The sequence below is a fragment of the Promicromonospora aerolata genome, assembly GCF_042682255.1.
In the GTDB taxonomy this organism is placed as follows: domain Bacteria; phylum Actinomycetota; class Actinomycetes; order Actinomycetales; family Cellulomonadaceae; genus Promicromonospora; species Promicromonospora aerolata.
This window is the reverse complement of sequence record NZ_JBHUHF010000001.1, coordinates 803,399-857,181: the sequence shown is the minus strand read 5'-3', so window position 1 is coordinate 857,181 and position 53,783 is coordinate 803,399. Positions and strand designations below refer to the sequence as shown.

The window sequence follows — 53,783 nt, the reverse complement described above, 5'->3', positions numbered from 1 at the left end:
GAGGACCGGTGGTCCGCGGCGATGCACGAGCCCTACCTGTGCCCGATGCCTCCGTCGACGCCGTCGTCTCCTCGATGGGTCTCATGCTGGTCCAGCCTCTTGCCGCGGCCATCGACGAGATGGCACGGGTGCTGCGCCCGAACGGCACGGCTGCATTCCTCCTGCCGGCCCGGACACTCTTGCGTCTTGCGGACCTCCGGCCGCTCGCGCTCCTCGGCCTGCATCTGCGTGGACCTGGCTCGATGCCGCAGCACGTGAGCCGGCGCCGGATCACCGCCCTCCTGGAACAGGCGGACCTGGCTGTCACGCAGGCAACGACGCATCGGTTCCCCTTCCCTCTGCACACCGCCTCCGACGCACGTCTCGCGGTCCGGTCGCTGTACACGCCCGGCCGGAGCCCCGAGCGGCTGGCGGATGCCGAAGCCGCCCTGACGGCGATCTCTCGGCCTGGACGGCAGCTGCCGCTGCCGCTGCTTCGTGTGGTGGCCCGCAAGCCGGGATGAGACGTTCGACGTGTCAGTGCGTCGAGTTCAGCGGAGAAGGGGACGAGAGGACGAAGATATGACCGACCGGGACTCCGTGCTGGATCGCCTTGCCGGCTGGTGGGCGAGCACGCGACCGGTGTCGACCGAGAGCCGGACGGTCCTCGCGGACCGGTGGGCCGGGCTGCCGGACGGTGTCCGCACACCCGCCCAGCTGCTCGGCAGGCACGCCATGGGGTGCGAAGGGACGCACGGCGTCTTTCCGAAGTGCAATCTGACCTGCACCCCCTGCTACCACTCCGCGGACGCGAACAAGGTGCGCGTCGACGCCGAGCACACGCTGACCCACGTCGAGGCGCAGATGGCCCACCTGCGCCAGCGGCGGGGCCCACGCGCTCACGCCCAGCTCATCGGCGGTGAGGTCACGCTGCTCGACCCCGACACGCACGCCGAGGCGCTGCTGATCATGCGCAGACACGGGCGGGAGCCGATGAGCTTCACGCACGGCGACGTCGACGAGGACTACCTGCGCGAGCTGGTCCGATCCGCCGACGGCACGGTGCGGCTGCCGCGGGTGTCGTTCGCCGCACATCTCGACTCCCTCATGCGGGGTCGTCGAGGGCTGCCGCGGCCACGCAGCGAGGCGGAGCTCGCGCCGTTCCGCCGCGAGTTCGCGGAGAAGTTCCAGCGGCTGCGGCGCGATCTCGGCATCCGGTCCTACCTCGCCCACAACATGACCGTCACCCCGGCGAACCTCGACGAGGTGGCCGCCGTCGTCCGGCAGTGCCGATCCCTCGGGTTCTCCATGCTCTCCTTCCAGCCCGCTGCCTACCTCGGGGACCCACGCCGGTGGCGCGAGGACCTACGCGCCGCGACGCCGGACGCCGTCTGGGCCGAGATCGAGCGCGGCGCGGGCGCGCGGTTGCCCTGGCAGGGGCTGCAGTTCGGCGACCCGCGATGCAACCGGACGGCCTACGGGTGGCGCGTCGGCGAGCGCTGGGTGCCACTGCTCGACGACACGGATCCAGCCGATCTCGCGGTCCGGGACGCCTTCCTTCACCGGCTGGGCGGGATGCAGGTCGGCGCCACTCCTCCCCGGGTCCTCGTTCCCCGGCTGCTGCGCGCGCTGGTCGCCAACCCGGCTCTCTTCGCGGCGGCTCTGGGCTGGGCCCGGCGGGCGGTGCGACGGTCGGGCGGGCCGGTCTCCGTCGTCCGGAACCCGCCCCGTCCCCTGACCTTCGTGATGCACAACTTCATGGACGCCACCGACGTCGCGCCCGCCTGGGCCCTTCTCGAGGAGGGCGTCCTCAGCGACGACCCGGGCGTGCGCGCCACGCAGGACCGGCTGCGCGCATGCTCGTACACCATGGCCCACCCGGACACCGACCGGCTGGTTCCGGCGTGCGTCCAGCACAGCGTCCTGGACCCCGGCGAGAACGTCGCCCTGCGCGAGCTCCTGCCGCTGGTGGACATCACCTCGGGCCGTGCGACGGCAGCAGCGACCACACAGCAGCGACCAGAGCAAGGAGCCAGGAGATGACCGAGCAAGTCGATGTCGTAGTGGTCGGGATGGGACCCGGAGGAGAGGCGGTCGGCGCCGACCTGGCAGCCGCCGGGCTGTCGGTGGTCGGGATCGAGGCCAACCTGGTGGGCGGCGAATGCCCGTACTACGCGTGTATCCCGTCCAAGATGATGATCCGGGCCGCCAACAGCCTCGCCGAGGCCCGCCGCGTCCACGAACTGGCCGGGTCCGCCACGGCGAAGCCCGACTTCCGCCCGGTCGCGGAGCGCATCCGCGCCGAGGCCACCACCGACTGGGACGACCAGACCGCCGTCGACCGGTTCGAGGAGGCCGGCGGCCGGTTCGTCCGCGGCCGGGCGCAGGTCACCGGCCCGAACACCGTCCGTGTCGGGGACCAGGAACTCACGGCGTCCCGGGCGATCGTCCTCAACACGGGCACCGATCCGGCGGTCCCGCCGATTCCAGGCCTTGCCGACAGCCCGTTCTGGACGAACCGGGAAGCGATCGCGGCCGAGACCGCACCGGAGTCCCTGATCGTGCTCGGCGGCGGTCCGGTCGGTGCCGAGCTCGCCCAAGCCTTCGTCCGGTTCGGCAGCCGGGTCGACGTCGTCGAGATGGCCGACCGTCTGCTGCCGTCGGACGAGCCGGAGTCCAGCCGCCTGCTCACCGAGGTGTTCACCCGCGAAGGTATTGGCGTCCACACCGGTGTCGCGGCGGAGCGGATCGACCACGACGGGGCCGGCTTCACCGTCGACGTCGGCGGCAACCAGTTGTCCGCGGAGCGGTTGCTGGTCGCGACCGGCCGGCAGATCGATCTTGCCGGTCTCGGCCTCGCGTCCATCGGGCTGGACACCGACCGCAAGTTCGTGGAGCCGGACCCGCAGCTGCGGATCGCCGACAGCGTGTACGCCGTCGGCGACATCACCGGCAAGGGCGCCTTCACCCACATGTCGATGTACCAGGCGCACATCGTGACCCGGCACATCCTCGGCGACCACGACGTGGCCGCCGAGTATCATGCCGTGCCGCGAGTGACGTTCACCGACCCGGAGATCGGCGCGGTGGGGCTGACCGAGGTGCAGGCGCGGGAGCAGGGACCGGCCGTCGCGGTGGCGGTCGCACAGGTACCGAGCTCGGCTCGGGGTTGGATCCACAAGGCCGGCAACGACGGGTTCATCAAGCTGGTCGCGGACACCGACCAGGGCATCCTGGTCGGCGCCACCTCTGCCGGTCCGCACGGCGGAGAGGTGCTGTCGATGCTGACCCTGGCAGTGCACGAACGCACACCGATCTCCCGACTCAAAGAGATGATCTACGCCTACCCGACCTTCCACCGCGCGGTCGAGGACGCGCTGAGCCAGCTGCCGTGACGGCGGCACCAGCTGCTGCGATCCAGCACGCCCGGACACGACCTAGCGCGTCGCGCGGTTCTCCAGCGTGTCGATGGAGTCGAACAGGACGCAGCCGACCTGATCGTCGCGGCGGAGCAGCCAGTTGGGAATGGCCAGCACCTCGCAACCGGCATACCCGCGATAGGCCGACAGCAGCATCGACGACCCGAAGAACAACAGGGCGGCGTCGCTCAGGAAGTCGATCGGCGGTGCGTACCACGTGGTGGTGTACAGCACGAGGAACACGCCCAGGGTCAGCAGATGGCCCACCGGTCCCGTGAGCATGACCAGGCGAGCGGGCCGACGGCGCGCCCGCCACGCCTGCCAGGCCAGCGCCAGGCCGGGCACGACCACCAGACCGAGCAGCCAGGCAGCCGGCTGGACCACTCCGTCCCCGGTGAACGAGCCGACCACGACGCTACCAACCAGGTATCCGCCCACGAGCAGACGTGCTGCCGTACCCCAGACACCGATCGAGCGTACGACGACCTTCTTCTCGATAGTTGTCATCACCGTCACCTCCGGTACGAACGTACGGTCTCCCACCGGTGGGAAGGTCAAGCGTCGTCGGCCAACCGCGGATCGAATGCCCGGAAGTCGGCCTTCCCGTCGAGCACCGTCCGGTACTCCGCCTCGTAGGCGTCGATGCGCCGCAGCAGCCCTCGCAACTCGTCGATCCGTGCGTTGGCCCTGTCCCGAGCGGACCCCAGGCGGTCGGCGAGGCGGGGCCCGATGTTCTTCTCGGGAGAGTCCAGGTACACACCGACCAGGTCACTGATCTCGGCGAGCGTCAGCCCGAGTGACCGCCAGGTCTCGATCACCTCGACGCACCACAACGCCGCCTCGTCAAACAGCCGGTAGTTGCCGCTGCTCCGGCCGACCGTGTAGATGAACCCGAGGTCCTCGTAACGGCGGAGCTGCTTCACCGGCACCCCCGTGCGCCGGGAGAGGGCACCGATGGTCATCGTCTCGCCCGCTGGCGGGGCCACGAGCCGGTCCCGGAAGGCACGCTCCATCCACCTAGTGTGCCGGGGCCGGCGACGTCGCGTCACAGGCGTTGACGACCTGGCATGCGCGGCACGTGTCGAGGGGCAGCGTCCAGTGCAGCGCAGGGGAAGGTTTACCGTCGCGGCATGGAGATCGTGCTGCAGTACTTCGATGGATGCCCGAACTGGCAGATCGCCGAGGAGCGTCTCGGTGTGATTGCCGCCGAACGACCAGACATCACGGTGACCCGCCAGCTCGTCGGGACGTTGGCCGAGGCCGAGCGGGTCGGTTTCCGCGGATCGCCGAGCATCCTCATTGATGGTTCAGACCCGTTCGCGGACCCCGATGCTGGTGTCGGGCTGGCGTGCCGCATCTTCCAGACCCCGGACGGACCGGCGGGCGCTCCCACGCTCCAGCAGCTCCGCGCGGTAGTCGCGCCCCGCCCCTGACCCACCTCGCGATCCGATGCCCGGGCCGTCGTGTCGGTACTCAGAGGTATCGGCAGACCTGATCGGCGCTACATGTGTCCGGTTCGGGCTGAGAGGCCTGGTCGCGAAGCTCGGCGACGGTCTCGCGAAGTTCGCTGAGAGTGCCGCGGGCCCTACCCAGAACACGTTACCCATCGCGGCCCCTGGCTACCCGTCGCCGGGCACAGCCCGGACAGCGGCGTGAGGCCCGGCCGCCACCGCCTCGTCCTGGGGCCGGACGCCGACGCCGTGGGCGGGCACCGCATGCCGCTGGTCAAGCGGCAGGACCATACCCACCCGGTCCCCCGGTTCGAACCGCTCCCCGGGCCCGGACTCCGCGATCAGGCTCACCCCCGTGACCGTCACCTCGACCTGGGCCCGTGGGCCTCGAGCGGACACCGCCGACACCACCCCGACCAGGTCCGCCCGGGGGTCGGAGGGCGGCACCAGCCCGATCGCCTCCTGGCGGACGACGAGGGTGGCTGCTCCTTCAAGTATCACGGTGTCGGCCGGGAGCTCCAGCGGTCCGAGCGCGGAGTGGTGCGCGCCGTCGGCCACCTGCCCGGCGACGGCGTTGCGCCCGCCGAGGAAGCCCTGCACGGCAAGGGAGTCGGGCCGTGTGTAGAGCCGGTCGATGCGGTCGTGCTGGGCGATGCGGCCGTCGAGCAGGACGGCGACGGTGTCGGCGAGCACCGCCGCCTCGTTCTGATCGTGCGTGACCAGCAGGATCGTGGGCTCGACGGCGGCCCGGAGCTCGACCAGCAGCGTGTGCATCTCGGACCGTACGGTGGGGTCGAGTGCGCTGAACGGCTCGTCGAGCAGCAGCACGTCCGGCCGGGCCGCGAGCGCCCGGGCGAGGGCGACCCGCTGTTCCTGTCCTCCGGAGAGGGTCGCGGGCCGGCGGTGGGCGAGCGAGGTGAGTCCGACGAGGTCGAGGAACTGGGTGGCGTCGTCGCGTGCCTTGCCGCGCGGCGCTCCGGCGACGGCCAGCGGGAACGCGACGTTGTCCAGGACGCTGAGGTGCGGGAACAGGCGTGGGCTCTGGAACACCAGGACGGTGTGCCGTCGCTCGGGCGGGATGCCGGCCACGGACCGCCCGTCGATCAGTACCTCACCGGCGTCGGGTGTGTCGAGCCCTGCGACCAGGCGCAGGGCTGTGCTCTTGCCCGATCCGGACGGCCCCAGGAGGGCGGCGCACCCGGCGGCGGGGACGGTGAGGTCGATGGCGTCGAGGGTCGGGGTCCCGGTGCCCGGGTACCACCGGGTCAGGCCGTTGATGGTCAGGGTTGCACTCATCTCTGGGTCCTTCTTCTGGAAAGTACGGTCACCGTGGCCAGGAGGAGCACGGGTGGTATCGCCGCCAGCAGGGCGAGGACGGCGATGGTCGGGTCGTTGCCGCTGGCCGAGGCTCCGAGGATCAGCGGGAGGCTGACGATGCGACCGGCGCCGATGAGCAGTGTCACCACATAGTCGCTCCAGCCGACGAGGAATGCGAGGAAGGCCGCAGCGGCCAGGGCGGGCGCGACGAGGGGCAGGTGCACGCGCAGCAGGACGTGCCGGCGACCGGCACCGAGAGTGCGTGCGGTCTCCTCGAACCCTTCGTCGTATCCGGCGTAGGCGGCGCGCATGATGTACGTCGTGTACGGAACGGCCGCCACGACGAGCACGGCAACCAGCGCCACTGCTCCGGGCACGCCGAGCCGCAGTGCGACCGTGGTGAGCCCCATCGTGACGGCGAACGGCGGGACCGCGACCGGGACGAGCAGGATCGCGGTGACCAGCCGGCCGCACGGGACCTGGCCGCGCGCGAGGGCGCGCCCGGCCATCGCGCCGAGGGGCGTGGCGATGGCGCTGACGGTCAGTCCGAGCAGGAGCGACCGGCCCAGGGCGGGCCCGGCACCCTGCGCGGTCGCGGTCAGCCAGCCGCCCATGCCCCAGACCGTCGGGGCGAGCTCCGGGTAGGGCCACCGGTCCGCAAATGCCCAGAGGAGCACGGGCAGGAACGGGACGAGCAAGAGCGTGGCGACGACGGCGGTCCCGGCGCCACGGCCCCACCTCGCGGCACGGGACTCGACCCGCGCGGGCGGGACGCGCCCACCGGAGGGAGCCCGCGCGGCGGGCGCTACGAGCGCGGTCACCGGAGCACCGCCACGCGGCGGAGCAGCGCCGCACCGGCCACCAGGGCTGCCGAGGCGACGCCGACCGTGAGTACCGCTACCGCGAGCGCCTGAGGGCGCATGGTCAGGTCGGTGTCGGAGAACAGCCGGAACGCGAGCACGGCCAACGGCTCGGGGTAGGTGCGTCCGAGGAGCCAGGCGACCTCGTAGTTGCCGACGACGTAGGCGAAGGAGATGGTGCCCGAGACGACGAGGGCGGGCGCCGCCAGGGGCAGGGTCACCCGGCGCAGACGCTGCCAGGGACCGGCGCCCAGACCGGCGGCCGCCTCGTCGAGATCGCGCTCGGTCGCGGCCAGCGAACCCAGCACGACGACGGCGACGAATGCCGCCTCCTTCCAGGCGAACTCGAGGACGACAGCCACCCACCACGGCCCGCCGACCAGGGCGGGAAAGGTCCCCGGCTGTGCCCCGACCAGCCGCGCCACCAACCCGGAGTCGGCAAGCAGCAGACCGATCGCGGCCGCACCGACCAGGTGTGGGATCGGGACCACGGCGGCGGCGACCGTCGCGAGGCTCCCGATTCGCGAGCGTTGGACGAGCACGGCGGCCGTCATCCCGAGCAGCAGCGCGAGCGACGTGCTGGTCGTCGCGATGAAGACGCTCACTCCGAGGCCGGCGAGCACGTCGTCCCACGTGAGGGCGCGGTACGCGTCCAGGGTCAGCTCGGGCTCGCCGACGAGCGGGACGAGGCCCAGGCTCTGTATGACGGCGGCGCCCAGTCCGACGCCGAGCACGACCACCGTGGGCAGCAGTGCCGGGAGGACCAGGAGTGCTGCCCGTCGCGGGGAGGCCGTCCGTCTGCTCATCGTTGCCCGCTCAACGGTGGCCGGTCAGTACGTTGTCCCGCCAGCCGCGCTCGAGCGGAGCCACCCAGTCGGCGGAGAGCTCCGGGTCGGCTCCGCGGGACAGCTCGTCAAACGGCGGAACGACCTCCGACGGCGTCAGGGCTGCGAACTGTCCGGCGGTGTCGTCCGGTACGCGGTCCAGGTCGAGCACGGGGTACTGACCCCACACGGCGGGGTCGGCCTTGGCGAGCTGCTGTTCGGGTGCCAGCGCGAGGTCCGCGACGACCATCGCGCCGGCCTGGTGCGCGGCGTTGGCGGGGATCGCCAGGAAGCTCGCGTTCCCGAGGGCGCCGTCGTCCAGGGTGAGCACCCGGGTGCTGGCCGGGAACGTGCCGTCGGCTACCCGGGCGTCGAGCGTGGCGGGACCGTAGGTCATGGTGAAGTCGACCTGGTCGCCGGCGTAGAGGTCGTCCAGCGCGGCGGCGTCCCGCGGGTAGGTGTCGCCACCCCGCCACAGGGACGGCTGCAGGTCGGCCAGCTCCGTCCACAGCGCCGAGCTGACGTCGGCGGCGCCGTCGCCGTCAGGCCCCACCGGGACCTGCTCCGGGCCGCCGGCCACCTCGTAGAGGCTCTGGCGCACGAAGGCGGAGCCGGTGAAGTCCGGCGGCGCCGGGTAGGTGAAGCGCCCGGGGTGCGCCCGCGCCCAGTCGAAGAGTTCCGTGAGCGACGACGGCGGGTCCTTGACGTCCGCGGAGTCGTACGCCAGGACGAACTGGGCCTTGTGCCAGGGCGACTCGCACCCCTCGACCGGAGTACCGAAGTCCTCGGCCAGCAGCGGATCCGTCGGGTCGAGGTACTCGGCGTTGGGCAGCAGGTCCGTCCAGCCGCACTCCCACGCCCCGGCCTGTTGCCCGGTGCGGAAGTTCTCGCCGTTGACCCAGACCAGGTCGACGGCTCCGTCGGCGTTCCGCCCCGCCTGCAGCTCGGACACCACGCGGTTCAGGGCGTCGGCGGTGTCAGCGACCGGCACCCGGCGTAGCGTCACACCCTGTTCGGCGGCGGCCGGGGCGAGTACGTCGTCGACGTACGCGTTGCCCTTCTCGTCACCACCCCACATCCACAGCGACACCTCTTGTCCGCGCGCATCGGCCGTGACGTCGTCCCAGGAGGTGTACTCGTCGTCGGTGCCAGAACTGACCGGGGCCGCGCAGGCACTGAGTGCCACCGCAACTGCCGCTGCCAGGATGCCCAGCGCTCGTGCTCGCGTTCTCCGGGTCGTCGTGCGCCTCATCCGATGCCTCTCGCCGTCGTGGGGGCCGGTCACACCAAGACTGGCCGGTCGGAAACGGAACACAACTGGAAGCCTGCGGGCTTCCATCACCATGAACATGTGGGGACGTCTGGCCGGGCTCGTGCTGCTTCTGCTCGTCGGGGTGGTGCTGTTGATCGTGGTCCCGCTGCCCACCGTGCCGGAGCTGCACGCACAGGTCGCGGCGTTCGGCGCCTGGGCGCCAGTACTGTTCATCGCGGGCTATGTGGTCGCCACCCTGCTCCTGCTGCCCAAGAACGTCCTGTCCGCCGCGGCCGGTCTGGCCTTCGGCCTTCCCCTAGGCGTGACACTCGTGTGGATCGGCGCGATGCTCGGCGCCGCTGCGTCGTTCTGGCTCGGTCGCGCACTGGGACGCGACGGCGTGGCGCGCCTCGCGGGGCGGCACATGGTCCGGCTCGACGGCCTCGTGCGTCGGCACGGCGTGCTGGCCGTGCTCGTCGCCCGGCTCATTCCCATCGTGCCGTTCACCGCGGTCAACTACGGCAGCGGCCTGACGGCGGTCGGGTTCCCGGCCTATCTGCTGGCCACCGCCGTCGGGATCCTGCCGGGCACTGTGGCCTATGTCGCCGTCGGCGCTTACGGGACCGACCCTGGAGGCTGGCAGTTCCTGGTGGCGGCCGGTGCCCTCCTCGTGCTGAGCGTGGGCGGCGCCGCGTTCGCCCGCAGGCGCTCCCGGACCGCCGGCAGACCCGATGCCGGCCCAGACGTCTCGGCTGTCACCAACGAGAAGGAGACCTGATGCTCGACGCACCCGCGCGGAACCTGCTGGCCGCACCCCTGGACGCCGTCGCCGCCCGGATCGACCGGCGCTGGGTCACCCCGGACCGCGTCACGATGGCAGGGCTCGTCCTCGGCCTCGCGGCAGCCGGGGCCGCGGCGCTGTCCTGGTGGGGCGTCGCGCTGGCACTCTGGCTGATCTCCCGCCTCGCCGACGGACTGGACGGGCCGCTGGCCCGCCGTCGCCGGGCCAGCGGTCTGGACACGACGTCGGGCGACGCCGGCGGATTCCTCGACATCACCGCCGACTTCGCGGTCTACGGTGCCTTCGTGCTCGGCGTCGGCATCGGCTGGGGCGGCTCGATGCTGCCGTTCCTTACTGTGCTGCTCGCCTACTACATCAACGGCACGGCGTTCCTGGCGTTCTCCTCGATCGCGGAACGGAGCGGCCGGCGCCTGGACGACGGTCGGTCTCTGTCGTTCCTCGGCGGTCTGGCCGAGGGCACCGAGACGATCATCGTGCACAGCGTCTGGGTGCTTGCGCCGGCCGCCGCAGGCCCGGTGGCCTGGGTGTGGGCCGGCCTCGTGCTGCTCAGCGGAGGCCACCGGATGGTGGTGGGATACCGCATCCTGCGTGCGCCAGCTGCCCGTGCGACGGGTTCCGAAGTCTGAGCGAGCAGGCCGGCTCAACGTTTCGTCAGGTATCCGTCCACGATCGCGCCACCCACGAACGGTCGCACCTGGGCGGGGGCGTAGTGCGATTCGACTCGCACCGCGATCTGATGGAAGCGCAGCCCGCCCGGACGGGTTGCCACCGCAGTGACCGTCCGACCAGGACTGGTCGGACGACGAGGAGCCGCACGTGACCGCACCGCACCAGCCCTGGGACCTGCTCGTCGTCGGCGGAGGAACCGCCGGGATCGTAGCGGCCAAGACCGCCGCACGGCTCGGCGCCCGGGTGGCGCTCGTCGAGCGGGACCGCACGGGCGGTGACTGTCTGTGGACGGGATGTGTACCGAGCAAGGCGCTCCTCGCGGCCGCCGGCCGGGCTGCCGAGGCCCGTCGCGCGGCGACACTGGGCGTGCACGTGTCCGGTGTCGAGACGGACTTCCCCGGGGTGATGCGGCACGTGCGCTCCACGATCGCGGCGATCGAGCCGCAGGACACCCCCGAGGCGCTGACCGCGGCTGGAGTCCACGTCATCCACGGGGACGCGGTCTTCACCGGGCCCACGTCCGTCGAAGTCGCGGGCGATCGGATCGACTTTCACCATGCGCTCATCGCGACCGGCGGGCAGCCCCTGGTGCCCCCCGTCCCCGGCCTGGCCGAGGCCGACCCGCTCACCAGCGACTCCGTCTGGAACCTCGAATCGCTCCCCCACCGCCTGGTCGTCATGGGCGGAGGCAGCATCGGGTGCGAGCTCGGCCAGGCCTTCGCCCGACTGGGCTCCCGCGTCACCCTCGTCGAGGCACTGCCCCGCCTGCTGCCCCGGGAAGACCCGGACGCCGCCGCGCTGGTGCACGGCACCCTCGAGCACGACGGAGTCGAGGCCCTGGCAGGGACGCGGGCGGTCGCGGTCCGCGGGCGGCCGGGAGAAGCCGGCGAGCTGGTCGTCGACGACGACTCAGGCGAACGGGTGCTGCCCTACGATGCTCTGCTCGTGGCGGTCGGACGCCGCCCCGGTACCGGCGGGCTCGGGCTGGACGCGGCCGGTGTCGACCTCGAGCCGCGAGGGTTCGTGACCGTCGACCCACAGCTGCGCACATCCAGCGCGCGAATCTGGGCCGCCGGCGACGTCACGCCACATCCCCAGTTCACGCATGTCGCCGGCGTTCACGGCAGCCTCGCGGCGAGCAACGCCGTCCTCGGCGTGCGCAGGCGCGTGGACTTCTCGGCGGTCCCGCGGGTGACGTTCACCGATCCGGAGGTCGCCGCCGTCGGCGCCCCGACCTGGGCGCACGACGGTGGTGCGGAACCGCGGACGGTCACGCGTCAGCACGTGGACGTCGACCGGGCGCAGGCCGAGAGCCGCACCGGCGGGTTCTCCCGCCTGACCCTCGGGGTTCGCGGCCGGGTCCTGGGCGGGACCGTCGTGGGCCCTCGCGCGGGAGAGTCGCTCGCCGAGGTCACCCTCGCCGTACGAAAAGGACTGACCGCCACGGACCTTGCCGGTACCACCCACCCGTACCCCACCTATGGCGACGGGGTATGGAATGCGGCAATCTCCGAGGTCCAGAGCCGCCTGGCCGCACCCACGACCCGGTGGCTCCTGACCAGGCTCGTCGCGCTGCGCCGAGCCTGGTCCAGCAGGTAGAGCTACCGAGCTGAGAGCCCGTCGGCGAATCGCTTGAGGCGGTCGACGGCCTCCGGGTCGACCGGTGGCGGTCTCTCGCTGCCCACGGCGAGGGCCGCCTTGATCGCCAGGTACGTCTCCGCCTCCAGCCCACAACGGCGACACGTCTCGAGGTGGGAAGCGACCACGCTGGACGTGGCCGGTTCGGCCTCACCGTCGAGGTAGCTCTGCAGCACCTTAGCCACGTGATAGCACTCAAGAAGCGACATCCGGCTCATCACATCCCCTTCCTGCGAGGTGCCAGCCCCGCCTTGGCGAGGTCCGCCCGGATGCGCGCGCGAGCCCGGTGCAGCCGGCTCATCACCGTCCCACGCGGAACTCCGAGCTCGTCAGCGGCCTCCTGGTACGACAGTCCCCCGAGGTCGACGAGCTGCACCACCCGCCGGTGCTTGTCCGAGAGCGCCGCCAGCGACTTCTCGGTGGCCGCTTCGAAGAGCTCGCTGACCACTACCTCCTCTGCCGCCGGTACCGGCGGGCCGACACGGTCCAGGCCGTCGGCCACACCGTCACGGTCGGCGAGGAGCACGGCACTGCGGACCCGAAGCCGGTTGAGGTGCGTGTGCCGCATGATGGTCAGCAGCCAGGCCCGCGGGTGCGCCCCGTCGAACCGGTCGATCGCACGGTAGGCGCGGATCAACGTCTCCTGCACGAGGTCCTCAGCATCGGCGTGCTGGTGCGTCAGAGCGAGCCCGACGCGGTAGAGCACGGGGATCTCCGGCACCACGTACTTGTCGAACGGCGACAGTGGCCCATCGGGGCCGGGGTCGGCGTCAGGCATGGCAGCGTCCTCGGCCCGATTCACCGCTGTCCGAGGGGGATGGGGCGGGAACCGTTGTCAGCGTGCTTTTGATCAGCATCTTTCCAACCTATGCGGTTCAGCCGGTGGACCGGTTCGCGAGCCGTTCGTGCACCTGCGCGAGTGAAGGGTACGGCGCTGGGCGGTCTTCGAGGTGCCAAGTCTGCGCGCGCCAGATCGCGAGAAATGTGAGCCCGCTTACGGAACGAGGAGGGCTGGGTTCCTAGGTTCGAGACACGTCGACCACGATCTGTGGTCGCCTCGCCCTCGACGGGCCACATACATGCGGGCAGGTCCGGGAAGAGCAACGCGGCACCCGGACCGAACGTCAGGAAGAGGGAACTGTCATGAGCACGACTCACACCACCAGCCACTCCACGAGCCTGGGCCGCGCGGCGGTCATCGGCGCCGTCGCGGGCGTGATCGCCTCGTTGGTCATGGCGATGTACGCCATGGTCGCCGGGTGGGTGCAGGACACCGGATTCTTCACGCCGCTCTACCACATCGCTTCGCTGGTCGCGGCCCCCGAGACGATGATGACGTCGATGGAGAACGGCACGGCCGGCACCGCCTTCACCTTCTCCTTCGGGGTAGCCGTGCTGGGCGCCCTGATCCACATGATGACCGGCGCGGTGTACGGCGCCGTCTTCGGCCTCCTCATGGCACGCCTCCGGCTCGGCACCCTCGCGCTCACCGCACTCGGCCTGGTCTGGGGCGCGATCGTGCTGGTCATGAGCGCCTTCATCCTCCTGCCGCTCGCTGCGGCGGCGACCGGAGCCGGCGAGCCCATCGCTGACATGGCCGCCATGGCCGGCTGGGGCACGTTCACCGTGGAGCACCTGCTCTTCGGCATCGTGCTGGGCATGATCGTCGGACTGCGACTGTCACGTCCGGCTCAGTCCGCTCCAGCGGCGTACTGAGCTGCAGCTGTCACGAGCCGCCGGTGCGGACGACAGGAGACCGTCATGGCTGGAAAGATGAGGATGAACATGCCGTGCTGCCTGCCGATGGCGGATCCTGCGGCCCTTGCCGGCGGCCTCCGGCCTTGGTCGCCCGGCCGAAGAGAGGAACACGTGGACCTCGAACGTGCCGGTGACCGCCGCAACTCCCCCGGCACGCCCTGGTGCATGGCCGAGGTCGACATCTTCTGCGACCTCAACGCCGCCGAGATGGACGCCCTCGGTGCCGCGGCGCCCCGACGCACCTTCGCGCCCGGCGCCCTGGTCTATACACCGCACCAGCCGGTCGAGACGTTGTTCATCCTCAAGCAGGGTCGTATCCGGATCTTCCGGACCTCCCCCGACGGCCGTGCCCTGACCACCGCCATTATTTCGCCGGGCACGATCTTCGGCGAGATGGTCATCGTCGGCCAGCAGATGCACGACAACTACGCCGAGGCCCTCGACGAGGTGGTGGTCTGCGTGATGAGCAAGTCCGACGTCAAACGGCTGCTGCTCGGGGACCCGCGCATCGCCGTCCGGATCTCGGAGACCCTGGGCAGGCGTCTCGGCATGATCGAGCAACGCCTCTCGGACACGGTCTTCAAGTCGGTCCCGGAACGCATAGCGTCCACGCTCGCCACGCTGGCCACCGGCGCCGCACCAGGCCTGGGCCGCGGCGTTCAGGTACGGCTCACCCACGAACAGCTCGCGGCCCTGGCCGCGACCTCCCGTGAGACCACCACCAAGGTCCTCGGCGAGCTGAGCGACGAGGGACTGGTCAGCCTCGGCCGGGGACGGATCAACGTCCTCGACCTGATCCGCCTACGGGACTACTGCGGCGAGTAGGTGCCTTACCCCAGCTGTTCCGCCAGGCGGAGCGGCGACGGAGCCTCCAGGTCCGGCGGCCGGAAGTACTCCGGATAGGGTCCGCCGGCCCGGTTGATCCAGGCGGCGGACAGGCCGGCCCGGCACGCTCCGTCGGTGTCCCAGGGATGAGCGGCGACCAGCATCGCTTCCATCGGATCCACCCCGCAGGATTCCAGCGCGAACGTGTAGGCACCGGGCGCCGGTTTCCAGATGCCGGCCTGCTCCACGGACAGGAATGCTTCGAAGGCGTCGTCCAGCCCCGCCTCGGACAGCAGCCGCTGCGCGATCGACGCCGACCCGTTGCTCAGGGTGACCAGCCGGATGCCCAGGTCCGCCAGCGCCCGCACGCCACCGGGCACGTCCGGGTGGACTGCCAGGCCCGCGAACCCCGCCATGATGTGGTGCACCGCGTCCTCGACCGGGCGGTTCAACGGGATCCCCGCCAGGACCGAACGGAGTCCTTCGGCGCCCAGCTGCGCGAAGGACGGGTTCTCCTGGGCGACGGTGAGCGCGAACCCGTCCCGCAACAGGCCCGCGAACCACACCTTGGCCAGGTGCGCCGGGGCGCCGACCGCCTCGAACCTGCCGGCGATCGGAGCCATGTCCGACAAGGTCTCGTTGACATCGAAGATCAGCACCCGCGGCCTGTTCACTGTCTCCTCCTACCTCAGCGCCGGGGGTACGAGTTCGGTCGGATGGTATGAGGTCGGTCCATCAACCGACCGATCTCATACCATCCGACCGAACTCGCCGGCGCTGATCACCAACCTACCGAAGTCAGTGGCCGGCGCCCAGGTTGCCGGCGAGCCGCTCGTGGCGGGCCGCGGAGTCGTCGTTCATGCCGATGATCGTGACTGTCTTGCCCTTGGCCTCGTACTTGGTGGTCACGGCGTCCAGCGACGCGACGGTCGAGGCGTCCCAGATGTGGGCCTTGGTCATGTCGATCACGATGTTCTTGGGGTCGCCCGCGTAGTCGAACTGGTAGACCAGGTCGTTGGACGAGGCGAAGAACAGCTCGCCCTCCACGGCGTACACCCGCTGGTCGTCAGCGTCCGAGGCATCCAGGCGCTTGACCGAGGTGAAGTGCGCGACCCGCTGAGCGAACAGCACCATCGCGACCAGCACACCCACGATCACGCCGTAGGCGAGGTTGTGGGTCGCCACGGTCACCACCACCGTCGCGACCATGACCGTGGTCTCCGACTTCGGCATGCGCCGCAGGGTCGACAGCTGGATCGAGTGCCAGTCGAACGTGCCGACCGAGACCATGATCATCACCGCGACCAGCGCCGCCATCGGCATGATCGCCACGACGTCACCGAGCCCGACCACGAGGATCAGCAGGAACACACCGGCCAGGAACGTCGACAGGCGAGTCCGTGCGCCGGAGGCCTTCACGTTGATCATGGTCTGGCCGATCATCGCGCAGCCACCCATGCCGCCGAAGAACCCGGTGATGACGTTGGCGGTGCCCTGCCCCCACGCCTCACGGGTCTTGTTCGAGTGGGTGTCGGTGACGTCGTCGACCAGCTTGGCGGTCAGCAGCGACTCCAGGATGCCGACCAGCGCCAACGCCAGTGCGTAGGGCGCGATGATCTGCAGCGTCTCCAGGTTCAGCGGCACGTTCGGGAAGAACAGGCTGGGCAGCGACTCGGGCAGCGTGCCCTCGTCACCCACGGTCGGCACGTTGATCGCCGCGACCACGACCGCGACGGTCAGCAGCACGATGGCGACCAGCGGCGCTGGGACCACCTTGGTCCACCGGGGCAGCAGCACCATGATCACGATGCCGGCGGCGACCAGCGGGTAGACGATCCACGGCACACCGACCAGGTGCGGCACCTGGGACAGGAAGATCAGGATGGCCAGCGCGTTGACGAAGCCGACCATCACCGACCGCGGGATGAACCGCATGATCTTCGCGACGCCGAGCACGCCCAGGACCACCTGGATGATCCCGCCCAGGATCACTGTGGCGACGAGGTAGTCGATCCCGTACTCGCGGGCGACGGGTGCGATGACCAGTGCGATGGCACCGGTCGCCGCGGAGATCATGGCGGGGCGCCCGCCGAGGAACGAGATCGACACCGCCATGGTGAAGCTCGCGAACAGACCGATCCGCGGGTCGACCCCCGCGATGATCGAGAAGGCGATCGCCTCCGGGATCAGGGCCAGCGCCACCACGAGCCCCGCGAGGACCTCGGTGCGGAACGTCTTGACGGAACTGAACGCGGCCCGGAACGAGCCGGATGCGGTGGCCTCCGGGGCGCCCGTCATCGGGATCGGCGCCGGGGCAGGATCGGGCAGGTCGACAGGTGTGTGAGACACGCAGTGTTTCCTTACGGGCTCTGGGGCGCACGCCCCAAGGACCAAGGTCGCGAGACCCGGTCCGGGTGGACAGGACTGAGCACGCGACACTGCGTACGAAGAATGTGGGATGGAGCCGGTCCCCCGGAATGGGTGAGGCGGAGGTCCGAGCCGTGGGCAACCCTACCCTGACGTTAGGGAAGAGTCGATTCGTCCGCATGTGACGTGGCTCGCTCGGGTGTATCCGCCAGATGGCGCGGCTCGGCCGCGACAGCTGCCCAGACGGCGGGGCCGTTTCCTTCCGTCAGTCCTCGTCGGCGATCAGCGGGGTCAGAGTGACCTGGGGATGGTGCGCTCGAAGGTGTGCGTCACCGGGCTCCGCCCGAGCGGACGTCACCGGACCGGATCCCCCGCTGCTGCCGACGCACCTCCCTGCGCAGGCTGTCGGCGAACTCCTCGGCCATCGCGAGCTGGTCGCGCAGTGCCTCGCACCGCTCTTCCGCCGCTGACTCGAACATGCTCAGGCGGTCCAGGGCGGCTCCACGCGAGGCATCGTCGGGCCTCTCCTCGTCCGATCCGGCGGCATCGAGCGTGTCGAGCGCGTCGAGCAGGCTGCGCATCTCGTCCAGCGCGAACCCGAGCGGCTTCATCCGCTTGATCAGCTGCAGGCGCGCGATGTCCGACTCGGTGTACAGGCGGAACCCGCCCTGCGACCGGGCCGACGGCGTCACGAGGCCGACCTCTTCGTAGTAGCGGATCGTGCGCAGCGAAAGCCCGATGCGTTCCGCCACCTCACCGATCTGCTTGTGCTGCAGGCCCACAGCCCCTCCTCGAAATCGAAACCCCTACTCTACCGCTACGGAAGGCGTGCGTGGCTTCGCTTGCTTGGGGACAGCAGCAGAGCATTCACCGTACACTCACGTTCCGTGAGAGATGGGCCGAACCGGCCCGCAGCGGCCTGAGCCCGCCAGGCGACGACCCCCGTCAGCCCGGTACAGCAGGACCGATGAACCTCCAACGCCTGCAGACCTACCCGCACGTCAAGGGTCGAGTCGCGAACGGCTCGGCCCCCGGGCTTCCCCGGGGACGACGTCCTCGAAGCGGTCCAGGCGCGGGTCATGCGGCCCGACGAGCTCCAGGCGGCCGGCGAGCTCGCGGACCTCGGCCTCCGGGAGGTTGGCCATGAGCTGAATCCGGGCGCCGGTCTCGGTGGACCAGGTGGCGTACCTGAAGCCGCCGTTGTCGCCGGTACGTATCGCGGTCCCCGACCGTGTGGGGACCGACAAGCCGCCGGCAGGGATCGGATAGATGCTCGCGCGAGCAGCCCAGGGTGTCCCGCTCAGCTCGACGTGGATCTCGACCCAGGGCTCACCACCCTTCTCTGTCGGGTCGCTGTTGCCGTACTTGGCCGACCATGTCGCGTGGCGATCGGACGACGGCAGCGGCGAGATGGCCTGAAGGCCAGAAGGAGCAAGGGCTGCCGCTTCTGCCGACGTCTCACCGTCGTAGGAGCGCGCGACCGACGTGACCGTGTCGCGATCCAGGCCGGCGGACGTGACCAGGTGCCTGCCCCTGTCGGTCCGCCACTCGACCCAGACGCCCCAACCGAGGTCGACGAGCCAGGCGTCTTCTGCCCCTACCGCCAGTGAGACACGCTCCGCGTTCTCGAAGTTCTCCAGGGGGCCCAGCGGGGACTGCGCATCACCGCTCCAGATGGTCAGCACAGCATCGTCCGGCGATCCATCTGCCCGGTAGAAGGCGGCGACCGGGGTGGCACGAGGGCACTCGTCAACCGTCATCCGCACGTCGCTCAGCGCAGCAGGCGTCGGCGGCTGAAGGAGATAGGTCGCGCCCTCCAAGGCACCCGGATCCGCCGTTGCAGCAGGCGAGCACTCCGCGGCAGACACCGGCATGCTGCCGGCAGCCGCGGCGAGCGGGACCAAGTGTTGCTGATCGCGCAGCACGTTCGTCCCGATCACTGCGCCGACCCCTAGCACCGCTACGGCTGCCATCACGCCAGCGGTGCGCACCACGTAACGGCGTGCTGAACGCCCCGGCGCGGCACTGATCCCGTCGAGGACCGTAGCCCGGACCCGTTGGCGTCGGTCCGCGGAGAGCGGCTCGACGACCGGGGCGGAATCAAATCGATCGTTCATCGTGATTCCTTTGCGATTTCCTCGTCGAACAAGTTCTGCAGTCGGGTGCGCGCACGCGAGAGACGGCTCTTCACCGTGCCCACCGGCACTCCTAGAGACAGCGATGCGGACGCGTGATCGAGGCCTTGCCACACGCAGAGCTCGATGACGTCCTGATCGATCTTGCGGAGGCGTCGGAACGCGGCCAGGACGCGTCTCGAGTCCGTCTCGCGATCAAAGGCCTCGGCGACACCATCGGCATGATCGGCCTGGACCGAATCGGCCGTGAGCCTCGCAAGGGCACGACGAGCACGCATCGCGGTCCGGGTGTTGCGTCGCAGGGTCATTCTCGCGATGCCGAACAACCACGGCAGCGGAGAGCCGTTCTCAAGACTCGCTCGGGCGCGACACCGCCACGCCTCCAGGAAGACGGTCGACAAGAGGTCTTCGGTCAGCTCACGGCTGTCGAGACGTCGCGCCAGGTAGCGGTAGATGGAGTCGCAGTGGCGGTCGTAGATCGTGCCGAAGGCCGCGGCGTCGTTCTGCATGACCACCGCCCGCCACAAGGCTTCATCGTCGGGCTCCTGCAGATCCGCGGGGGCCGCAGCAGCAACGTCGGGCGGTCGAGCTCGCACGTCGATCGAGTCTACGGAGCGGATGGGCGGCGAAGGCGATGCCGCGGCAGCTGGAGCACCGGTCACACCGAGTAAGTGCCCGCAGCCGGTCGCGGGTTCCATTCCGCGCCGAACTTTCCGATGACGTCGCCCGGGCACGATCTCGGTCGAGAGCACGACGCTCGATCGACGGGCCCCTCTGGGCCTGCCGACCTTCCACCGTCCGGACGGGGTGAAGTGCCCGTACGGGAAAAGCGCCACTCCAGCCTAGGTAGTCGACCTAGAACGGGCAGAGCAGTACGTTTCGACCATGAGCAGTGACAGCGACGCGCCTCCGAGCGAGGGCGGCGAGAAGACCGAGCGGATGGACCGCCTCCGGGCTCTGTTGACCAAGCCCATCAAGATTCCCGAGTCGGCGTCGAGCGACAACGACGATGCCGACTACGCCGCACCCGTGGCTGCCGCCGCGGCACCCAAGGGGGCCAAGACGCCGATGACACCCCAGGGATCGACGCCGAAGGGCGCCAAGACCCCGGTAGAGACACCGCCTGCGGTCAAGGCGGCCGCCGAAGCACTCGACCGTCTCAGCGCCGAGGAGAAGGAGGCCGTCGTCGACGGTGCCGCCCAGCCGGGCAGGCCGAGCCGGTCCCGTCGCACCTGGGCAGACGCTTACCTCGCCAAGCCGGACAAGCCGCTGACCCCGGAGGAGGTGCGCGCCGAGCTCACCGTCACCCTCAAGGAACAGGGCACCGAGCTACGCGAGCTCGTCGCCAAGCAGGGCGCCGCACAGGAGAAGGCGTACGAGCAGGCACTCGCCCAGGCCATCGACCAGGTACGAGAGCAGGCTGCCGCTGAGCTGACCACCTCGGCCGAGCAGACTGCCGCTGCCGCACGCCGGGAGGCAGCGCGGCTGCAGGAGCAGATCGACACGCTGACCTCGACCACTGGCGCACTGCGGACCGACCTCGACGCGGCCCGCGCCGTCGGCGAGGCGGCCCAGGCAGCGGCAGATTCCGCTGCCGCGGCAGCATCAGCAGCCCGTGACGCCGCGGACGCCGCCGCCAAGAAGGTAGCCACCGCCTCGACGTTCGCCTGGGTCGGCATCGCGCTGGCCCTCGTTGCCGTAGTGGTCGCCGTAGTGCTCTGACGACGCGATAGCGCGGGACGCGACAGCGAGCAGGGCAAGAGGCCTCAGCGCGGATCGTCGAGGTCGGTACCGGCGCGCAGCACGAAGCGTCGGTGCCTCGGCGTACCGTGGTGATGGCCGCCGTAATAGGTGGGTGACTCCCGGACCGGCGCGTACGTGACGCGAGGGCCGGTGAACACCTCATCGAGCAGCGCCGCAATCGCCGCGTCGACCGGGGACTCCGGCGCCTGCCCGCCGGGTCGGCCGGATTGCTGACCCTCCACCATTTCGAACATGCGTTCGATCCTACCCGTCGCCCGCGCCAGCGTCCACCGATTACGTTGGTCACCGCTCGCCCGCCGCGACTAACGTCAGCGCATGATCCTCAGCCATGACACGACAGGCTCCGGTCCCGCCGTTCTCCTCCTGCACGCCGGCGTCGCCGACTCCCGGATGTGGGCCCCGCAGCGCGCACCCCTGGCTCGGACCCACCGCGTGATCCGGTGCGACCTGCGCGGCTACGGCGACACCCCGCTGACCAGTGATCCGTTCGACAATGCCGGCGACATCAAGGCGCTCCTCAGCTCCCTGGGCGAGCGTCCGGTCGCGGTCGTCGCGGCGTCGTCGGGCGGGAACGTGGCGCTGCAGATCGCCTCCGAGTGGCCGGACCTCGTATCCCATCTCGTGCTGCTGAACTCCGCCTTCGCCCTCCCGGCCACCCGCTCCCTGCAACGGTTCGCCCGCCGCGAGGATGCGCTGCTCGAGGCCGGCGACGTCGCCGGCGCGACCGAGCTCAACGTCGCCACCTGGCTCGGGCCCGAGGCCGACGACGACGCCCGCGAACTGCTGCGCACCATGCAGCAGCACGCGTTCGAGGTCCAGCTCACCGCCGAGGAAGACATCCACCAGAACTCCGGTCCCGCCATCGACCTGGAGGCCATCACCGCCCACACCCTGGTCGTCTCCGGGGGGCAGGACCTCGACCACTTCCGAGCGATCGCGAACCACCTCGCCGGGCACATCCCCGGCGCCAAGCACACCCAGCTCGGCTGGGCCGGCCACCTGCCCAACCTCGAACGTCCCGACGAGATCACAGAGCTCCTCACCGACTTCCTGGCCGAGTTCCCGGGTTAGCCACCTCCGCGCGGAGAGCGGGCCGGTGCTCAGGAGCCGGGGCGGTCCGCACGAGGTCGGGCGGTGCGAAGAAGGCGGTCGTGCGCAGGGGGCGGGCCGTGTGCAGGAGGCACTCCCGTCGCCACGCGCAGGAACCAGGGCCTGCCGTCGCGGCCGTGCCGAACCGCAACGACACGCCGAATGCGTGCCGTCACTCCGGCGTGTCGTTGCGGTTCGGCACACGAGAACACCTGCAGCTTGCGGCTCGGCACACCGCGGACCCGACCAAGCCGCGGTCCGGCACATGACAGCACCCGCAACTTGCGGTTCGGCCCCCGAGAAACCGTTCACCCGCCCCCAACCACCACACCGCCCCACCAGCCCAACTGCCAATCTGCCTCAGCCCCCGTCCTGCCCCCGGGCCGTGACCAGGTAGCCGCGCGTGACCCGGTCCTGGATCCGGTGGGCGATGCGCGGCAGGATGCGTGATCCCCAGAAGTCGTGCCGGGCCACGGCGTGGATCTCGAAGACGAGCCGGCCGTCCTCGCGGAGCACCCGGAACGACTCGACGCCCGTCTCCGGGTGGTGGGGCAGAGTCGCGTAGGTGAAGCCTGCCCGGTCGGGTTCGTGGACGGTATCGAGCACGCGGCACGGTGCGGCGAACCAGAGCGGTCCGGTGCGCAGCGCCTGGACGACGGTCGCGCCCACCGCCGCGGGTCCGGTCGAGGCGACGAGCAGCCCGGCACCCCGGTGGATCCGCCAGCCGAACAGGGCATCCGCGGTCACGGCGACGGACGCGTCCGGGCCGAGCACCACCCGCTCCCGCAGCACCCTGGCGCGGACCGGCGGCGCGTCCAGCCAGGCGAGGTCCGCCGTCGGGCGTTCGGCGACCGAGCGTTCGAGGATCCGCGCGAGGTCGGGCCGGGTCAGCTGCACCGACGCAGCGTATCGCCGGGGAGCGAGCCCGTACCTGTACCTTTCTCACCCATGGCGACCGAATACGACCCGACCGCTCTCGACGCGCCGATCCCACCGGGCGGCGTCCCGCGGCACGCCTCCGCCAAGGAGCGCAAGGGCCGCGGCATCAAGCCCTTCCTCTCCGACCTCAGGGCCGAGGTGCAGAACCAGCTCGCCCGCTCCGAGGCCCCGGGCCGGCCGCACGACGCACAGGACCACGCGACCCAGCAGGTCGCGCCGGCGGGCCGGCCACCCCGGCTCGCGGCCGGCCCACACACGCCGGAGCCCCGGGCGTTCGACGACGGCGCTGCCCTGACCTCCGCCGCCCTGGCAGCGGCCGACCACGCAGGCACTGCCGCGGACCACGCCGGGGCGGCGGCCGAGGCAGCACGTGCCGACGCCGCAGCCGCTCGCGCCGATGCGGCCGCCGCCCGCACCGAGGCGGCGGCAGCCCGGGCCGACGCCGTCACCGCGCAGGCGACGGCGGGCCGGGCGGACGCGCACCTCAAGGCCGCTCGCGCCGAGATCGAGGCCGCCCACGAGGAGTTCGCGGCCCTGCGCGCGGAGATCGAGACGGATCGTTCCCGGACCAGGGTCCACCTGCTGGTTGCGTGGATCGGCGCGGGCGTGGCGGGGCTGCTCGGCGGGGCCGCGCTGGTCCTCGGCCTCTGAGGCCGACGGAGCCATCCGAGTCGTCCGAGCATCCGACAGACCGCCACCGGCGACCGATGAGTTCCCGGCGCCCGCGGCGTCGGACAGCCATGACCGAGACTCTGCTCGACGTTCCGGGCGCGCGACTGTGCGCCGAGACCTTCGGTGATCCCGCCGACCCGGCGATCCTCCTGATCGGGGGGATCGCGAGCGCCATGGACTGGTGGCACGAGGACTTCTGCCAGGCGCTGGCCGCGGGCGACTCCCCCAGTGGTCCCGGACGCTTCGTGATCCGCTACGACCACCGTGACACCGGCCGGTCCCGGACCGATCCGCCCGGGGCGCCGTCGTACACCGGGGACGACCTGGCGGAGGACCCGGTCCGGCTGCTCGACACGCTGGGGCTCGGGCGTGCGCACGTGGTCGGGGTGTCGATGGGTGGCGGGATCGCGCAGCAGACGGCGATCGAGCACCCGGACCGCGTCGCGACGCTGACGCTGATGTCGACGAGCCCGCTCACCGGTGGCCCCGACCTCCCTGCGCCCACTGCGGAGGCCCGGGCGCTGTTCGACGATCCGCCGCCGGATCCCGACTGGTCCGACCTGGACGCCGTCGTGCGGCACCTTGTCGAGGGCGAGCGGGCGTTCGCGGGGCCCGGCTACGACGCGGCGGCCACGCTCGAGACGGCTCGGCGCGTCGCGGAGCGGTCGATCGACCCGGCTGCGGCGTCGAACCACTTCCTGGTCGAGGGCCGGACACCGGAGGGCGCGCTCGCCGACGTCGCCGTGCCCACCCTGGTGCTGCACGGCGAGGCGGACCCGATGTTCCCGCCCGAGCACGGCGCGGCACTGGCCGCCGCCGTGCCGGGCGCACGGCTGGTGCTGCTGTCCGGGGTGGGGCACCAGTACCCGCCGCGCATCGCGTGGGGCGTGGTGGTCCCGGAGATCCTCGCGCTCACCGCGCCGGGCGCTGCTCCTCGAACCGGACCGGGAGGTGCTGGGGCACCGACGACCACAGCGTCCCCGTAGCGCGCAGCGACTCGGGCGGGACCGTCAGCGTGACTCCGCCGAGACGGCGCAGCCCGGCGCCGACCGCCACCTGGGCGATCACGGTGGCCGGACGGCGTGCGGGACAGGAGTGCGGGCCGGCTCCCCAGGTGAGGTAGGAGAGGTTGCCGGACTCGAGCCAGATGTCGTCGCCGGTGGCGCGTGACTCGGCGCTCGCGCCGAGGATGCCGGGCACGACGGCGTCGCCGGCCCAGATCTTGCGGCCGCCGAGGGTGGTGTCCGCCAGAGCGAAGCGCGGCCCGGTGTTGGTCGCGGGGGGCGCGGAGCCGAGCGCGGCCTCCAGGGTGTCGGACGCGGACAGCCTGCCGCCCGACCGGCCGTCGAACCGGGGGTCGGTGAGCCGCAGGCGCAGAGCCTGGGTGATCCACGCGACCTCGAACTCGCTGCCCAGGATGAGGGTCGCCGAGACGGCGCTCTGCGCGTCCAGGTCGGTGGGCTGGCTCGGGTGGCGCAGGATCGCGGAGGTCAGGTCGTCCGACGGCTCGGCGCGGCGGCTGGCGATCAGGTCGGCGATCAGTGCCCGCTGGGCGTTGAGCGCCTCGCCCCCGGCGGCGCCCTTGGCCTGGAACACCGTCCGGGCGTGGCTCAGCATGGCGCGCGCCTGCTCGGGCTCGAGGCCGAACACCGTGGACATGACCAGGAGCGGCACGGCGCGGGCGTAGTCGCCCACGAGGTCGGCCTCGCCCTGGGCCAGCACCCGGTCCAGCGCGAGGCCGCACCACTGCTCGGTGATCGCCGCGAGCCGGTGCTCGTCGACGCTCTCGAACGCGTCGTCGATGAGCCGGCGCAGGTGCCGGTGCCGCAGGCCGTCCACGTAGTAGATGCCGTCGCGCGGGGCGAGCACGCCGCCGACGCCGCTGTCCGGACGGACCGTGCCGTCGGCGAGCAGGCTCCAGTTGCGCGAGTCCCGCGCGAACAAGCTCTCGTTGCGCAGCACGGTGACCAGCTCGCGGTGCCCCAGCACCAGCCAGGCCGGCACGCCGGGCTCCAGGAGCACCGGGGCGACATTGCCCCAGCGGGCGCGCAGCCGTTCGTACACACGCCCGGGATCGGCGCTGGTGGTGGTCTCGGTGAGCGGGATCAGGTCGTCCAGGTCGACCAGGCGCTCCGACTGGGTGGTCGTCGTGACTGTCATGGCTCCCCGGGGTTCTGGGCGCGACCAGATCGCGCACCACGTCGTTTAGGCGGAATGTACCGCATGTCCCATGCGCAGTAATGTATCCAGCCGAATTAACCGGACAAATCGTCACGCAGTTGCTACCCGGCCGTCGCCAAGCGGCCATGCTGCGGGTGAAGTCTGGCCCGACGACCGGCACCTTCCGCACCGACCGGAACGAGGGCACCATGCGTACAACCGCACGAGCACTGAAGCTGGCAGTCGGCACGACCGCGGCCTCGGTCGCCCTGGGCGTCGCGGCGGCGGGATCCGCCGCCGCCGGGCCGACGGCGCACGCCGAGCAGTCGGCGGTGAGCGACGCCGAGGTGGCCCAGCGCTGGGCACCCGTCCACTACCAGGACGTGGACCAGACCGGCACCAACGCGCTGGGCGGCCGCTCGGACTACATCGCCGCCTACGACTTCGACGGCGATCTGGACGCACGCAACAACTGGGACAACACCAGGCGCCACGAGCTGGCCGCCACCGCCTACTACTCGGTGCTGGAGACGGGCAGCCACTGGTTCGTCACCTACATGTTCTTCCACCCCCGGGACTGGGCCGACTCGATCTTCGACACGGAGCACGAGAACGACGCCGAGGGCGTGCTGGTCGCCGTGCAGAAGGACGGCTCCCGGTTCGGCACCCTGCGCGCAGCGGTCACCGTGGCGCACACGGACTTCTACTTCTACGTACCGTCGGGCAGTACCTGGGGCGCGGGCGACGAGACGCTCGACGGTACCCTGCAGCTGGCCACCAACCCGCACGACGGTCTGGCCCACCCGGTCACCGCCCAGGAGGCCAAGGGGCACGGCCTCAAGGCGCGTCCCGGCTACGACATCCGGGGCGACGGCGTCGTCTACTACCCCGCCGGCCGCGCCGAGGTGCCGGAGCACCCGGACGACCGGGACGTCTCCTACCGGCTCGTCGACCTCCAGGCACCCGGCGGGCTCTGGGCGCAGCGCGCCGACGCCCGGCTGTTCGCGAGCCACGGGACGTTCGCCGGCGACCGCTCGGGCGGCTGCGGCAGCGGCGGGATCTCCTGCTCGCAGAACTCCGCGAACGCCCCCTGGGGCTGGGACGACGGCGACGACGGCCCCGGCCGCGGCGCTCTCGCCACCGACCCGGCGGGCCTGGTGGCCAGCTACTTCAGCATCCCGGAGCCCCTGTCCCGCACCTACGTGCACAACCCGTACTGAGTCCGTCTGGCGCCCCGGCCGGGCCCGCGCCGGGCCGGGGCGGGGGCCGGGCCCGGCCCGTGTGGTCGGTAGGACGTCAGGTGATCGGCAGCCCGGGTTGCCGATCACCTGACGTCCTACCGACCACACGAGGCCCCCGCTCAGCCTCAACCCGAGGTCGAGGGTCGGGCGAGGTTAAGGGTGAGGTTGAGGGTTAGGGTGCTCACCCTCAGGCCAGCCGGGCGGTCACCACGAGCTCCTCGCCCACGTCCAGCCGCACGTCCGCCAGCCGGACGCCGTCCGGCAGCTTCTCGGCGAGGTCGATGTCGCAGCTCGTGGCGGCCTCGACCCGGCCGCGGATGGTGCCCAGCAGTGCCGCGACCAGCGGGTTTCCGCTCGCGAGCTGCACGTCGCGGACCGCCAGCACCATGTTCGCGTCGACGCTGACCGACGCCGTCGCCTGCACCCGGGCGGACAGGAAGATGCCCTTCTTGATCGCGGCGTCCACGCGCAAGGTGGCCGACCGCGGCCCCTCGGAGACCAGGTCCACCTCCAGCCCCGTCAGCGTGATGCCCTGCTGCAGCAGGACCACGGTCAGCAGCCCCCTGGCCGTGGCCACCAGACCCGCCTTGTCGACGGCGACGCGGGCGTGTCCCGACACCGGGTGCTCCCCGCTGGGTTCCACCGGCAGGACGCCGGCGCGGCCGTCGGCGCCCTCCACCCACTCGAACCGCAGGCCCTCGAGCTCCGCGGTGACGTCGACGGGCAGGTCCACCGCGACGATCGGGTGCGCGTCCACGCGCAGCCGGTGCAGCGTCCCCGGCTCGCGCCGGACGATCTCCGGGTTCCAGCTCGTTCCGGCGCCGGCAGGGTTCGCCGCGCCGTCGGTGCGCACGACGACGCCGGTCAGGTCGATGTCGGCCGACGCGACGGACGCGCCGTCCAGCACCGCGGCGATCGACGTCCGGTCCAGGCCGGCGGCCCTGCCTCCGAGCTCGTCCGCGAGCGCGGTCCGGATACGGGCGGTCAGGTCGGCGCCGTCGGTGGGCCGGGGCGCCGTCCCGAGGAGGATGGGTTCGGGAGTGCGGTGCTCGGCGGGCGGGTGGTCGGATGCGGGGCGCTGGGCGGCGTCGGTCATGGACGCGAGACTAACCCGCCCACCGCGCCGGGCAGCCGCTTCCACGGCTCGCCCAGCGCGGCACCGTACGGGCCTGCGCCGCGCTCAGACCCGCCCGGCGTTCAGGCGGCGCTGCAGCGCCATGACGGCCTGGGACTCGCGGGAGATCACGCCGTCGACCGGTGTACCGAGATGGCGCTGCAGGGCGCGGATCGTCTGCGGGCCGATCTTGCCGTCCCGCTGGCCGGAGTCCATCCCGATCCGGGCCTGCAGGGCGGCGATCACCCGGGATCCCAGTGCGTCGGAGACCCACTGCCAGCCGGTCGTCAGGCCGGGGTTGGCGTCCCGCCAGTACACGCTCTGCGACGAGACGACGCCGTCCACGGTGGTGCCGAGCTCCTGCTGCAGCCGGCGGGTGGTGGCCGACCCCCAGAAGCCGTCCACGACCAGGCCGTCGGGCTCCCCCGGGCTCGGCGGGGTGGAGCCCGAGCCGGTGCGGATGTCGTCGATGCGTGCGTACAGGTGCCGGCCGGGGCAGGCGGTCTGCGAGACGTCCCGGTGCCCCCGCAACGGGGCATCCCGGGTCCACCAGCGGTCCTTGCCCTCGCGGTAGATCGCGGCGGCGGTGGAGATCTGGGCGGAGGTCGGTGTGGTCGTCTCGTAGTTCCCCGCGAAGCAGATGGACCGCGAGGTGCTGTTGCGGCCCCCCGTGTGGGTGCCCCGCCGGTTCCAGCTCACGCCCTGGTAGGCCCGGCCGGACGGAAAGATGACCACGTTGTAGGAGATGCCGGTGCCGAACCGCGACTGGCCGACGCTCTCCAGAGCGCGCATCTGCTCGGCCTCCGCGGCGATGCTCGCGTCGGCGGACAGGTGCGCCGTCACCGAGTGGTGCACGAAGACCTCGACGGCCGGCCCGGTCAGCGTCAGGTCGCCGTCCGGGTAGCGAGCACCCCACGACCCGCGCGACGCGATGCTCACCGCGGCCTGGGCCTGCGCGTCCGGCACGGCCATCGGCACGATGTCGGACGGCGCGTCGCCGCCGGTGTCGCCCACCGTCTCCCCCACTGTCTCGCCCTGCGGACCACCCTGCAGATCGCCCTGCGGTTCGTCGTCCGCCGCCAGCACCTCCAGCACGATCCCCGTGTCGTCCTTGATCTCGTACGGCTCAACCATGGTGCCCCCCATGTTCCAGAAATGTCCTACATGTCTACCACCGCGCGTCGGCCAGGGCGACCCCTTCCGGAGGGTTCGCGCGGCGGCCGCCCCGCACCGCCGCGCCTGGTTCCGCCGGCGCCCGCGCTTGTAGTGTTACCGACGTGATCAGCATCGACGCCGACTCCCCCGTCCCGCCGTTCGAGCAGGTGCGCACCACGCTCGCCCAGCAGATGGCGGACCGGACGCTCCCGGTCGGTACGCGGCTGCCCACGGTGCGCGCCCTCGCCGCGGACCTCGGCATCGCGGTCAACACCGTGGCCCGTGCGTACCGAGAGCTGGAGGCGGCGGGACTGGTCGAGACCCGCGGCCGCGCCGGCACCTTCGTGAGCGCGGCCGGCGACCAGCGTCTCTCCCTCGCCCAGGACGCGGCGGCGACGTATGCCGAGACGGTCCGTGCGCTCGGCCTCGGCCGGGCAGAGGCACTGGAGATCGTGGCGGCGGCGCTGCGGTAGCCGCGTCGTCCCCGGTGCGGGCACCGGGCGCGTGCGCGACGGCCGGCGGTCGATCCGTGCCCCGTCCGTTCGTCGACCTGGTGGGCGCCCGACCGATGAGCTTCGGCCCGGCCGTCCGTCCGTACTGGGATAGACCCGCGCACCGACGAGGAGAGCACCATGACCGCAACGCACGAGAGCCGCACCGAGCGCCCCGGCGCGGCAGCCGTCCCGCCCGTCGTCGACCGTGCGGCCTGGCAGGCCGCACGCGACGAGCTGCTGGTCCGCGAGAAGGCGCACACCCACGAGGGGGACGCGATCGCGGCGGCCCGACGCCGGCTGCCCATGACCGAGGTCGACGCGGCGGCCACCGTCGTGGGACCGGACGGACCGGCCACGCTGCTCGACCTGTTCGAGGGCCGTGAGGAGCTGGTCGTCTACAAGCACATGTGGCACCTCGGCGAACCGTTCGAGCACCAGTGCGAGGGCTGCACCATGACCTACTGGGCCGTGCAGGATCCCGCCTACCTCAACGCCCGCGGCGTCTCGTTCGCCGTGTTCGCGAAGGCGCCCTACGCGGACCTCGCACCGTTCGTCGAGTTCATGGGGTACCCCCAGCACTGGTACTCGGTGTTCGACACCCAGGACGAGGTGGTGGGCGGCGGCGACTTCGGCACCTGGATGTGCTTCTTGCGCCAGGGCGACCGGGTGTTCCTCACCAACTCCGTCACGGGCCGCGGGGCCGAGGCGACGATGCCCGCGCTCGCGCTGCTCGACATGACGGTGCGCGGCCGCAAGGAGGTCTGGCAGGACAGTCCGGAAGGCTGGCCGGATGGCAAGGCCCCGGGATGGTTCTGGCGCACGGACGAGGACGGTGTCGGAAACGGCGGGAGCGGTGGCATCGGTGGCCGCCCGGCCGTCCAGTGGGCCCGCCCGGGCGCGACTCCGGTCGCCCCGGGCGAACGCCACCACCACTGACCCCGACGGGCGCACCGGCCCCGCCGGTGCGCCCGTCAGCGGCGCGCGGACAGGCTCGCGCGGACGTCCGGGCGCAGCATCGCGACGACGCCGACCAGCACGAAGGCGATGTGCACCACCCGGACCGCCGGCAGTGCCGCCGACATGTCGCCGCCGAGCGCGTCGGCCAGACCGGCACCGCCCGCGAGCTCGGCGGCCATGGGCACCACCATCGAGGCCATGCCGAGCATGCCGAGCCCGACCAGCAGGGCCCACCACGCCCACCGGCGGCCCTGTGCCAGGAACCAGGCACACGTGAGCGCCGCGGCGAAGATCACGCCGCGCACGGCCATCTGCATGATCAGGCCGCCGTCGATGCCCTGTGCACCGACGGCGGCGACGGAGAGGACGCCCTCCGCGATCCCGGCGAGGACCGCGAGCGCGAAGCCGGCGGCCGCCAGCTTTCTGCGGTGCGCGGCGCGGTCCTGACCGGTGGTGGGGGTCGAGCTCGGGCCGGTGTCGTACATGGTCTGCGTCATGTGTCCATGCTGGTCGAGGGCCTGTTCCGCGGAAATCCGGCTGTCCTCCGTCCGACTCGTGGGTTGTCCCGACCGCCGGGAGTCACGTGTCCGTGACACCGGCGTCCGGGCTCAGTCCTGGACGGGCAGGACGCCGGAGAGGTCGAGCCCGGCCAGCCGCTCGGGGTCGGAGAGCACGTCGATCTCGGTGATCCGGTCCGCCACGACGGCGAACGCCAGGACGGAGACCGCTCGGCCCTTGACCACGACGAGCGCCCCGGCGGTCCCGTTGACGAGCACCGGTCGGACGAACGGCGCGAGCCCCGAGTACATGGGCGCGTTCCCGGCCACCTCGTGCGCGCCGGAGAGGACGGTCGGGCGGCCGTGCGCACCCTCCGCCCGCAGCACCACGTCCGGGTGCAGCACGGAGACCAGCCGGTCGAAGTCACCGTCCCGGGCCGCGGCGAAGAACGCATCCACCACCGCACGCTGGCGCGGCACGTCGGCGTCGGGTGCCGTGGTGGAGCCCATGACCCGGCGCCGGGCCCGGCTCGCGAGCTGGCGCGTGGCCTCGGGCGTCCGGTCGATCATCGGCGCGATGTCCGCGAACGGCACGCCGAACGTGTCGTGCAGCACGAAGGCGAGCCGCTCCGCCGGAGCCAGCTGTTCCAGCACCACGAGCAGCGCCAGTCCGACCGAGTCGGCCAGCACGGCCTCGGTCTCGGGGTCGGCGCCGGACTCGGGCGTGATCAGCGGGTCCGGGACCCGGACGTCCAGCGGCACCTCGCCGCGGGTGTTCCGGGAGCGCAGCATGTTGAGGCACACGCGCGACACGACGGTGGTCAGCCAGCCCCCGAGGTTCTCGACCCCCGCGGTGTCGGCGCGCTCCACCCGGAGCCACGCGTCCTGGACCGCGTCGTCCGCCTCGCTGACCGAGCCCAGCATCCGGTAGGCGACCGCGCGCAGGTGCGGCCGGTGTTCCTCGAAGCTGTCCCGCCACCACGTCTGTTCGTTCATCGCTGTCACATTCCTCCGTCGCCGCGTGTCATGCCAGTGAAGACCCCGACGTCGCCCGGGTCACGACCCGTTGACCCGCGAACGACGCCCGATGTGACCAGGAGCTCCGGCTCCTGCAGAAGGAGGAGCCATGACCGCAACCATTCTCGTCACCGGTGGGACCGGCACGCTGGGCCGGCACGTCGTGCCGCTGCTGCGCGCGGCCGGCCGGGACGTCCGCGTCCTGAGCCGTACGCCGCACGAGTCGCGGCCCGGCATCGAGCACGTCACCGCGGACCTGGGCACGGGCGAGGGTGTGGCCGCCGCCGTCACCGGGGTGGAGACGATCCTCCACCTGGCCGGCAGCAACAAGGGCGACGGCGACAAGGCCCGCACCCTCGTCGAGGCGGCGAGCGCCGCCGGGTCCCCGCACCTGGTGTACATCTCCGTGGTGGGCGCGGACCGGATCCCCGTGACCACCGGCGTGGACCGGGCCGCGTTCGGCTACATCGCGGAGAAGCGGGCCGCCGAGCTCGCCGTGGAGCAGTCCGGGCTGCCGTGGACCACGCTGCGGGCCACCCAGTTCCACGACCTGGTGCTGACGCTCGTCGAGGCGCTGGCCAAGCTGCCGGTCGCGCCGTCGTTCAGCGGCTACCGGATCCAGCCGATCGAGGCCGCCGAGGTCGCGGAGCGGCTCGTCGAGCTCGCGCTGTCCGAACCTGCCGGCCTCGTGCCCGACATGGGCGGCCCGCGCGTGTACGAGATGCGCGACCTGCTGCGCTCGTACCTCGTCGCGGCGGGACGGCGGCGCCCGATCCTCTCGATCCGGCAGCCGGGCGGTGCGGCCCGGGCGCTGCGCGACGGCGCGGGCACCGCGCCGGACCGGGCCGTGGGCCGCCGCACCTGGGAGGAGTTCCTCACCGACCGGGTTGGCGTGGCGGGTCGCGCCGTGCGCAGTCGGTAGTTCGTCAGGTGATCGGTACCCCGGACTGCCGATCACCTGACGGAATGCCGATCACCTGACGAGCTGCCGACCATCCGCTCCTGGCCACCCTGCGACACTGCACCCATGCGCGACGAGCAGTGGGCCCGGCAGCGGGCCGAGGCGGTGCGGCTGCAGGGCGAGCGGCTGCAGGCACGCCAGGATGCCGAGCACGGCCGGGCCGAGGGCCTGCTGCGCGAGTTCGTGGCGGCGGCCCGGGCCGCGGGGCTCACGCCCGTGCCCCTGCGGGTGCTGGGATACGGCGGCCGCGGTACCGCCCGCACGCCGCTGGAGGGCTGGTACCTGCGGGTGGACCGTACCGCCGGGATCAGCACCGACGGCGACTTCTACGTGCTCACCGCGCCGATCGGCCTGCTCGACCGGGTGCGCGGGTTCCGGCCGGAGCCGCGCCGTCCGCCGCTGCTGCTGGGCGCGGGTGGCAAGGACGGCGACACCATCCCGCTGGTGGACGCCCTGGAGCGCCTGCTACCGGGGTGGAGCGCCGGCTGAGCCGCAGGCGGTTCCGTTCAGCCGCCCGTCAGCAACCGCTCGCGCCGGGCGTCCAGCTCTGCGAGCCGCGCCTCCAGGGCCGTCGCGCGCTCGGCCGCGCCGTCGTGCACCTGCCCGACGGCGCCCAGCGCCTCACGCACCCGGTCGCGGGCCTCGTTGATGCGGTTCATGACCGTCCAGTCGCTGAAGATGTCGTCGAGCCAGATGTCGAACGCTCCGACCAGGTCACCCACCTCGATCCCGCCGACGCCGTCGCGGCCCAGGTCACCGAGCTCACGGGAGAGGACGCGCAGCGACTCGTCGGCCCGCCGCATCAGCTCGACGGCCTGGTCCATCTTCTGGCGCTTGACCATGTCGGCGAGGAAGCCGCCGCCGAACGTGTCGTACGTGGCCCAGTTGCCGGCGCTGTCCAGGTGGCGCCGCGCCCCGGCCAGGGCACTGCTGGCGCCCGCGGCCGCGGTGATCACCTCCCGCAGCTCGGTCAGCTCGCCGCGCCCGGCACCGACCTCGGCCGCCAGCAGCCCGAGCTCCGCCGCGCCGTCGGCCCCCGCGGCCACCACCCAGGCCTCCTTCGCGGCCAGCGCCGCGGCCCGCCGTGCTGCGACGTCGCCGAGGCCGTCGAGGGCGGCACGGACCGCTGAACGCTCCCGCTCGGCGCTCCGCACGGCGTTCTGCGCGGTGGCCACCTCGTACTCGGCGGCCCGGTGCTCGGCCCGCTCGGCCTCGAGCCGCTCGTCCCGGTTGCCGCGCATGGTCGCCCAGATCAGGGTGGGGCTGAAGTCCTCGAGCTTCTGCACGTCGGCCGCCTCGCCCGCGAGCGCCTCCGTGGCCCGCGCCAGGCGGGCCTCGGCGTCGGCGAGCGCCGACCGCACCGTGCCGAGCTGCCCGGTGAGCCGCGCGTGCTCGAACGCCGCCTCGTGGGCCGCCTCGAGCTCCGCCTGGACCTGCTGTGCCTGTACCGGCTGCTCCTCCTGTGCCATGCGGGTCAGCGTAGGGCCGGGCGGGCCGGGCCGGTACGAAAGGGCCGGTACGAAAGTGGCGGTACGAAACTGGTCACCGCGGGACGGGTCGCCGGCGACACCGGTAGCGTCCGGGTGTGCACCCTGGAGGCTCCGGCATGTCGACGTCCGACTCCCCCGCTCCGACCGCGTCAGGAGGGGGCTCGGCACGCGAGGTGTTCCTGGTGTTCCTGCGCCTCGGGCTCACGTCGTTCGGCGGGCCGGTGGCGCACCTCGGCTACTTCCGTGACGCGTTCGTGGTGCGCCGCCGGTGGCTCGGCGACCGTGCGTACGCCGACCTGGTGGCGCTCTGCCAGTTCCTGCCCGGACCCGCGTCGAGCCAGGTCGGCATGGCGATCGGGCTGCGACGGGCGGGCATCGGCGGGCTGCTGGCCGCCTGGGCGGGGTTCACGCTGCCGTCCGCCGTGCTGCTCGTCGCGTTCGCGTACGGGGTCACGGCGTTCGGGGGCGACGCCGGGGCGGGGTGGATCGGCGGCCTCAAGGCGGCGGCCGTCGCCGTCGTCGCGCAGGCGGTGCTCGGCATGACCCGCACCCTCGCCCCGGACGCGCGCCGCGCGACCATCATGGGGGCCGCTGTGATCGCGACGCTGCTCGCGCCGTCGGCGCTGGGGCTGCCGGTCGTGCTGAGCCAGGTCGGCGTGATCGTGCTGGCGGGCGCCGCGGGGCTGCTGTGGCTCCCCGACCCACCCGGCGACGGTGACGACGAGCCGTTCTCCGTGCCCGTCCGGCGCTCCGTCGCGGTGGCCTGCCTCGTGGTGTTCGGTGCGCTGCTCGTCGTCCTGCCCCTGCTGGCGGCCGCCCGGGACGGTGGCGTGGCCCGGCTCGTCGACATCTTCTACCGCGCCGGCTCGCTCGTCTTCGGTGGGGGCCACGTGGTCCTGCCGCTGCTGCAGGCGGACCTGGTGCCGTCCGGCCTGGTGGGCCACGACCAGTTCCTCGCCGGCTACGGCGCGGCGCAGGCCGTACCGGGCCCGCTGTTCACCTTCGCGGCGTACCTGGGTGCCGTCACCACGTCCGGGCCCGCGGGGCTCGCCGGTGCGGCGATCGCGCTCCTGGCCATCTTCGTGCCCTCGGCGCTCCTCGTGGTGGGCGCGCTGCCGTTCTGGGAGCGTCTGCGCGGCGCGCGGCACGTCCGGCGTGCGCTCACCGGCGTGAACGCGGGCGTGGTCGGGCTGCTGGCCGCCGCCCTGTACGACCCGGTGCTCACCCAGGGGGTCCTCGACACGGCCGACCCGGTACGTGCCCTGGCGCTCGCCGTCGCGGCGTTCGTCGCGCTGGCGAAGTGGTCGGCGCCGCCGTGGGCGGTGGTGATCGCGGCGGGGCTGCTGGGCTGGGTGGTGCTCTGAGCCGCGGGCCCGCTCCACGGCCCGCTCCGGGCCCGTTCCACGAGCGCCGCCGGGCCGCGGCCGCCGCGCGTACTAGGCTCGCGCCATGCCCGTGGACGACGACGACACCCGGCCCCTGACCCGGCGCGAACGGCTCCGGCGGCAGACCGTCGACGAGATCGTCCAGGCGGCGCTGGAGCTCGTCGACACCGGGGGCGCGCACGGACTGTCGCTCGCCTCGGTCGGCAAGGCCATGGGCATGACCCCTCCCGCGCTCTATCACTACTTCGCGTCGCGTGAGGCGCTGCTCGACGCGCTGGTCCTGGCCGGATACGCCGACCTCGGCACCGCCGTCGAGGCCGCGGCCCAGGCGGCGGCGGGCCGTCCGGCCGCGAATCGGCTGTCCGCCATCGCACACGCGTGGCGCCGCTGGGCGCTGGACCATCCGCGCCGGTACTCGATGCTCTTCACCGGCAGCCGGCGCGAGGCGGTGGACCCGCTGGTGAGCGTCAGCCCGATCAGCCGGAGCATGCTCGCCCTGGTCACGACGCTCCAGGAGGTCGCTGTCGCCGCCGGACCCCAGCCGGCCGCCGGCTCGGCGCTCGACGCCGACCTGTGCCGGTGGGGCGCGTCCCTCGGCCTCCCGGCGGCGGCCGCGCCGGCACTCCGGCTCGCCCTGTCGACCTGGTACCGGGTGCACGGCCTCGTCTCGCTGGAGATCGTGGGCGCGTTCGGCACCATGGGGCTCGACGGCGAGCAGCTGCTGGCCGCCGAGCTGGAGAGCCTGGCCGGCGAGGCCGCCCGCGCCTGATCGCCGGCGGGCGCCGCCCACCGCGCCGCCCTCACGGCACGAGGACCACCTTGCCGCCGGCGTGCCCGTCGTCGACGATGCTCTGCGCGCGTGCCGCCTCGGCAAGCGGCAGCACCTTCGCGACCGGGACGGACACCGCACCGCGGACCACCTGGTCGAGGAGGTCGGCGAGGGCCTCGGCCGAGTGCTCGGACCCCTCGGAGAACTGCACGCCCAGCGCATGGGCCGCCGGGTCGGCAAGGGTGAGCACCCGGTCGGTGCCGCCGCGCAGCTCGATGCTGTCCGGCAGCACGCCGCTGCCCGCCGTGTCCAGCACCGCGTCGACGGTGGGGGTCAGCGCACGGATCCGGTCGACGAGCCCGTCGCCGTAGGTGGTGGGCGTCGCCCCGTACCCCGCGACACGCTCCTGGTTCACCGGCGACGCCGTACCGATCACGCGCACGCCTGCCGCGACCGCGAGCTGGGTCGCGAGCCCGCCGACGCCGCCGCTCGCGCCGTGCACCAGCAGCGTCTCCCCCGGCTTCAGGTCGAGGAGGCGCAGCGCGCGCCGGGACGTCTCGGCCACCACGGGCAGCGCCGCCGCCTGCGGCGCGTCCAGCCCGACGGGGACCTGCGCCCACACGTCCAGGACGGCCAGCTCCGCGGCGCCCCGGCCGGCCGGACCGGCGACCCGGTCACCGGTGGCGACCCCGGTCACGCCGGCGCCCACCTGGTCCACGAGACCCGCGACCTCCAGGCCCGGCACGGCGGGCAGCGGTGTGGTGAACACCGCCTCCATGGCCCCGGACCGCACCTTGCCGTCGAAGGCGTTGACGCCCACGGCCTGCACCCGGACGCGGACCTGTCCGGGCCCGGCCTCCGGCTCCGGGACCTCGCCGAGGTGCAGGACCTCCGGGCCGCCGAACTCGTCGAAAACTACTGCGCGCATCGTGTTCCCTCGTTCCGGATAGTTTTGCTGTTCGAGACAGGTAACCAGCGGGACCCGCCCCACTATTCCCAGCCCGGCCTACCACGCAGGACGAGTCCTATGCTGGACGGCATGACATCTGACCGGGACAGTGAGTCGAACCCGTTCGCCACCGGGCCGCTCAGCCTTGCCATCTTCTCGCTCGCGCGGGCGCACCGGGCGCTCGCCGCGGACCTGCTGCGCCCCCTCGGGCTGCACCCGGGCCAGGAGCTGCTGCTGATGTTCCTGTGGGAGCACGGGCCGCAGCGCCAGACGGACCTGGCCGAGCACGTCGCCACCGACTCGGCGTCGATGACCCGGACCGTCCAGCGGTTGGAGCGCGCCGGTTTCGTCCGTCGTCGGCCCAGCACCACGGACCGGCGGGTCACCCTCGTGGAGCCCACACCGGCGAGCCAGGCGCTGCGTCCGCGCGTCGCCGCGATCTGGGCTCGGATCGAGCAGGCGACGGCGGGCGACCTCGGCCCGGCCGAGCGCGAGGACGCGACGGCGCTGCTGCGCGCGTTGGAACGGAACGTGGGCAGCATCGCCGATCCTGCTACGTCGCCGACGTCCCGGGGACCCGCTGGGACGCCCACGCCTCGGCCACGGGCGCCATCAGCTCCGGGTCCGACGTCGGCTCGGCCGTCGTCGAGCCCGCCGTCGCGTCCGCCGGGCCGGGGACGGTGAGCGTCGCGATGGCGGTGGTGACCGGGATCGCGAGGACGAGCCCGATCGACCCGACGAGCGTGCGCACGACCTCCTCGGCGATCTCGCCCGAGCTCAGGGCCGTGGCCGGCGACTGGTCCACGAGCCAGACCATCATGAGCAGGGGCAGGGCGGCGCCGACGTAGGCGAAGGCGATCGTGTAGACGGTCGAGGCGATGTGGTCGCGTCCGATGCGCATCGCCCGCGTGAACAGCTCGGCCCGCGACGCCGTCGGCGCCACGCCGCGCAGCTCCCACACCGCGGACGCCTGGGTGATGGTCACGTCGTTCAGCACGCCCATCCCGGCCAGCACGATGCCGCACAGCGCGATGCCCCGCAGGTCCGCCCCCGGTGCGCTCGACGGCAGGAACGCCGAGGCCTCGTCGGTGGTGCCGGTGATCTGCGCCGCGCCGGAGGCCCAGGCGGCGAGCAGCGCGGTGAGCCCGAGGCCGACGAGCGTGCCGAGCAGCGCGGTCGACGTGCGCGCCGACAGGCCGTGCGCCAGGTACAGCGTCACGAACATCACCAGCGACGACGTCACCAGCGCCACGCCGATCGCCGACTCGCCCGCCAGCAGCGCGGGCATGGTGAAGCCCAGGAGCACCACGAACGCCATGCCGAGCCCGGCCATCGCCGCCAGCCCGCGCCAGCGCGCCACCAGCAGCACGACGGCGGCATAGGCAAGGGCCAGCAGCGCGATCGGCAGCTCGCGCTGGTAGTCCATGAACACCAGCGGGTCCACGCCGGGCTGCGAGACCTGAGAGATGTCGACGGCGGTGATGCGGTCGCCGTCGGCGAGCGGGACCGACGGCCCGGGCGACTGCATGCGGGAGGCCTCGCCGCCCGGCAGCTCGACCGGGATGCTGCCGGTGGCCGGGTCGGCGGGTCCGGTGACCGTGACGTCGACGAACGACGTGCCCTCTGCCTTGGCCGGCATCCGGTCGGGCACGTCGGCGGCGTTCGGCCACAGCAGCCACACGCCGACCAGGGTCAGGAGCAGCGCGGAGACCAGGGTGATGACCAGCAGGAACGTCGTGCGTGGCGCGGCAGGGCCGGCCGAGCCGTGCGAGTGAACGTGCGCCATGCGCACATCCTGACCCAACCGCGCTGCGGCGGCGCGGCGAGCGAGCGGGCAGCCGAAGGACGGGGTGCGCGGGGTCAGGCTGCGGGGAGGAGGGCGTCCGCGAGCGCCGTGGCGGCGCCGTCCTCGTCGACCGTTCCCGTGACGCGGGTCGCTACGGCGCGGACCGTCTCGGGAGCGTGGCCCATCGCGATCGACACCGCCGCCCACCGGAGCATGTCCAGATCGTTCTCGCCGGCACCGACGGCGACCGTGCGGGAGGGCGCGACCCCCAGCTCGACCCGGATGTTCTCGAGCGCCGTCGCCCTGGTGATCCCGGGTGCGGTGACGTCCACCCAGTCCACCCGAGCGGGGATGGCGGTGACGCCCGACGCGCGCAGCGCCGGGGCGAGGCGCAGGGCCCACTGCCCGTACACCACGACGCGTGGCGTCGGCCGCGCCCAGACGCCGTCCAGCGCCTGGAGTACCTCCTGGTGTCCGTCGAGCTGCCGCTCGGGGAACCGCCTGGTGACGCGGTACCCGGTGCCCACGACCTCGGCGGCGAGCCCCAGGTCCGGGCGGGTCCGGGCGACCAGCCGGCACACGGGCTCGGCGTCCAGGGGCACGACGTCGACGATCGAGCACCCGTCCGGCCGCACCCGCGCGGTCACCGCACCGTTCGCCGCGACCACCCAGCCGTCGTGGACGCCGAGCTGGCGGGCGGCCTGCACCGCCCCGGACAGCGACCTGCCCGTGGCGACCACCAGGTGGTGGCCGGCGGCGCGGACCGCCGCGATCGCGTCCAGCACGGCGGGCGTCGGCCGGCGACCGGCACGCACGAGCGTGCCCTCGACGTCGCAGGCGACGAGTGCAGGTGTGGACGTGGGCACGTCCGAGAGCGCTGCGGCCCCGGAGGTGGTCGCGGTCACGGTATTCCCCTGGTGATAGAAGGCGGCACCATCATGTCTCATACTGGGACATTTGGGAATTTCCATCTCAACCGGAGAGCACCGTCAGGGCAGCCCCAGGACCGTCCGGCACAGCACCGGCTCGGCGGCCGTGGCGACATCGGGCCCGGTGATGGCGCCCGAGAGCCACAGGCTCGCGAAGCCGTGCGCCACGGACCAGGCGGCGCGCGCGGCGTCGGCGTCGGACGCCAGCCCCGCCAGGGCGGCGGAGGCGGTCTGCTCCGCCGCACGCAGCTCGGCGTCGTCCCCGTGCAGGAGGCTGCGGTCGAACATCACGGCGAAGTGCCGGGGTGGTCGACGGCGAACCGCACGTAGGCGAGCCCCGAGGCGAGCAGGTCGTCCTCCGCCTCCGCCAGGGCGGCGGTGAGCAGCCTGAACCCCTCGGCCGCCACCGCGGTGAGCACACCGGCCTTGTCCCCGAAGTGGTGCGCCGGCGCCGCGTGGGACACCCCGGCGAGGCGGGCCAGCTCCCGCAGGCTCAGCCCGGCCGGCCCCCGTTCGGCGACCGCCGTCGCGGCGGCCGAGGTCATCGCCCGCCGCAGGTCTCCGTGGTGGTAGTTCATCCCGCCTCCTCCGCACCGCGTGCCGCGGGCACCCTCGCCTCATCTTTCCATTGACAAGATAGCACCGAAGATGGTGAGGTGTCGCATGAACTAGTCACCGTCAAGATTGGATTCGGCCATGCCCGTACCGCTCCCCGTCCTCCTGCTCGGCGTCACCGCCGTCGCCCGCCTGCTGGGCACCGTCGCGGTGCCGGCCCTCGACTCCTGGCACGACGCCGCCCGTGTCGGCGCCGCCGCGATCTACCTCCTGGCCGCTTCGGGCCGGCTCATCCCCCGGGTGCGCCAGGACCTCGAACGCATGGTCCCGCCCACGCTCCCCCGCCCCGACCTGCTCGTCGCGGGCACCGGAGCCCTCGAGCTGCTCGGTGGGGTCGGCCTGCTCGTGCCCGTCACCGCCCCGGCCGCCGCGATCTGCCTCGGCCTCCTGACGCTCGCCATGACGCCGGCCAACATCTCCGCGGCCCGGCGCGGCATCCTGTTCGGCGGATCACCCGCCACCCCCGTCGGCCGGCGCCTCGCGGAGCAGGCCCTCTACCTGGGGGCGCTCGCCGCCGTCGTCTGGCTGCCCTTCTGACGGGCGAGGCGGCCGCGCAGCACGCGCCGCGGGTAGGATCCCGCCGTGCTCAGCCCCGCCACCCCCGACGACCTCGACGACCTGGCGGCGTTCCTCCGGACCGCCGACCTGACGGTCGCCGCCCTCGCCGAGCCGGCGGTGCACCTGTGGCTCGAGCGCGACGACGCCGGGGCCGTGGGCGCGACCACGGGATTCGAGCTCGGCGGCGAGCACGCCCTGGTCCGTAGCGTCGCCGTCCGTCCGGACCGGCGCGGTGCCGGCGACGGCCTGCGCCTCGCCCGCTTCGCCCTGGACCGGGCCGCCGACGCCGGGGCGCACCAGGCCTGGCTGTTCTCCCGCCGGTCGGGCGGCTTCTGGCAGAAGCTCGGCTTCGCGGCGACCACGACGGACGCCCTCGCCACCGCGCTGCCCGACGCCCACCAGGTGCGACTGTTCCGCGCCACCGGCCAGCTCGACCGCGAGGTCGCGTGGCAGCGACCGCTGCCGCCGTCTGATAATTTCGCCGCATGAGGTCTCCAGAAGCATCCAGGTTCGGGCTGCCGGTACTCCGGTAGCCCGAGATGCCCCTGTAGAGACCCCCGAGGTACGACCTCGCCCACCCGCTCCCCCGTGACCGACGTCCGGGGAGCCGGTGCCTCCCCGCGCATCCGAAGGGCCCGTAGTGCCGTCCTGGCCTACCCGTTCCCCCTCCCTTCGGAGTCGTTGCGGCACGGCGATCGGACCGCTCGGGCCCGCCGGGCCGCCGGCGGCCAGTGCGGCACTTGCCGGAGCGGCCGCCGCGCTCTGGTTCGCGGCGACCCGAACCCGCTTGGCACGCTTTTTCTGACCATGCAGCTGCTGCCAGGAACCGCGTGAACCTGGCAGCAGCTGCATGGTCGGCGGGCAGCTCTGACCTGCTCGTCCCGAGGTGTGGACGGTTTTTCGACCACATCGCGGGCATGCCTACGATCCAGGCTCATCATCCAGAGCGGTCGAGAGTCCTGGCTCAACGACACCGCAGCAACCTGCCTCCGGATCGCCGATGCCGGGCAAGGTGCTAACGCCAGGTCCGATGGAGCTGATACGCATGGCAGTCACGCACTCGCACCTTTCCCCCGCCACGATCCTGGGCTACCCGCGCATCGGCCGACGCCGCGAGCTCAAGCGCGCCGTAGAGGCGCTCTGGGCCGGTCGCACGACCACCGACGAGCTGGAGAACACCGCCGCCGAGCTCCGGCTCGCCACCGCACGACATCTGGTCGACCTGGGTCTGGACGCCGGTTCCGCCGCCGTCCCCGGCTCGTTCTCGTTCTACGACCAGGTGCTCGACGCCGTCGCCCTGCTGGGCGCGGTGCCCGAACGGTTCCGGGACCTGGCCGGCGACGGCGCGCTCTCCCTGGAGGGCTACTTCACGCTGGCCCGTGGCGAGGGCGGCCGGCCACCGCTCGAGATGACCAAGTGGTTCGACACGAACTACCACTACCTGGTCCCGGAGATCGGGCCGGCCACCCCGATCGGGTTCGCCGACGACCGGGTGGTGCGTGAGTTCAGCGAGCTCGCGCACCCCGCCGACGGCGGACAGGCCGTCGTGACCCGCCCGGCGCTCGTGGGCCCGGTGACGTTCCTGCTGCTCAGCAAGCCCGCCGACGGCGCCCCCGACGGGTTCCACCCGCTGGACCGGCTCGACGACGTCGTCACCGCCTACGCCGGGCTGCTGCAGGCACTGGCCGCCGCGGGTGCGCCCTGGGTACAGCTCGACGAGCCCGCCCTGGTCACCGACCTGCTGGACGTCCCCTTCGACGAGGTGGCCGACGCCGTCCGCCGGGCCTACAGCCGCCTCGCGACCGACCTCTCCCCCGCGTCGGCCGGCGACGGCGCCGCCGAGCGTCCCGCGATCCTGGTCACCGCGCCGTACGGCGACCTGCGCAGCGCGGCCGGCGACGGCCTCGCGCTGCTGGCCGGCACCGACGTCGAGGCGATCGGGGTCGACCTCGTCAAGGGCGCCGTACCCGACGGCCCCGTCCCGGGCCTGGAGCGCAAGACCCTGGTCGCGGGCGTCATCGACGGGCACAACATCTGGCGCGCAGACCTCGACGCCCGCCTGGCCACGCTCCAGGGCCTGGCCGCGCTCGGCGCCGGCGCGGTCGCCGTCGGCACCTCGACGTCCCTGCTGCACGTGCCGCACGACGTGGCCGACGAGCCCCGCCTCGACCCCGGCCTGAAGTCGTGGCTCGCGTTCGCCGACCAGAAGGTCACCGAGGTCGTCACGCTGGCCACCGGTCTGGCCGAGGGCCGCGCGGCGGTCGCCGCCGCGCTCGCCGAGTCCAGCGCGGCGGTGCGGTCGCGCGCCCAGGCGCCCGGCGTCGTCGTGCCGGAGGTCCGCGACCGCACCGCGGCCCTGACCCCCGCCGACGCCGAGCGCGCACCGTACGCCGAGCGCGCCGCGGCCCAGCAGGCGAGGCTCGACCTGCCGCCGCTGCCGACCACGACCATCGGCTCGTTCCCGCAGACGGCGGAGATCCGCCGCACCCGGGCCTCCTGGGTGCGGGGCGAGCTGTCCGACGCGGAGTACACGGCAGCCATGCGCGCGGAGATCGCGAGCACGGTCGCGCTCCAGGAGGAGCTGGGCCTCGACGTCCTGGTGCACGGCGAGCCCGAGCGCAACGACATGGTGCAGTACTTCGCCGAGCAGCTCGACGGCTTCGCGACCACCGTGCACGGCTGGGTGCAGTCGTACGGCTCGCGCTGCGTGCGGCCGCCGATCCTGTGGGGCGACGTGTCGCGGCCCGCGCCGCTGACCGTGGACTGGACCGCGTACGCGGCGTCGCTCACGAACAAGCCCGTCAAGGGCATGCTCACGGGTCCCGTCACCATCCTGGCGTGGTCGTTCGTCCGTGACGACCTGCCGCTGGGCGACACCGCCGACCAGGTGGCACTCGCCCTCCGGGACGAGGTGACGGACCTGGAGGAGGCCGGCATCGGCGTCGTGCAGGTGGACGAGCCCGCGCTGCGCGAGCTGCTGCCGCTGCGCCGGTCCGCGCACGCCGGCTACCTGGACTGGTCGGTACGGTCCTTCCGCCTCTCGACCGCCGGGGCGGGCACCGCCACCCAGGTGCACACGCACCTGTGCTACTCCGAGTTCGGCCAGGTCATCGGCGCGATCGACGGGCTCGACGCCGACGTGACCTCCGTGGAGGCCGCGCGGTCCCGCATGGAGATCGTGCCGGAGCTGGCGGACGCCGGGTACGCGCGCGGCATCGGTCCGGGCGTCTACGACATCCACAGCCCGCGGGTGCCGTCGGTCGACGAGGTCACCGAGCTGCTCACGCTGGCGGCCAAGTCGATCGACCCGCGGCTGCTCTGGGTCAACCCCGACTGCGGCCTGAAGACCCGCGCCTACGCGGAGACGAAGGAGTCCCTCCGCAACCTGGTGGCGGCGACGCAGTCGGTCCGCGCCACCCTCTGAGCGGGCCCCTGCACTTCGAGGCCTAAGTTTCTTCGTTCTGGGGCGTCCCAGAGCGAAGAAGCTTAGGCCTCGAAGACGAGGTCGTCAGCCGACGCGCCACTTCTGCGCGGCCGTGCCGTTGCACGTCCAGATCTGCAGCTTCGTACCGTCCGCGCTGTTGCTGTTCGGCACGTCCACGCACTTGTTGGCGAGGATGGAGACCAGGTCCCCGGCGCCGCTCAGCGTGAACTGCTGGGCCGCGTTGCCGCTGCAGTTCGCGAGCTGCACGGCCGTGCCGTCGGCCGTGTTGGCCCACGCGACGTCCATGCACTTGCCCCCGGCCCGCAGCGTGCCGTCGGCGTGGAAGGTCCACTGCTGCGCGGCGCTGCCGTTGCACGTCCAGAGCTGCAGGCGCTTGCCGTCCGAGAAGTCGGAGCCCGGCACGTCGATGCACTTGCCCGCGAGCCCGATCAGCGCCTGCCCGCCACCGCCACCGCTGGTGGTCAGCCGCAGCCCGTAGGTGTTCAGGATCGGGTTCACCGGCTGGTAGATGAACCGGCCGTTCGAGGAGCAGTCGCCGATCCGGCCCGACGTCACGCCCTGTGCCTGGTTGCCCGACAGCACCGAGCCGCCGGAGTCGCCGCCCTCCGCGCACGCGGAGCCCGTCGCCATGCCCGGGATGTCACCGTCGCCGTAGTTGATGGTGACGTTCTTCTCCTGGATGACGCCGCAGCGCCAGCCGGTCGTGCGGCCGGAGCGGCACACCGTCGCGCCGATGCCCTGCTCGGCGGAGCCGGCGACCGTCGCGGTGCCGCCCGCGTAGTTGTTCACCGTCGGGGTGGGCGTCCAGTTGCTGTTGGTCGCCACCCACGCCCAGTCGTGGCCGGGGAAGACCGACGCCCGGTAGGTGCCGAGCGCCGCGCCGTCCGGCGCGTTGACCGGGTCACCGGCGTTGCCGCAGTGCCCGGCCGTGACGAACCCGCCCTGCACGGCGAAGCCGATCGAGCACAGGGTCACGTACCCGTTGCCCAGGGGCTTGTGGAACTCGTCGCCGCCCCGGATGTCGCGGGCGGGCTCCGGCGCCACCGCCGACTTCTCCACGCGCACGACGTCGGCCGGGACGTCGGCCTCGGCGATCATGGCCTTCGCCGCGCCGACGTCGGCCGCCTCGACGACCACCTCGTTGGTGGTGGGGTCCGCGTACCAGGAGTGCACCGAGTCGGGCGCGCCCACCGTGTCGAGCGACTCCTTCCACGCGGTCAGGGCGTCGAAGCCGTGCTCGACGACGACGGCATCGGCGCCGGCACGCTCGGCCACCTCGGCCGCCGCGGTGGTGGTGACGGCGACGCGCGGGGCGTCCGCACCCTCGGGCAGCCAGGCCCCCGCGTACGAGTCACCGAGCGCGGCGGCGAGGTGGGCCTCGAGCACCGCGGCCTCGGCGTCGAGGGCCAGGCGCTCCGGGATCTCCGCCCGGGTGAGCCCCAGGTCGCGCTCCATCGCGCGGATCTGGGCCTCGGGCAGCTGCGCGTCGGGCAGCCGGCTGTCGGCCGGCGCGTCCGGGGGCGGCGCCGCCCCCGCGACGCCGGCGCCGGTGAACGCCGTGCCGATCACGAACGCGGCGGCTGACAGCGCTATCAAGGGACGGGACGTTCTCAGGGATCGTGACATGGTGTGCTCCTCGTCAGGCCTGGGGAACCTCGTGTGCCTCGGAGCGTATTGACGTGGTGGCACCACCAGAACGGGTGGGACAGCCTCGTGTGGAAAGTACCTATGCGTCCCTTATGCACGAACCGGCAGCGCCGGGACCGGTCACCGAGGCCTGCGTTCGCCGCTCCCCCGCGGCACCACCCGGGTCGGCAGCACGACGAGCGCGACCGCGCGGTCGGGCTCGGCGGACCGCGCGACGGCGAGCTCGGCGGCACGCCGGCCCATCTCGACGGCGTCGTACGCCACGACGGTGATGCCGAGCAGGTCGGCCAGCTCGAAGTCGTCGAAGCCCACCACCGCCACGTCGCGGCCGCCCGGCACGTCCCGCAGCGCCTGGAGGGTGCCGACGGTCGCCCGGTTGTTCGCGGCGAGCACCGCCGTGGGCGGTTCCGGTGCCGCGAGCAGCTCCCGGACCAGCTCCCGGGCGGCCGCCGCGTCGTGCGCGCCCGAGCGCAGCCACCGCTCGGCGTCGGCCACCCCGGCGTCGTGCATCACGTCCAGGAACTCGGTGCTGCGCTCCTGGTACGTCCACAGGTGCGGCTCGTCCCCGACGAACCCGATGCGGCGGTGACCGTGGGCCAGCAGGTGCCGCACGGCGGCCTGCGTCCCCCCGCGGTTGTCGATGACCACGGTGTCCACGTCCACCCCGGTGGCCGGCCGGTCCACCACCACCACGGTCAGCCCGGCGGCGATCTCGCCCCGCAGCGCCGAGTGGTCGGCCCCGGCGGGCGTCACGATGAGGGCGCCCACCCTCCGCTCGAGCAGCTCGCCCGTCAGCGACTCCTCGCGCTCGGGGTCCTCGTCGGACGACGCCGTGAGCAGCTGCAGACCGTGCTCCCGCAGCTCCCGCTCGATGCCGCTGGCCAGCGCGGAGTAGAACTCGTTGGCCAGGTCCCCGGTGATGAACCCGACCAGCCGCGAGTAGCCGCCGCGCGCGAGGTCCGCCGCCACCGCGTTGCGCCGGAAGCCGAGCGAGGTGGCGGCGTCGAGCACACGCTCGCGCGTGGCGGGCGCCACGTTGGGCTCGCGGTTGAGCACCCGGGACGCGGTCTTCAGGCTCACCCCGGCCGCCTCGGCGACCACCGCCAGCGTCGGACGACGGATCATGTCAGGCCTCCCGACGCTTGCGCATCAGCATGTCGATGATGATGGCCAGCAGCAGCACGGCCCCGGTCACCATGTAGTGCGCCGCCTGGTCCACGTTCATCAGCGTGAGCCCGTTGGTGATGGACTGGATGACGAGCACCCCGAGCACCGCGGACCACGCGCTGCCCCGTCCGCCGAACAGGCTCGTGCCGCCGATCACCGCGGCGGCGATCGCCACGAGGTACGTGTCGGCGCCCCCGGTCCCCTGGTTGGCGGCCCCGAGCCGGCCGGCCGCGAGCACCCCGCCGAGCGCGGCGAGGGTCGAGCAGGCGACGAAGCACAGGACCACCGTGCGCTGCACCGGCACGCCGGCGAGCATCGCCGCGCGCCGGTCACCGCCGACCGCGCGGACCGACCGGCCCCAGCGCGTGCGGCGCAGCAGGACGTCCGTGACCACGACCAGGGAAGCGAACAGCACCACCGAGTAGCCGATGCCGCGTGCCGTGCCCAGGTAGGCCACGACGAGGGAGAGCACGGCGGCGAGCACGAGCGTCCGCGCGACGATCTGCGGCATGCTCACGCAGGCGAGGTCCGCGCGCCGCCGGCGGGCGCGGGCAGCGAGCTGCACCGTGGCGGAGGCGACCACGGCGCCGGCCACCAGGGCCCAGGCGACGCCGGTGGGCAGGAATCCCTGCTGCACCGACCGGACGAACCACGACTCGAACGGCAGGTTGACCGAGCCGAGCGGACCGAGCACCCGCAGCTGGACCCCGGCCAGGAAGAGCAGCCCGGCCAGCGTGAACACGAAGCTGGGCAGCCCGAGCCGGGTCGACAGGGCGCCGTACCCCAGCCCGACCACCACCCCGCAGGCGAGGGCGGCGCCGATGGCGAGCGCCACCGGCCAGCCGAGCGACACCGAGCCGACGGCGACCACCGCCGCGGCGAGGCCGCTCAGGGAGCCGACCGACAGGTCGATCTGCCCCACCAGGAGCACCAGCACCACACCGAGCGCGATGACGCCGACGGGGGCGCTCTGCAGCGTGAGGTTGACGAGGTTCTCGGGGGCGAGGAACGCGGGGTTGATCGCGCCGAGGACGAGCCAGATGCTGACGAGGGCGGCGACGATGGGCAGGAGGCCGTTGCCGCCGCGCACCCGTTGCCAGACGGCACCGGGCAGGCCCGCTCCGGACGGTCCCGCTCCGGCGCCGCTCGGCTGCGCGCTCATCGGCGCACCGACCGGTTCGGCGTGCCGGGTCGCACCGCGCCCGTCATGGCGGCGAGCAGGTCCTCGTAGGACGCGTCGCCGTCGAACACGTCGTGCACGCGGCCCAGGCGCAGCACGAGGATGCGGTCGGCGACGGCCTGCAGGTCGCCGGCCTGGTGGCTGACCAGGACCACGGCGTGCCCGCGCTCGCGCAGCCGGACGATCAGGTTGAGCACCTCGGCGGTCTGGCGCACGCCGAGGGACGCGGTCGGCTCGTCGAGCACGACCACGCGCGGCGAGCCGAGCAGCGCGCGCGCCACGGCGACGACCTGCCGCTGGCCGCCCGACAGCGTGCGGACCGGCTCGCGGACGGTGGGCACGCTGGCGGCGAGCTGGTCCAGCAGGCGCCAGGCCTCGCGCTCCATGGCCACCTCGTCGAGCAGGGGCCCGCGCACGGTCTCGTGCCCGAGGAACATGTTCTCGACGACGTCCAGGTCGTCGACGAGCGCCAGCTCCTGGAACACGGCGGCGATCCCGAGGGCGCGCGCCGCGGCGGGTGAGTCCAGCAGCACGGGGCGCCCGTCGAGCAGCACCTGGCCGGCGTCGGGACGGTGGGCGCCCGCCAGCAGGCCGGCGAGCGTGGACTTGCCGGCCCCGTTGTCGCCGACCACCGCCAGCACCTCGTGCTCGCGCACGTCGGCGTCGACGTCGACGAGGGCGCGCACGCCGCCGAACCGCTTGGAGACGCCGCGCAGGGACAGCACCGGGTCGCTCATCGCGCCACCTCCAGGACCGGCGCGCGTCCGGGTCCGGGCGCGGCGTCCGCCTCGGCGTCGGGGCCGATCAGGCCGGCGCGCTCGCACGCGGCTTCGTACGCGGGCACGCAGATCTCGTCGGTGGAGTAGACCCGGCCGTCCACGATCACGTGCTCGACGTCGGCGGCGCCCACCGCGCGGGGTGCCAGGAGCTGGGTGGGCACGCCGCCGATCACCGCGGTCGTGCGCGGGTCCTCGCCGCGCAGCACCCGTACCGCGAGCTCGGCCGCGGTCTGGGCCTGCTGGTCGGTCGCCTTGTAGACGGTCATGTACTGGTCGCCGGCGAGGATGCGCTGCACGGCGGCGAGCTCGCCGTCGTGCCCGGTGGTGACCGGCACGGGGTCGAGGCCCGCGGCCTTCGCCGCTGCGATCGCGCCGCCCGCTATGCCGTCGTTGGCCGCGAGGATGCCGTCGACCTGGCCCGGGTACCGGGTGAGCATGGCCTCGGTCCACTCGGTCGCCTTGTCCGGGCTCCAGTCGGGCGTGTAGTACTCGGCGAGCACGTCGATGTCCTCTCCTTCGAGCGCGCGACGGGTGCCTGCCGCGATCGCGAGCGCGTTGGGCTCGGTCGCGGAGCCGTGCACCAGCAGCACCCCCGGTCGCTCGCCATCGGTCCGGCCGCCGGCCGTGTCCTCCGCCCGGGCGTCGATCCCGCCGACCAGGGCCGAGCCCAGCAGAAAACCGATGAACTCGTAGTCGTACGACACGTAGTAGTCCGCGCCGTCCAGGAATCGATCGTAGGCGATCACCTCGGCACCGAGCCGCTCGGCCTGCACGAGGATCCCGGCGGCGGCCACGGTGTCCACGGCGTCGAGCACGAGGACCTCCGCGCCCTGGGCGAGCATCGACTCGGCCTGCTGCAGCTGGGCGGCGGCGTCCTGCGCCGCGTTGGCGTACAGCACCGTGCACCCGGGACAGCGGCGGTCCACGACGGACACGAACGCCGGGCGGTCCGACGCCTCGTAGCGGGCGGTCTGCGTCTCGGGCAGCAGGAGGCCGATGGTCCCCTCCGGCGCGGCGCCCTCGGCACCCGCGGCGCCGCCGGGCCCGTCCGCGCCGCCGGCCGTGCACCCGGCCAGCGTCACGGCGAGCGCCAGCCCGACCGTCACGGGTATCCGTCGTCGCTGCCGGGCGCTCATGAGCTCACTCCGAGCGAGCCGAACATCCTGGCCTGGTCCAGGGCGGCGGCCAGCGCGCCGCGCACCCCGGCGTCGGCGCCGAGCGACGACGGCACCACCTCGACGGGGCCGCGCGAGGTGGCCACGACGCGCTGCCCGAGCGAGGTGCGCAGGGGTTCGAGCAGCACCTCGCCGGCCTCGGCGAGCTTTCCGCCGATGACCACGACGTCGGGATCGACGAGGTTGCAGAGGTTGGCCAGGGCGACGCCGAGGTGGCGGCCGGCGTCGAACACGACGCGGCGGCAGCCGGCGTCGCCGTCGAGCGCCCGGGCCACCAGGTCGGCGAGGGTGAGGTGCCCGGCCTCGCGCGGGAGCATCGACAGGAGGCTGGTGGCGCCGACCAGCATCTCGAGGCAGCCGCGGTTGCCGCAGCGGCAGACGGCGCCGTGCTCGTCGACGGACACGTGCCCGATCTCCCCGGCCACCCCGGACCGGCCGTGCACGGCCCGTCCGCCGAGGACGAGCCCGCCGCCGACGCCGTGGGAGACCCGGACGTAGGCGACCGAGTCGTAGCCCGCTCCCGCTCCGAACCGGGCCTCCGCGATCGCGGCGAGCGTCGAGTCGTTGTCGGCGATGACGGGGACGCCGAGCTCGGCGCCCAGGATCTCGTCGACGTGCACGCCGTCCCAGCCGCGCATCATGCCGACGGTGACCACCTGGCCGGTGCGGATGTCGACCGGTGCGGGCACGCCGACGCCGACGGCGAGCAGCTCGGCCGGGTCGGCGTCCACGGCGTCCATCATCTCCCTGACCAGCATGGCCGTGCGCTGCAGCCCGGCGTCGGCCCGGTGGTCGGGCGCGAGCGGCATGCGCTGCTCGGCCAGGATCCGCATCGACGCGTCGGCGAGGGCGACGCTGAGCGAGCGCATGCCGAACCGGATGCCCACGACGAGCCCGAGGTTGCGGGCGAGGGTCACCTGGAGCGCGCGACGGCCGTTGCGGGTGGACTGGGAGGTGTGCAGCACGCCCGCGACCGTCAGCTCCTTGACGATGTTCGAGATCGTGGCTGGGGACAGCCCTGTGACGCCGGCCAGCTCGATCTGCGTGAGCGACCCACGCTGCTGGACGGCGCTCACGATCCGGGCTCGGTTGGCCTCACGCAGTGAGGTCTGCGAACCCGGTGTTACCCGATCCGCGCGCACAGCGCCCAGGGTAACCGCCTTCCGGCACTGGATGACGGGTTTGGGTACATGAACTGAACGTTCAGGTCACGATCGGGCGACGCTTGCGTTCAATTCTTGACACCAAACCCACCGGGTCGTTCGATAGGACGCGGGTTCACGGGCGTACAGGCGCGCCCGGCCGGTCCAGCGGAACGACGTCGTCCAGAGCGCGGAAGAGACTTCTCCTCTTCGGCGGGTGCGACGAACGTACCGGGTCGGTGCTCCAGCGACCGAGGAAGGTTGAGGGACCCCGAAATGCGAGTGAACCGGAGGATGACCGCGACGGTGGCGACAGCCGCTGTTCTCGGTCTCACGCTGGCCGCGTGCGGCGGTGGCGACACGGGTAGCGAAGGTGGCGGCGAGGGCGGCGGCGACCAGGTCGAGGTGTTCACCTGGTGGGCGGCGGGCTCGGAGAAGGCAGGGCTCGACGCCCTGGTCGGCGAGTTCGAGAACCAGCACCCCGACATCGAGTTCGTCAACGGCGCGGTCGCCGGTGGCGCCGGCTCCGCGGCGAAGGACCTGCTGCAGACCCGCCTGCAGGCGCAGGACCCGCCGGACACGTTCCAGGCCCACGCCGGCATGGAGCTGCAGGACTACATCGACGCCGCCCAGATCGAGGACGTCTCCGACCTGTACGACGAGTTCGGGCTGACCGACGCGTTCCCGACCGACCTGGTCGACCGGCTCTCCACGGAGGACGGCGCGATCTACTCGGTCCCGTCGAACATCCACCGGGCGAACGTGGTCTGGGCCAACCCGACGGTGCTCGAGGAGAACGGCATCGACCCCGAGGCCGAGTACGCGGACCTCGACGCCTGGATCGCCGACCTCGAGAAGCTCGACGAGGCCGGCGTGACGCCGCTCTCCGTCGGCACCACGTGGACGCAGGTACACCTGCTGGAGACGGTGCTGCTCGCCAGCCTGGGCGCCGAGACGTACACCGGGCTGTGGGACGGCACCACCGACTGGGAGGGTGCCGAGGTGACCGGGGCGCTCGAGAACTTCGAGACGCTCATGGGCTTCACCAACGACGACCGGGACGGTCTCGACTGGCCCGAGGCCACCCAGATGGTCATCGACGGCAACGCCGCCTTCAACGTCATGGGCGACTGGGCCGTCGCGGCGTTCGAGGAGCAGGACAAGGCGCTCGGCACGGACTTCACGGCGACGCCGGTGCCCGGCACCGACGGGACGTTCGACTTCCTGGCCGACTCGTTCACGCTGCCGGTCGGCGCACCCCACCCCGAGGGCGCGAAGGCCTGGCTCGAGACGGTGGGCTCGCTCGAGGGCCAGGTCGCGTTCAACAAGGCGAAGGGCTCCATCCCCGCCCGCACGGACGCCGACCCGGCCGACTTCTCCGAGTACCAGCAGGGCGCCATCGAGTCGTTCG

General features: G+C 72.7%; 56 protein-coding genes, 2 pseudogenes and 1 riboswitch (2 of these 59 running past the window's edge). Of the genes and pseudogenes, 25 read left to right on the top strand and 33 right to left on the bottom strand.

All coding sequences use genetic code 11. The features are described from left to right. The 3 genes in view from ACFSL2_RS03850 to ACFSL2_RS03840 are tightly spaced (at most 58 nt apart) and all read left to right on the top strand, a layout consistent with a single transcriptional unit that may run on beyond the window. Nucleotides 1-503, top strand: partial view of a class I SAM-dependent methyltransferase gene (locus tag ACFSL2_RS03850; protein WP_377196573.1) — the 3' portion only. It extends 271 nt beyond the left edge of the window; the window shows 503 of its 774 coding nt (coding positions 272-774); the start codon falls outside the window, past its left edge; its stop codon occupies nt 501-503. A 58-nt stretch (nt 504-561) separates the two neighbouring features. Then, complete coding sequence (locus ACFSL2_RS03845; protein WP_377196572.1) at nt 562-2,022, top strand: radical SAM protein; 1,461 nt, start codon at nt 562-564, stop codon at nt 2,020-2,022. Then, on the top strand, nt 2,019-3,374 hold the full coding sequence (locus ACFSL2_RS03840) for a dihydrolipoyl dehydrogenase family protein (protein WP_377196571.1): 1,356 nt from the start codon (nt 2,019-2,021) through the stop codon (nt 3,372-3,374). The genes ACFSL2_RS03845 and ACFSL2_RS03840 overlap by 4 nt, the downstream gene beginning before the upstream one ends. A 42-nt stretch (nt 3,375-3,416) precedes the next feature. Here the strand turns inward: ACFSL2_RS03840 and ACFSL2_RS03835 are convergent, their stop codons facing one another. Both ACFSL2_RS03835 and ACFSL2_RS03830 read right to left on the bottom strand, forming a co-directional pair. Then, the gene (locus ACFSL2_RS03835) at nt 3,417-3,905 is read right to left on the bottom strand and encodes a hypothetical protein (protein ID WP_377196570.1); all 489 of its coding nucleotides are present in this window, start codon (nt 3,903-3,905) and stop codon (nt 3,417-3,419) included. A gap of 47 nt (nt 3,906-3,952) precedes the next feature. Then, nucleotides 3,953-4,411 carry a MerR family transcriptional regulator gene (locus ACFSL2_RS03830; RefSeq protein WP_377196569.1) on the bottom strand — a complete coding sequence of 153 codons (459 nt, stop codon included), beginning with the start codon at nt 4,409-4,411 and terminating at the stop codon, nt 3,953-3,955. Between the two features lie 117 nt (nt 4,412-4,528). Between ACFSL2_RS03830 and ACFSL2_RS03825 the strand changes: the two genes are divergently transcribed. Next, complete coding sequence (locus ACFSL2_RS03825; RefSeq protein ID WP_377196568.1) at nt 4,529-4,831, top strand: thioredoxin family protein; 303 nt, start codon at nt 4,529-4,531, stop codon at nt 4,829-4,831. A 40-nt stretch (nt 4,832-4,871) separates the two neighbouring features. Here ACFSL2_RS03825 and ACFSL2_RS03820 read toward each other — a convergent pair. The 5 genes and pseudogenes from ACFSL2_RS03820 to ACFSL2_RS03800 all read right to left on the bottom strand — a co-directional run. Then, a pseudogene (locus tag ACFSL2_RS03820) lies at nt 4,872-4,970 on the bottom strand (heavy metal-responsive transcriptional regulator); the annotation flags it as partial. Between the two features lie 47 nt (nt 4,971-5,017). Then, nucleotides 5,018-6,145: an ABC transporter ATP-binding protein gene (locus tag ACFSL2_RS03815; protein ID WP_377196567.1), complete on the bottom strand. Its 1,128-nt coding sequence runs from the start codon at nt 6,143-6,145 to the stop codon at nt 5,018-5,020. Then, nucleotides 6,142-6,987: an ABC transporter permease gene (locus tag ACFSL2_RS03810; RefSeq protein WP_377196566.1), complete on the bottom strand. Its 846-nt coding sequence runs from the start codon at nt 6,985-6,987 to the stop codon at nt 6,142-6,144. The genes ACFSL2_RS03815 and ACFSL2_RS03810 overlap by 4 nt, the downstream gene beginning before the upstream one ends. Continuing rightward, the gene (locus tag ACFSL2_RS03805) at nt 6,984-7,832 is read right to left on the bottom strand and encodes an ABC transporter permease subunit (protein ID WP_377196565.1); all 849 of its coding nucleotides are present in this window, start codon (nt 7,830-7,832) and stop codon (nt 6,984-6,986) included. Before ACFSL2_RS03805 ends, ACFSL2_RS03810 begins: the two co-directional genes overlap by 4 nt. A gap of 10 nt (nt 7,833-7,842) precedes the next feature. After that, nucleotides 7,843-9,102 (bottom strand): ABC transporter substrate-binding protein, encoded by a 1,260-nt coding sequence (locus ACFSL2_RS03800; RefSeq protein ID WP_377196564.1) that lies wholly within the window; start codon nt 9,100-9,102, stop codon nt 7,843-7,845. Between the two features lie 91 nt (nt 9,103-9,193). Here ACFSL2_RS03800 and ACFSL2_RS03795 point away from each other — a divergent pair, with 91 nt between their 5' ends. From ACFSL2_RS03795 to ACFSL2_RS03785, 3 genes are all read left to right on the top strand, one after another. Further along, complete coding sequence (locus ACFSL2_RS03795; protein WP_377196563.1) at nt 9,194-9,880, top strand: TVP38/TMEM64 family protein; 687 nt, start codon at nt 9,194-9,196, stop codon at nt 9,878-9,880. After that, nucleotides 9,880-10,530 carry a CDP-alcohol phosphatidyltransferase family protein gene (locus ACFSL2_RS03790; RefSeq protein ID WP_377196562.1) on the top strand — a complete coding sequence of 217 codons (651 nt, stop codon included), beginning with the start codon at nt 9,880-9,882 and terminating at the stop codon, nt 10,528-10,530. The genes ACFSL2_RS03795 and ACFSL2_RS03790 overlap by 1 nt, the downstream gene beginning before the upstream one ends. A 190-nt stretch (nt 10,531-10,720) precedes the next feature. After that, nucleotides 10,721-12,172, top strand: a complete 1,452-nt coding sequence (locus tag ACFSL2_RS03785) for a dihydrolipoyl dehydrogenase family protein (protein WP_377196561.1) — start codon at nt 10,721-10,723, stop codon at nt 12,170-12,172. A 2-nt stretch (nt 12,173-12,174) separates the two neighbouring features. Here the strand turns inward: ACFSL2_RS03785 and ACFSL2_RS03780 are convergent, their stop codons facing one another. Together ACFSL2_RS03780 and ACFSL2_RS03775 are read right to left on the bottom strand one after the other, a co-directional pair. Then, complete coding sequence (locus ACFSL2_RS03780; RefSeq protein ID WP_377196560.1) at nt 12,175-12,396, bottom strand: anti-sigma factor family protein; 222 nt, start codon at nt 12,394-12,396, stop codon at nt 12,175-12,177. Nucleotides 12,397-12,428: 32 nt separating this feature from the next. Beyond that, nucleotides 12,429-12,989, bottom strand: a complete 561-nt coding sequence (locus ACFSL2_RS03775) for an RNA polymerase sigma factor (RefSeq protein WP_377196559.1) — start codon at nt 12,987-12,989, stop codon at nt 12,429-12,431. A gap of 365 nt (nt 12,990-13,354) precedes the next feature. Between ACFSL2_RS03775 and ACFSL2_RS03770 the strand changes: the two genes are divergently transcribed. Then, a complete protein-coding gene (locus ACFSL2_RS03770; RefSeq protein ID WP_377196558.1) occupies nt 13,355-13,927 on the top strand; it encodes a hypothetical protein in 573 nt (190 codons plus the stop codon). Between the two features lie 153 nt (nt 13,928-14,080). Continuing rightward, nucleotides 14,081-14,794 (top strand): Crp/Fnr family transcriptional regulator, encoded by a 714-nt coding sequence (locus ACFSL2_RS03765; protein WP_377196557.1) that lies wholly within the window; start codon nt 14,081-14,083, stop codon nt 14,792-14,794. A 5-nt stretch (nt 14,795-14,799) separates the two neighbouring features. Here ACFSL2_RS03765 and ACFSL2_RS03760 read toward each other — a convergent pair whose 3' ends face one another. From ACFSL2_RS03760 to ACFSL2_RS03740, 5 genes are all read right to left on the bottom strand, one after another. Next, nucleotides 14,800-15,468, bottom strand: coding sequence for a haloacid dehalogenase type II (locus tag ACFSL2_RS03760; RefSeq protein WP_377196556.1), 669 nt, complete (start codon nt 15,466-15,468; stop codon nt 14,800-14,802). A 124-nt stretch (nt 15,469-15,592) separates the two neighbouring features. Next, entirely contained in the window at nt 15,593-17,092 is a 1,500-nt protein-coding gene (locus tag ACFSL2_RS03755; protein WP_377200759.1) for a SulP family inorganic anion transporter, read from the bottom strand. 398 nt (nt 17,093-17,490) lie between these two features. Continuing rightward, a complete protein-coding gene (locus ACFSL2_RS03750) occupies nt 17,491-17,943 on the bottom strand; it encodes a MerR family transcriptional regulator (protein WP_377196555.1) in 453 nt (150 codons plus the stop codon). Nucleotides 17,944-18,162: 219 nt separating this feature from the next. After that, nucleotides 18,163-18,921 (bottom strand): hypothetical protein, encoded by a 759-nt coding sequence (locus ACFSL2_RS03745; RefSeq protein WP_377196554.1) that lies wholly within the window; start codon nt 18,919-18,921, stop codon nt 18,163-18,165. Between the two features lie 353 nt (nt 18,922-19,274). Further along, complete coding sequence (locus ACFSL2_RS03740; RefSeq protein WP_377196553.1) at nt 19,275-19,892, bottom strand: RNA polymerase sigma factor; 618 nt, start codon at nt 19,890-19,892, stop codon at nt 19,275-19,277. Between the two features lie 289 nt (nt 19,893-20,181). On the opposite strand from ACFSL2_RS03740, the gene ACFSL2_RS03735 reads away from it, so the two are divergent. Then, nucleotides 20,182-21,018 carry a hypothetical protein gene (locus ACFSL2_RS03735; RefSeq protein WP_377196552.1) on the top strand — a complete coding sequence of 279 codons (837 nt, stop codon included), beginning with the start codon at nt 20,182-20,184 and terminating at the stop codon, nt 21,016-21,018. Between the two features lie 44 nt (nt 21,019-21,062). On the opposite strand, the gene ACFSL2_RS03730 is transcribed toward ACFSL2_RS03735, so the two are convergent. Beyond that, entirely contained in the window at nt 21,063-21,293 is a 231-nt protein-coding gene (locus ACFSL2_RS03730) for a hypothetical protein (protein ID WP_377196551.1), read from the bottom strand. Between the two features lie 82 nt (nt 21,294-21,375). Between ACFSL2_RS03730 and ACFSL2_RS03725 the strand changes: the two genes are divergently transcribed. After that, nucleotides 21,376-22,131: an alpha/beta fold hydrolase gene (locus ACFSL2_RS03725; protein WP_377196550.1), complete on the top strand. Its 756-nt coding sequence runs from the start codon at nt 21,376-21,378 to the stop codon at nt 22,129-22,131. Between the two features lie 378 nt (nt 22,132-22,509). Here ACFSL2_RS03725 and ACFSL2_RS03720 read toward each other — a convergent pair whose 3' ends face one another. Continuing rightward, nucleotides 22,510-23,046 carry a DUF1990 family protein gene (locus tag ACFSL2_RS03720; protein WP_377196549.1) on the bottom strand — a complete coding sequence of 179 codons (537 nt, stop codon included), beginning with the start codon at nt 23,044-23,046 and terminating at the stop codon, nt 22,510-22,512. Between the two features lie 51 nt (nt 23,047-23,097). On the opposite strand from ACFSL2_RS03720, the gene ACFSL2_RS03715 reads away from it, so the two are divergent. After that, the gene (locus ACFSL2_RS03715; protein WP_377196548.1) at nt 23,098-23,739 is read left to right on the top strand and encodes a hypothetical protein; all 642 of its coding nucleotides are present in this window, start codon (nt 23,098-23,100) and stop codon (nt 23,737-23,739) included. Nucleotides 23,740-23,828: 89 nt separating this feature from the next. Then, entirely contained in the window at nt 23,829-24,746 is a 918-nt protein-coding gene (locus tag ACFSL2_RS03710) for an alpha/beta fold hydrolase (RefSeq protein WP_377196547.1), read from the top strand. Here ACFSL2_RS03710 and ACFSL2_RS03705 read toward each other — a convergent pair. Continuing rightward, nucleotides 24,673-25,920 (bottom strand): cytochrome P450 family protein, encoded by a 1,248-nt coding sequence (locus ACFSL2_RS03705; RefSeq protein WP_377196546.1) that lies wholly within the window; start codon nt 25,918-25,920, stop codon nt 24,673-24,675. The two genes, ACFSL2_RS03710 and ACFSL2_RS03705, sit on opposite strands and share 74 nt — an antisense overlap. Nucleotides 25,921-26,129: 209 nt before the next feature. Here ACFSL2_RS03705 and ACFSL2_RS03700 point away from each other — a divergent pair, with 209 nt between their 5' ends. After that, nucleotides 26,130-27,140, top strand: coding sequence for a hypothetical protein (locus ACFSL2_RS03700; protein WP_377196545.1), 1,011 nt, complete (start codon nt 26,130-26,132; stop codon nt 27,138-27,140). A 208-nt stretch (nt 27,141-27,348) separates the two neighbouring features. Here the strand turns inward: ACFSL2_RS03700 and ACFSL2_RS03695 are convergent, their stop codons facing one another. Both ACFSL2_RS03695 and ACFSL2_RS03690 read right to left on the bottom strand, forming a co-directional pair. Further along, nucleotides 27,349-28,257: a hypothetical protein gene (locus ACFSL2_RS03695; RefSeq protein WP_377196544.1), complete on the bottom strand. Its 909-nt coding sequence runs from the start codon at nt 28,255-28,257 to the stop codon at nt 27,349-27,351. 84 nt (nt 28,258-28,341) lie between these two features. Further along, on the bottom strand, nt 28,342-29,409 hold the full coding sequence (locus ACFSL2_RS03690) for a peptidoglycan recognition protein family protein (RefSeq protein ID WP_377196543.1): 1,068 nt from the start codon (nt 29,407-29,409) through the stop codon (nt 28,342-28,344). A gap of 143 nt (nt 29,410-29,552) precedes the next feature. Here ACFSL2_RS03690 and ACFSL2_RS03685 point away from each other — a divergent pair, with 143 nt between their 5' ends. Together ACFSL2_RS03685 and ACFSL2_RS03680 are read left to right on the top strand one after the other, a co-directional pair. Further along, on the top strand, nt 29,553-29,903 hold the full coding sequence (locus ACFSL2_RS03685) for a GntR family transcriptional regulator (RefSeq protein ID WP_377196542.1): 351 nt from the start codon (nt 29,553-29,555) through the stop codon (nt 29,901-29,903). A 159-nt stretch (nt 29,904-30,062) separates the two neighbouring features. After that, complete coding sequence (locus ACFSL2_RS03680; protein WP_377196541.1) at nt 30,063-30,860, top strand: DUF899 family protein; 798 nt, start codon at nt 30,063-30,065, stop codon at nt 30,858-30,860. Nucleotides 30,861-30,895: 35 nt separating this feature from the next. Here the strand turns inward: ACFSL2_RS03680 and ACFSL2_RS03675 are convergent, their stop codons facing one another. Together ACFSL2_RS03675 and ACFSL2_RS03670 are read right to left on the bottom strand one after the other, a co-directional pair. Continuing rightward, nucleotides 30,896-31,378 carry a hypothetical protein gene (locus tag ACFSL2_RS03675; RefSeq protein WP_377196540.1) on the bottom strand — a complete coding sequence of 161 codons (483 nt, stop codon included), beginning with the start codon at nt 31,376-31,378 and terminating at the stop codon, nt 30,896-30,898. A gap of 111 nt (nt 31,379-31,489) precedes the next feature. Beyond that, entirely contained in the window at nt 31,490-32,374 is an 885-nt protein-coding gene (locus ACFSL2_RS03670; RefSeq protein ID WP_377196539.1) for a sigma-70 family RNA polymerase sigma factor, read from the bottom strand. 130 nt (nt 32,375-32,504) lie between these two features. Between ACFSL2_RS03670 and ACFSL2_RS03665 the strand changes: the two genes are divergently transcribed. Then, on the top strand, nt 32,505-33,317 hold the full coding sequence (locus ACFSL2_RS03665; RefSeq protein WP_377196538.1) for an SDR family oxidoreductase: 813 nt from the start codon (nt 32,505-32,507) through the stop codon (nt 33,315-33,317). 105 nt (nt 33,318-33,422) lie between these two features. After that, nucleotides 33,423-33,845, top strand: a complete 423-nt coding sequence (locus tag ACFSL2_RS03660; RefSeq protein WP_377196537.1) for a hypothetical protein — start codon at nt 33,423-33,425, stop codon at nt 33,843-33,845. 17 nt (nt 33,846-33,862) lie between these two features. Here the strand turns inward: ACFSL2_RS03660 and ACFSL2_RS03655 are convergent, their stop codons facing one another. Next, nucleotides 33,863-34,825 (bottom strand): hypothetical protein, encoded by a 963-nt coding sequence (locus ACFSL2_RS03655; RefSeq protein WP_377196536.1) that lies wholly within the window; start codon nt 34,823-34,825, stop codon nt 33,863-33,865. 137 nt (nt 34,826-34,962) lie between these two features. On the opposite strand from ACFSL2_RS03655, the gene chrA reads away from it, so the two are divergent. Both chrA and ACFSL2_RS03645 read left to right on the top strand, forming a co-directional pair. Next, nucleotides 34,963-36,210 (top strand): chromate efflux transporter, encoded by a 1,248-nt coding sequence (gene chrA, locus ACFSL2_RS03650; protein WP_377196535.1) that lies wholly within the window; start codon nt 34,963-34,965, stop codon nt 36,208-36,210. Nucleotides 36,211-36,295: 85 nt separating this feature from the next. Further along, entirely contained in the window at nt 36,296-37,000 is a 705-nt protein-coding gene (locus ACFSL2_RS03645; protein ID WP_377196534.1) for a TetR/AcrR family transcriptional regulator, read from the top strand. Nucleotides 37,001-37,031: 31 nt separating this feature from the next. Here ACFSL2_RS03645 and ACFSL2_RS03640 read toward each other — a convergent pair whose 3' ends face one another. Next, complete coding sequence (locus ACFSL2_RS03640; protein ID WP_377196533.1) at nt 37,032-37,928, bottom strand: NADP-dependent oxidoreductase; 897 nt, start codon at nt 37,926-37,928, stop codon at nt 37,032-37,034. A 99-nt stretch (nt 37,929-38,027) separates the two neighbouring features. Here ACFSL2_RS03640 and ACFSL2_RS03635 point away from each other — a divergent pair. Then, nucleotides 38,028-38,321: pseudogene (locus tag ACFSL2_RS03635) on the top strand (MarR family winged helix-turn-helix transcriptional regulator); the annotation flags it as partial. Between the two features lie 181 nt (nt 38,322-38,502). On the opposite strand, the gene ACFSL2_RS03630 reads toward ACFSL2_RS03635, so the two are convergent. The 4 genes from ACFSL2_RS03630 to ACFSL2_RS03615 form a co-directional block, all read right to left on the bottom strand. Then, nucleotides 38,503-39,735, bottom strand: a complete 1,233-nt coding sequence (locus tag ACFSL2_RS03630; protein WP_377196532.1) for a YibE/F family protein — start codon at nt 39,733-39,735, stop codon at nt 38,503-38,505. Between the two features lie 74 nt (nt 39,736-39,809). Next, nucleotides 39,810-40,640 (bottom strand): HAD family hydrolase, encoded by an 831-nt coding sequence (locus tag ACFSL2_RS03625; RefSeq protein WP_377196531.1) that lies wholly within the window; start codon nt 40,638-40,640, stop codon nt 39,810-39,812. 84 nt (nt 40,641-40,724) lie between these two features. Beyond that, the gene (locus ACFSL2_RS03620) at nt 40,725-40,952 is read right to left on the bottom strand and encodes a hypothetical protein (RefSeq protein ID WP_377196530.1); all 228 of its coding nucleotides are present in this window, start codon (nt 40,950-40,952) and stop codon (nt 40,725-40,727) included. Next, on the bottom strand, nt 40,952-41,242 hold the full coding sequence (locus tag ACFSL2_RS03615) for a TetR/AcrR family transcriptional regulator (RefSeq protein ID WP_377196529.1): 291 nt from the start codon (nt 41,240-41,242) through the stop codon (nt 40,952-40,954). The genes ACFSL2_RS03620 and ACFSL2_RS03615 overlap by 1 nt, the downstream gene beginning before the upstream one ends. A 118-nt stretch (nt 41,243-41,360) precedes the next feature. Between ACFSL2_RS03615 and ACFSL2_RS03610 the strand changes: the two genes are divergently transcribed. The 3 genes from ACFSL2_RS03610 to metE all read left to right on the top strand — a co-directional run bounded on the left by ACFSL2_RS03610 (nt 41,361) and on the right by metE (nt 45,261). Beyond that, nucleotides 41,361-41,816 (top strand): DoxX family membrane protein, encoded by a 456-nt coding sequence (locus ACFSL2_RS03610; protein ID WP_377196528.1) that lies wholly within the window; start codon nt 41,361-41,363, stop codon nt 41,814-41,816. A 45-nt stretch (nt 41,817-41,861) separates the two neighbouring features. Then, entirely contained in the window at nt 41,862-42,326 is a 465-nt protein-coding gene (locus ACFSL2_RS03605) for a GNAT family N-acetyltransferase (protein ID WP_377196527.1), read from the top strand. Between the two features lie 445 nt (nt 42,327-42,771). Continuing rightward, nucleotides 42,772-42,874, top strand: a riboswitch (SAM riboswitch). A gap of 8 nt (nt 42,875-42,882) precedes the next feature. Next, the gene (metE, locus tag ACFSL2_RS03600; RefSeq protein ID WP_377196526.1) at nt 42,883-45,261 is read left to right on the top strand and encodes a 5-methyltetrahydropteroyltriglutamate--homocysteine S-methyltransferase; all 2,379 of its coding nucleotides are present in this window, start codon (nt 42,883-42,885) and stop codon (nt 45,259-45,261) included. Between the two features lie 84 nt (nt 45,262-45,345). Here the strand turns inward: metE and ACFSL2_RS03595 are convergent, their stop codons facing one another. The 6 genes from ACFSL2_RS03595 to ACFSL2_RS03570 form a co-directional block, all read right to left on the bottom strand. After that, nucleotides 45,346-46,908 (bottom strand): ricin-type beta-trefoil lectin domain protein, encoded by a 1,563-nt coding sequence (locus ACFSL2_RS03595; RefSeq protein WP_377196525.1) that lies wholly within the window; start codon nt 46,906-46,908, stop codon nt 45,346-45,348. Between the two features lie 141 nt (nt 46,909-47,049). Then, nucleotides 47,050-48,054, bottom strand: a complete 1,005-nt coding sequence (locus tag ACFSL2_RS03590) for a LacI family DNA-binding transcriptional regulator (RefSeq protein ID WP_377196524.1) — start codon at nt 48,052-48,054, stop codon at nt 47,050-47,052. Between the two features lies 1 nt (nt 48,055). After that, a complete protein-coding gene (locus ACFSL2_RS03585) occupies nt 48,056-49,258 on the bottom strand; it encodes a sugar ABC transporter permease (RefSeq protein ID WP_377196523.1) in 1,203 nt (400 codons plus the stop codon). Beyond that, entirely contained in the window at nt 49,255-50,013 is a 759-nt protein-coding gene (locus ACFSL2_RS03580; RefSeq protein ID WP_377196522.1) for an ATP-binding cassette domain-containing protein, read from the bottom strand. The genes ACFSL2_RS03585 and ACFSL2_RS03580 overlap by 4 nt, the downstream gene beginning before the upstream one ends. Further along, on the bottom strand, nt 50,010-51,191 hold the full coding sequence (locus ACFSL2_RS03575; protein ID WP_377196521.1) for a substrate-binding domain-containing protein: 1,182 nt from the start codon (nt 51,189-51,191) through the stop codon (nt 50,010-50,012). The genes ACFSL2_RS03580 and ACFSL2_RS03575 overlap by 4 nt, the downstream gene beginning before the upstream one ends. Then, complete coding sequence (locus ACFSL2_RS03570) at nt 51,188-52,306, bottom strand: ROK family transcriptional regulator (protein WP_377196520.1); 1,119 nt, start codon at nt 52,304-52,306, stop codon at nt 51,188-51,190. The genes ACFSL2_RS03575 and ACFSL2_RS03570 overlap by 4 nt, the downstream gene beginning before the upstream one ends. 342 nt (nt 52,307-52,648) lie before the next feature. On the opposite strand from ACFSL2_RS03570, the gene ACFSL2_RS03565 reads away from it, so the two are divergent. Continuing rightward, nucleotides 52,649-53,783 carry the 5' portion of an ABC transporter substrate-binding protein gene (locus ACFSL2_RS03565; RefSeq protein ID WP_377196519.1) on the top strand. Its footprint extends 152 nt past the window's final position, so only the first 1,135 of its 1,287 coding nucleotides appear in the window; it begins with the start codon at nt 52,649-52,651; the stop codon falls past the right edge of the window.

What these genes read in the sequence shown, in the direction of transcription:
- ACFSL2_RS03840 (WP_377196571.1), top strand. Translation starts at nt 2,019, where the DNA reads ATGACCGAGCAAGTCGATGTCGTAGTGGTCGGGATGGGACCCGGAGGA.
- ACFSL2_RS03825 (WP_377196568.1), top strand. Translation starts at nt 4,529, where the DNA reads ATGGAGATCGTGCTGCAGTACTTCGATGGATGCCCGAACTGGCAGATC.
- ACFSL2_RS03615 (WP_377196529.1), bottom strand. Translation starts at nt 41,242, where the DNA reads ATGAACTACCACCACGGAGACCTGCGGCGGGCGATGACCTCGGCCGCC.
- ACFSL2_RS03745 (WP_377196554.1), bottom strand. Translation starts at nt 18,921, where the DNA reads ATGACGGTTGACGAGTGCCCTCGTGCCACCCCGGTCGCCGCCTTCTAC.
- ACFSL2_RS03755 (WP_377200759.1), bottom strand. Translation starts at nt 17,092, where the DNA reads ATGACGGGCGCCCCGGAGGCCACCGCATCCGGCTCGTTCCGGGCCGCG.
- ACFSL2_RS03660 (WP_377196537.1), top strand. Translation starts at nt 33,423, where the DNA reads ATGCGCGACGAGCAGTGGGCCCGGCAGCGGGCCGAGGCGGTGCGGCTG.
- ACFSL2_RS03795 (WP_377196563.1), top strand. Translation starts at nt 9,194, where the DNA reads ATGAACATGTGGGGACGTCTGGCCGGGCTCGTGCTGCTTCTGCTCGTC.
- ACFSL2_RS03830 (WP_377196569.1), bottom strand. Translation starts at nt 4,411, where the DNA reads ATGGAGCGTGCCTTCCGGGACCGGCTCGTGGCCCCGCCAGCGGGCGAG.
- ACFSL2_RS03730 (WP_377196551.1), bottom strand. Translation starts at nt 21,293, where the DNA reads ATGTTCGAAATGGTGGAGGGTCAGCAATCCGGCCGACCCGGCGGGCAG.
- ACFSL2_RS03640 (WP_377196533.1), bottom strand. Translation starts at nt 37,928, where the DNA reads ATGCGCGCAGTAGTTTTCGACGAGTTCGGCGGCCCGGAGGTCCTGCAC.
- ACFSL2_RS03590 (WP_377196524.1), bottom strand. Translation starts at nt 48,054, where the DNA reads ATGATCCGTCGTCCGACGCTGGCGGTGGTCGCCGAGGCGGCCGGGGTG.
- ACFSL2_RS03695 (WP_377196544.1), bottom strand. Translation starts at nt 28,257, where the DNA reads ATGACCGACGCCGCCCAGCGCCCCGCATCCGACCACCCGCCCGCCGAG.
- ACFSL2_RS03610 (WP_377196528.1), top strand. Translation starts at nt 41,361, where the DNA reads ATGCCCGTACCGCTCCCCGTCCTCCTGCTCGGCGTCACCGCCGTCGCC.
- ACFSL2_RS03580 (WP_377196522.1), bottom strand. Translation starts at nt 50,013, where the DNA reads ATGAGCGACCCGGTGCTGTCCCTGCGCGGCGTCTCCAAGCGGTTCGGC.
- ACFSL2_RS03835 (WP_377196570.1), bottom strand. Translation starts at nt 3,905, where the DNA reads ATGACAACTATCGAGAAGAAGGTCGTCGTACGCTCGATCGGTGTCTGG.
- ACFSL2_RS03790 (WP_377196562.1), top strand. Translation starts at nt 9,880, where the DNA reads ATGCTCGACGCACCCGCGCGGAACCTGCTGGCCGCACCCCTGGACGCC.
- ACFSL2_RS03595 (WP_377196525.1), bottom strand. Translation starts at nt 46,908, where the DNA reads ATGTCACGATCCCTGAGAACGTCCCGTCCCTTGATAGCGCTGTCAGCC.
- ACFSL2_RS03710 (WP_377196547.1), top strand. Translation starts at nt 23,829, where the DNA reads ATGACCGAGACTCTGCTCGACGTTCCGGGCGCGCGACTGTGCGCCGAG.
- ACFSL2_RS03575 (WP_377196521.1), bottom strand. Translation starts at nt 51,191, where the DNA reads ATGAGCGCCCGGCAGCGACGACGGATACCCGTGACGGTCGGGCTGGCG.
- ACFSL2_RS03665 (WP_377196538.1), top strand. Translation starts at nt 32,505, where the DNA reads ATGACCGCAACCATTCTCGTCACCGGTGGGACCGGCACGCTGGGCCGG.
- ACFSL2_RS03800 (WP_377196564.1), bottom strand. Translation starts at nt 9,102, where the DNA reads ATGAGGCGCACGACGACCCGGAGAACGCGAGCACGAGCGCTGGGCATC.
- ACFSL2_RS03805 (WP_377196565.1), bottom strand. Translation starts at nt 7,832, where the DNA reads ATGAGCAGACGGACGGCCTCCCCGCGACGGGCAGCACTCCTGGTCCTC.
- ACFSL2_RS03680 (WP_377196541.1), top strand. Translation starts at nt 30,063, where the DNA reads ATGACCGCAACGCACGAGAGCCGCACCGAGCGCCCCGGCGCGGCAGCC.
- ACFSL2_RS03775 (WP_377196559.1), bottom strand. Translation starts at nt 12,989, where the DNA reads ATGCCTGACGCCGACCCCGGCCCCGATGGGCCACTGTCGCCGTTCGAC.
- chrA (WP_377196535.1), top strand. Translation starts at nt 34,963, where the DNA reads ATGTCGACGTCCGACTCCCCCGCTCCGACCGCGTCAGGAGGGGGCTCG.
- ACFSL2_RS03700 (WP_377196545.1), top strand. Translation starts at nt 26,130, where the DNA reads ATGCGTACAACCGCACGAGCACTGAAGCTGGCAGTCGGCACGACCGCG.
- ACFSL2_RS03645 (WP_377196534.1), top strand. Translation starts at nt 36,296, where the DNA reads ATGCCCGTGGACGACGACGACACCCGGCCCCTGACCCGGCGCGAACGG.
- ACFSL2_RS03675 (WP_377196540.1), bottom strand. Translation starts at nt 31,378, where the DNA reads ATGACGCAGACCATGTACGACACCGGCCCGAGCTCGACCCCCACCACC.
- ACFSL2_RS03655 (WP_377196536.1), bottom strand. Translation starts at nt 34,825, where the DNA reads ATGGCACAGGAGGAGCAGCCGGTACAGGCACAGCAGGTCCAGGCGGAG.
- ACFSL2_RS03715 (WP_377196548.1), top strand. Translation starts at nt 23,098, where the DNA reads ATGGCGACCGAATACGACCCGACCGCTCTCGACGCGCCGATCCCACCG.
- metE (WP_377196526.1), top strand. Translation starts at nt 42,883, where the DNA reads ATGGCAGTCACGCACTCGCACCTTTCCCCCGCCACGATCCTGGGCTAC.
- ACFSL2_RS03620 (WP_377196530.1), bottom strand. Translation starts at nt 40,952, where the DNA reads ATGTTCGACCGCAGCCTCCTGCACGGGGACGACGCCGAGCTGCGTGCG.
- ACFSL2_RS03585 (WP_377196523.1), bottom strand. Translation starts at nt 49,258, where the DNA reads ATGAGCGCGCAGCCGAGCGGCGCCGGAGCGGGACCGTCCGGAGCGGGC.
- ACFSL2_RS03705 (WP_377196546.1), bottom strand. Translation starts at nt 25,920, where the DNA reads ATGACAGTCACGACGACCACCCAGTCGGAGCGCCTGGTCGACCTGGAC.
- ACFSL2_RS03735 (WP_377196552.1), top strand. Translation starts at nt 20,182, where the DNA reads ATGAGCAGTGACAGCGACGCGCCTCCGAGCGAGGGCGGCGAGAAGACC.
- ACFSL2_RS03815 (WP_377196567.1), bottom strand. Translation starts at nt 6,145, where the DNA reads ATGAGTGCAACCCTGACCATCAACGGCCTGACCCGGTGGTACCCGGGC.
- ACFSL2_RS03670 (WP_377196539.1), bottom strand. Translation starts at nt 32,374, where the DNA reads ATGAACGAACAGACGTGGTGGCGGGACAGCTTCGAGGAACACCGGCCG.
- ACFSL2_RS03845 (WP_377196572.1), top strand. Translation starts at nt 562, where the DNA reads ATGACCGACCGGGACTCCGTGCTGGATCGCCTTGCCGGCTGGTGGGCG.
- ACFSL2_RS03690 (WP_377196543.1), bottom strand. Translation starts at nt 29,409, where the DNA reads ATGGTTGAGCCGTACGAGATCAAGGACGACACGGGGATCGTGCTGGAG.
- ACFSL2_RS03630 (WP_377196532.1), bottom strand. Translation starts at nt 39,735, where the DNA reads ATGGCGCACGTTCACTCGCACGGCTCGGCCGGCCCTGCCGCGCCACGC.
- ACFSL2_RS03770 (WP_377196558.1), top strand. Translation starts at nt 13,355, where the DNA reads ATGAGCACGACTCACACCACCAGCCACTCCACGAGCCTGGGCCGCGCG.
- ACFSL2_RS03725 (WP_377196550.1), top strand. Translation starts at nt 21,376, where the DNA reads ATGATCCTCAGCCATGACACGACAGGCTCCGGTCCCGCCGTTCTCCTC.